49 protein-coding genes and 1 riboswitch (1 of these 50 running past the window's edge) are annotated in these 57,671 nt (G+C 63.1%); of the genes, 35 read left to right on the top strand and 14 right to left on the bottom strand.

What is annotated here, in order from left to right:
* Window positions 1–465 carry the 5' portion of an L-serine ammonia-lyase gene (locus JMV54_RS06170; protein WP_201518051.1) on the bottom strand. The gene continues 933 nt to the left of window position 1, outside the view, so 465 of the gene's 1,398 nt are visible here — the first part of the coding sequence; it begins with the start codon at window positions 463–465; its stop codon lies beyond the left edge, outside the window.
* Window positions 466–749: 284 nt separating this feature from the next.
* On the opposite strand from JMV54_RS06170, the gene rpmB reads away from it, so the two are divergent.
* Genes rpmB through rpsN form a run of 3 tightly spaced genes read left to right on the top strand, consistent with a single transcriptional unit; the run spans window position 750 to window position 1,465 of the window.
* Complete coding sequence (rpmB, locus tag JMV54_RS06165) at window positions 750–986, top strand: 50S ribosomal protein L28 (RefSeq protein WP_201518050.1); 237 nt, start codon at window positions 750–752, stop codon at window positions 984–986.
* The gene (gene rpmG / locus JMV54_RS06160; RefSeq protein WP_068483925.1) at window positions 986–1,156 is read left to right on the top strand and encodes a 50S ribosomal protein L33; all 171 of its coding nucleotides are present in this window, start codon (window positions 986–988) and stop codon (window positions 1,154–1,156) included. Before rpmB ends, rpmG begins: the two co-directional genes overlap by 1 nt.
* Window positions 1,157–1,159: 3 nt before the next feature.
* Window positions 1,160–1,465, top strand: a complete 306-nt coding sequence (gene rpsN / locus JMV54_RS06155) for a 30S ribosomal protein S14 (RefSeq protein ID WP_201518049.1) — start codon at window positions 1,160–1,162, stop codon at window positions 1,463–1,465.
* Between the two features lie 883 nt (window positions 1,466–2,348).
* Here the strand turns inward: rpsN and JMV54_RS06150 are convergent.
* Entirely contained in the window at window positions 2,349–2,642 is a 294-nt protein-coding gene (locus tag JMV54_RS06150; RefSeq protein WP_201518048.1) for an HU family DNA-binding protein, read from the bottom strand.
* 570 nt (window positions 2,643–3,212) lie between these two features.
* Between JMV54_RS06150 and JMV54_RS06145 the strand changes: the two genes are divergently transcribed.
* Window positions 3,213–5,318, top strand: coding sequence for a bifunctional copper resistance protein CopD/cytochrome c oxidase assembly protein (locus JMV54_RS06145; RefSeq protein WP_201518047.1), 2,106 nt, complete (start codon window positions 3,213–3,215; stop codon window positions 5,316–5,318).
* Complete coding sequence (locus JMV54_RS06140; protein WP_201518046.1) at window positions 5,315–6,655, top strand: ATP-dependent DNA helicase; 1,341 nt, start codon at window positions 5,315–5,317, stop codon at window positions 6,653–6,655. Before JMV54_RS06145 ends, JMV54_RS06140 begins: the two co-directional genes overlap by 4 nt.
* Window positions 6,656–7,029: 374 nt before the next feature.
* On the opposite strand, the gene JMV54_RS06135 is transcribed toward JMV54_RS06140, so the two are convergent.
* The gene (locus JMV54_RS06135; RefSeq protein ID WP_201518045.1) at window positions 7,030–7,395 is read right to left on the bottom strand and encodes a hypothetical protein; all 366 of its coding nucleotides are present in this window, start codon (window positions 7,393–7,395) and stop codon (window positions 7,030–7,032) included.
* A 38-nt stretch (window positions 7,396–7,433) separates the two neighbouring features.
* The gene (locus JMV54_RS06130; protein ID WP_201518044.1) at window positions 7,434–9,227 is read right to left on the bottom strand and encodes an alpha/beta-hydrolase family protein; all 1,794 of its coding nucleotides are present in this window, start codon (window positions 9,225–9,227) and stop codon (window positions 7,434–7,436) included.
* A 157-nt stretch (window positions 9,228–9,384) separates the two neighbouring features.
* On the opposite strand from JMV54_RS06130, the gene JMV54_RS06125 reads away from it, so the two are divergent.
* Window positions 9,385–9,930 (top strand): YceI family protein, encoded by a 546-nt coding sequence (locus tag JMV54_RS06125; RefSeq protein WP_201518043.1) that lies wholly within the window; start codon window positions 9,385–9,387, stop codon window positions 9,928–9,930.
* A gap of 94 nt (window positions 9,931–10,024) precedes the next feature.
* On the opposite strand, the gene JMV54_RS06120 is transcribed toward JMV54_RS06125, so the two are convergent.
* Complete coding sequence (locus JMV54_RS06120; RefSeq protein ID WP_201518042.1) at window positions 10,025–10,432, bottom strand: hypothetical protein; 408 nt, start codon at window positions 10,430–10,432, stop codon at window positions 10,025–10,027.
* A 222-nt stretch (window positions 10,433–10,654) separates the two neighbouring features.
* Here JMV54_RS06120 and JMV54_RS06115 point away from each other — a divergent pair, with 222 nt between their 5' ends.
* Together JMV54_RS06115 and JMV54_RS06110 are read left to right on the top strand one after the other, a co-directional pair.
* Window positions 10,655–12,952, top strand: a complete 2,298-nt coding sequence (locus JMV54_RS06115; protein ID WP_201518041.1) for a metallophosphoesterase — start codon at window positions 10,655–10,657, stop codon at window positions 12,950–12,952.
* Window positions 12,953–13,045: 93 nt separating this feature from the next.
* On the top strand, window positions 13,046–14,410 hold the full coding sequence (locus JMV54_RS06110; protein ID WP_201518040.1) for a serine hydrolase domain-containing protein: 1,365 nt from the start codon (window positions 13,046–13,048) through the stop codon (window positions 14,408–14,410).
* 16 nt (window positions 14,411–14,426) lie between these two features.
* Here the strand turns inward: JMV54_RS06110 and JMV54_RS06105 are convergent, their stop codons facing one another.
* Window positions 14,427–15,263 carry an exodeoxyribonuclease III gene (locus JMV54_RS06105; RefSeq protein WP_201518039.1) on the bottom strand — a complete coding sequence of 279 codons (837 nt, stop codon included), beginning with the start codon at window positions 15,261–15,263 and terminating at the stop codon, window positions 14,427–14,429.
* Window positions 15,264–15,315: 52 nt separating this feature from the next.
* Here JMV54_RS06105 and pyrE point away from each other — a divergent pair, with 52 nt between their 5' ends.
* Together pyrE and JMV54_RS06095 are read left to right on the top strand one after the other, a co-directional pair.
* On the top strand, window positions 15,316–15,873 hold the full coding sequence (gene pyrE, locus JMV54_RS06100; RefSeq protein ID WP_201518038.1) for an orotate phosphoribosyltransferase: 558 nt from the start codon (window positions 15,316–15,318) through the stop codon (window positions 15,871–15,873).
* Window positions 15,874–15,881: 8 nt separating this feature from the next.
* Entirely contained in the window at window positions 15,882–16,403 is a 522-nt protein-coding gene (locus JMV54_RS06095; protein WP_201518037.1) for a septum formation family protein, read from the top strand.
* On the opposite strand, the gene JMV54_RS06090 is transcribed toward JMV54_RS06095, so the two are convergent.
* Genes JMV54_RS06090 through JMV54_RS06080 form a run of 3 tightly spaced genes read right to left on the bottom strand, consistent with a single transcriptional unit; the run spans window position 16,404 to window position 18,871 of the window.
* The gene (locus JMV54_RS06090; protein ID WP_201518036.1) at window positions 16,404–17,048 is read right to left on the bottom strand and encodes a TrmH family RNA methyltransferase; all 645 of its coding nucleotides are present in this window, start codon (window positions 17,046–17,048) and stop codon (window positions 16,404–16,406) included. It abuts the gene before it with no gap.
* Window positions 17,049–17,057: 9 nt separating this feature from the next.
* A complete protein-coding gene (locus tag JMV54_RS06085) occupies window positions 17,058–18,065 on the bottom strand; it encodes an ABC transporter substrate-binding protein (protein WP_201518035.1) in 1,008 nt (335 codons plus the stop codon).
* Entirely contained in the window at window positions 18,062–18,871 is an 810-nt protein-coding gene (locus JMV54_RS06080) for an ABC transporter permease (RefSeq protein WP_230972719.1), read from the bottom strand. Before JMV54_RS06080 ends, JMV54_RS06085 begins: the two co-directional genes overlap by 4 nt.
* Before the next feature lie 102 nt (window positions 18,872–18,973).
* A riboswitch (FMN riboswitch) is annotated at window positions 18,974–19,101 on the bottom strand.
* A 432-nt stretch (window positions 19,102–19,533) separates the two neighbouring features.
* On the opposite strand from JMV54_RS06080, the gene JMV54_RS06075 reads away from it, so the two are divergent.
* From JMV54_RS06075 to JMV54_RS06020, 12 genes are all read left to right on the top strand, one after another.
* Window positions 19,534–20,202 carry a hypothetical protein gene (locus JMV54_RS06075; RefSeq protein ID WP_201518034.1) on the top strand — a complete coding sequence of 223 codons (669 nt, stop codon included), beginning with the start codon at window positions 19,534–19,536 and terminating at the stop codon, window positions 20,200–20,202.
* A 95-nt stretch (window positions 20,203–20,297) separates the two neighbouring features.
* Window positions 20,298–20,735: a DUF3151 domain-containing protein gene (locus JMV54_RS06070; RefSeq protein WP_201518033.1), complete on the top strand. Its 438-nt coding sequence runs from the start codon at window positions 20,298–20,300 to the stop codon at window positions 20,733–20,735.
* 81 nt (window positions 20,736–20,816) lie between these two features.
* A complete protein-coding gene (locus JMV54_RS06065; protein ID WP_201518032.1) occupies window positions 20,817–22,103 on the top strand; it encodes an adenylosuccinate synthase in 1,287 nt (428 codons plus the stop codon).
* A 465-nt stretch (window positions 22,104–22,568) separates the two neighbouring features.
* Complete coding sequence (locus JMV54_RS06060; protein ID WP_201518031.1) at window positions 22,569–23,189, top strand: GNAT family N-acetyltransferase; 621 nt, start codon at window positions 22,569–22,571, stop codon at window positions 23,187–23,189.
* A 4-nt stretch (window positions 23,190–23,193) separates the two neighbouring features.
* Window positions 23,194–23,898 (top strand): deoxyribose-phosphate aldolase, encoded by a 705-nt coding sequence (gene deoC, locus JMV54_RS06055; protein ID WP_201518030.1) that lies wholly within the window; start codon window positions 23,194–23,196, stop codon window positions 23,896–23,898.
* A 6-nt stretch (window positions 23,899–23,904) separates the two neighbouring features.
* Entirely contained in the window at window positions 23,905–24,228 is a 324-nt protein-coding gene (locus JMV54_RS06050) for a chorismate mutase (protein WP_201518029.1), read from the top strand.
* A 106-nt stretch (window positions 24,229–24,334) separates the two neighbouring features.
* Window positions 24,335–25,702: a D-arabinono-1,4-lactone oxidase gene (locus JMV54_RS06045; protein ID WP_201518028.1), complete on the top strand. Its 1,368-nt coding sequence runs from the start codon at window positions 24,335–24,337 to the stop codon at window positions 25,700–25,702.
* Between the two features lie 88 nt (window positions 25,703–25,790).
* A complete protein-coding gene (locus JMV54_RS06040; protein ID WP_201518027.1) occupies window positions 25,791–26,120 on the top strand; it encodes a hypothetical protein in 330 nt (109 codons plus the stop codon).
* A 2-nt stretch (window positions 26,121–26,122) separates the two neighbouring features.
* Window positions 26,123–27,796: an AAA family ATPase gene (locus JMV54_RS06035; RefSeq protein ID WP_201518026.1), complete on the top strand. Its 1,674-nt coding sequence runs from the start codon at window positions 26,123–26,125 to the stop codon at window positions 27,794–27,796.
* A 50-nt stretch (window positions 27,797–27,846) separates the two neighbouring features.
* On the top strand, window positions 27,847–28,311 hold the full coding sequence (locus tag JMV54_RS06030) for a hypothetical protein (protein ID WP_201518025.1): 465 nt from the start codon (window positions 27,847–27,849) through the stop codon (window positions 28,309–28,311).
* 102 nt (window positions 28,312–28,413) lie between these two features.
* Window positions 28,414–28,740 (top strand): hypothetical protein, encoded by a 327-nt coding sequence (locus JMV54_RS06025; protein ID WP_201518024.1) that lies wholly within the window; start codon window positions 28,414–28,416, stop codon window positions 28,738–28,740.
* Entirely contained in the window at window positions 28,737–30,629 is a 1,893-nt protein-coding gene (locus JMV54_RS06020; protein WP_201518023.1) for a hypothetical protein, read from the top strand. Before JMV54_RS06025 ends, JMV54_RS06020 begins: the two co-directional genes overlap by 4 nt.
* A 106-nt stretch (window positions 30,630–30,735) precedes the next feature.
* Here JMV54_RS06020 and JMV54_RS06015 read toward each other — a convergent pair whose 3' ends face one another.
* Window positions 30,736–31,269, bottom strand: coding sequence for a hypothetical protein (locus tag JMV54_RS06015; protein WP_201518022.1), 534 nt, complete (start codon window positions 31,267–31,269; stop codon window positions 30,736–30,738).
* Window positions 31,270–31,433: 164 nt separating this feature from the next.
* Here JMV54_RS06015 and JMV54_RS06010 point away from each other — a divergent pair, with 164 nt between their 5' ends.
* The 3 genes from JMV54_RS06010 to JMV54_RS06000 are packed head-to-tail and all read left to right on the top strand — an operon-like array spanning window position 31,434 to window position 35,426.
* Complete coding sequence (locus JMV54_RS06010) at window positions 31,434–32,786, top strand: EsaB/YukD family protein (RefSeq protein ID WP_201518021.1); 1,353 nt, start codon at window positions 31,434–31,436, stop codon at window positions 32,784–32,786.
* A gap of 19 nt (window positions 32,787–32,805) precedes the next feature.
* Entirely contained in the window at window positions 32,806–34,140 is a 1,335-nt protein-coding gene (gene eccB / locus JMV54_RS06005; RefSeq protein WP_201518020.1) for a type VII secretion protein EccB, read from the top strand.
* A 23-nt stretch (window positions 34,141–34,163) separates the two neighbouring features.
* Entirely contained in the window at window positions 34,164–35,426 is a 1,263-nt protein-coding gene (locus tag JMV54_RS06000) for a S8 family serine peptidase (RefSeq protein ID WP_201518019.1), read from the top strand.
* 9 nt (window positions 35,427–35,435) lie between these two features.
* Here the strand turns inward: JMV54_RS06000 and JMV54_RS05995 are convergent, their stop codons facing one another.
* The 4 genes from JMV54_RS05995 to JMV54_RS05980 are packed head-to-tail and all read right to left on the bottom strand — an operon-like array spanning window position 35,436 to window position 39,917.
* Window positions 35,436–36,704 carry an FHA domain-containing protein gene (locus JMV54_RS05995; RefSeq protein WP_201518018.1) on the bottom strand — a complete coding sequence of 423 codons (1,269 nt, stop codon included), beginning with the start codon at window positions 36,702–36,704 and terminating at the stop codon, window positions 35,436–35,438.
* A 12-nt stretch (window positions 36,705–36,716) separates the two neighbouring features.
* A complete protein-coding gene (locus JMV54_RS05990) occupies window positions 36,717–37,505 on the bottom strand; it encodes a hypothetical protein (protein WP_201518017.1) in 789 nt (262 codons plus the stop codon).
* 27 nt (window positions 37,506–37,532) lie between these two features.
* Window positions 37,533–39,122, bottom strand: coding sequence for a hypothetical protein (locus JMV54_RS05985; protein ID WP_201518016.1), 1,590 nt, complete (start codon window positions 39,120–39,122; stop codon window positions 37,533–37,535).
* 33 nt (window positions 39,123–39,155) lie between these two features.
* Complete coding sequence (locus JMV54_RS05980) at window positions 39,156–39,917, bottom strand: hypothetical protein (protein ID WP_201518015.1); 762 nt, start codon at window positions 39,915–39,917, stop codon at window positions 39,156–39,158.
* A gap of 403 nt (window positions 39,918–40,320) precedes the next feature.
* Between JMV54_RS05980 and JMV54_RS05975 the strand changes: the two genes are divergently transcribed.
* The 10 genes from JMV54_RS05975 (at window position 40,321) to JMV54_RS05930 (ending at window position 57,550) form a co-directional block, all read left to right on the top strand.
* Window positions 40,321–46,398, top strand: coding sequence for an Ig-like domain-containing protein (locus JMV54_RS05975; RefSeq protein ID WP_201518014.1), 6,078 nt, complete (start codon window positions 40,321–40,323; stop codon window positions 46,396–46,398).
* 61 nt (window positions 46,399–46,459) lie between these two features.
* Window positions 46,460–47,428: an AAA family ATPase gene (locus JMV54_RS05970; RefSeq protein WP_201518013.1), complete on the top strand. Its 969-nt coding sequence runs from the start codon at window positions 46,460–46,462 to the stop codon at window positions 47,426–47,428.
* On the top strand, window positions 47,425–48,693 hold the full coding sequence (locus tag JMV54_RS05965; protein ID WP_201518012.1) for a DUF58 domain-containing protein: 1,269 nt from the start codon (window positions 47,425–47,427) through the stop codon (window positions 48,691–48,693). The genes JMV54_RS05970 and JMV54_RS05965 overlap by 4 nt, the downstream gene beginning before the upstream one ends.
* Window positions 48,690–51,083, top strand: coding sequence for a transglutaminase-like domain-containing protein (locus JMV54_RS05960; RefSeq protein WP_201518011.1), 2,394 nt, complete (start codon window positions 48,690–48,692; stop codon window positions 51,081–51,083). Before JMV54_RS05965 ends, JMV54_RS05960 begins: the two co-directional genes overlap by 4 nt.
* Window positions 51,084–52,565 (top strand): serine/threonine-protein kinase, encoded by a 1,482-nt coding sequence (locus JMV54_RS05955; protein ID WP_201518010.1) that lies wholly within the window; start codon window positions 51,084–51,086, stop codon window positions 52,563–52,565. It abuts the gene before it with no gap.
* A gap of 194 nt (window positions 52,566–52,759) precedes the next feature.
* Window positions 52,760–53,263, top strand: a complete 504-nt coding sequence (locus tag JMV54_RS05950) for a hypothetical protein (protein ID WP_201518009.1) — start codon at window positions 52,760–52,762, stop codon at window positions 53,261–53,263.
* A gap of 44 nt (window positions 53,264–53,307) precedes the next feature.
* Window positions 53,308–55,047, top strand: coding sequence for a hypothetical protein (locus tag JMV54_RS05945; RefSeq protein WP_201518008.1), 1,740 nt, complete (start codon window positions 53,308–53,310; stop codon window positions 55,045–55,047).
* Entirely contained in the window at window positions 55,044–56,741 is a 1,698-nt protein-coding gene (locus tag JMV54_RS05940; RefSeq protein WP_201518007.1) for a S8 family peptidase, read from the top strand. Before JMV54_RS05945 ends, JMV54_RS05940 begins: the two co-directional genes overlap by 4 nt.
* 161 nt (window positions 56,742–56,902) lie before the next feature.
* Window positions 56,903–57,226 carry a WXG100 family type VII secretion target gene (locus tag JMV54_RS05935; RefSeq protein ID WP_201518006.1) on the top strand — a complete coding sequence of 108 codons (324 nt, stop codon included), beginning with the start codon at window positions 56,903–56,905 and terminating at the stop codon, window positions 57,224–57,226.
* Window positions 57,227–57,259: 33 nt separating this feature from the next.
* Window positions 57,260–57,550, top strand: a complete 291-nt coding sequence (locus JMV54_RS05930) for a WXG100 family type VII secretion target (RefSeq protein ID WP_201518005.1) — start codon at window positions 57,260–57,262, stop codon at window positions 57,548–57,550.
* Window positions 57,551–57,671: the final 121 nt, after the last annotated feature.

The following is a 57,671-nucleotide window of genomic DNA, read 5'->3' as shown; positions in this document are numbered from 1 at the left end:
ACCGCCGCCGATCGAGTACCAGGTCTGCGTGAGCAGTTCGGTGCCGTCGGCACCCACCGCAGCTAACCGCATCCCATTGGTGTGCCGGGGCAGGATGGTGAGCGGACGCAGCACAATATCGTCGACGCCAAGTTTGATGGGCACCGATATTTGCCCGAGCTGTTCGGCAACGCGCACGATGCCGGTGCTGTGCTGGCGCTCGCGAGCCGCATCAGCCTGGTCGGGGAGTGTTGCGGAGGGGTCGTATCCTTCCAGTCCCAGCAGCACCGCCTCGAGGGTGCCGTGACCCTTGCCCGTGGCTGCGAGCGAACCGAACAGGTCGATGCGGATTGTGGCGAGGCTGGCGAACCGGTCGTCGTTGACCAGGGTTTGCACAAATGCGCGCGCGGCCCGCATTGGGCCGACAGTGTGTGAGCTTGAAGGTCCCAGACCGATCTGAAACAGCTCAAAGCAGCTGATATTCACGGGCAAGATGCTAAACGGCGCGGTTGCCTGCTTGCTGGGCTATTGCTGGGGTTTGGATGCTCGCAGCGGATGCGTTGGCTTCCGGGCGCGGCTGCCGGTTTGGGGGGGCTTGTTTTGGGTCGGATTCGTCATTGTGTGGATGCGCGCGCTCGGGTATAGTTGTCAGCTGGCTCACTTGGGTTCCCCTCGGGTGAGACCGTGGCGAGTTGCCGACTGGCGGCGCTTGCTGCAGACAAGAGATCTTGGGCGACGCTTCCCGGCGTCGCGGTACTGAAGGAGAAACCATGGCAGCAGTGTGCATGGTGACGGGAACCACCCCCGGTTTCGGTCACAACGTATCCCACTCGCACCGTCGCACCAAGCGTCGGTTCGACCCGAATATCCAGAAGAAGACGTACTACGTGCCGTCGCTGAAGCGTAAGGTGACCCTCACGCTCTCGGCCCGTGGCATCAAGGTCATCGACGCCCGCGGCATCGACGCGGTGGTTGCCGACCTGATCAAGAAGGGTGTGAAGCTCTAATGGCGAAGAAGTCACAGGACGTCCGTCCCATCATCAAGCTCCGCTCGACCGCGGGTACCGGCTACACCTACGTCACGAAGAAGAACCGTCGGAACACCCCCGACCGCCTCGTGCTGAAGAAGTACGACCCGGTGATCCGCAAGCACGTTGAATTCCGCGAGGAGCGATAGATCATGGCGAAGAAGAGCAAGATTGCAAAGAACGAGCAGCGCAAAGAAATCGTTGCCCGCTACGCCGAGCGTCGCGCGCAGCTGAAGAAGCAGCTCATCGACCCGAACGGCACCGACGAGTCGCGCGAGGAGGCCCGCGTGGCACTGCAGAAGCTGCCCCGCGACGCTTCGCCGGTGCGCGTGCGCAGCCGCGACGCCATCGACGGTCGTCCCCGCGGTGTGCTCTCGGAGTACGGCATCTCGCGTGTCCGTTTCCGCGAGATGGCGCACCGTGGCGAGCTGCCCGGCATCCGCAAGTCGAGCTGGTAAGCACCGCTTTTTAACTCACGCACGAGCCGCATCCTTTTCTCTTGGGGATGCGGCTCGTCGCGTTTCCGCTGCGCCGCGCCGCGCCGCCCGCCCAGGTACACCGAAAACGCTCGGGTACACCGCTATAGCGGTGGCTTCCGGTGTTTGCGGTGTACGCGAGCGATGCGCGGGGTGCACGTCACGCCCCCGTGCTGTGCCGCCGCGCCCACCGGGCTGCGCCGGGCTTCGCCCGCCGTTTCTGCGGGATCTGTGTGTCTCCGCGTCAAGTGTGTGTGCTCTGCCACGTACAAATGACGCGAACCCACACAGACGGCGGAGAGAGTGGTCAGCTGACAGAGCAGTCAGAGCGGTGGGAGTGGCGAGACTTGTGAGTGGCGATGCTGCTGGTGTGCGGCATCGCGCTGTGCTCACTGCCGCGCCACGCTGCGCGCCGCCGCGCTGCGCCGCCGCGTCGCGTCCCGCCCGCGTCTGCGCACCCGTGGTGCGCCGTGAAAGCCACCGAAAACGCTGGGGTACACCGCTATAGCGGTGGCTTCCGGTGTTTGCGGTGTACGCGAGCGGTGCGCTGATGAGTACCCCGATTGCGGTGGCCGCTGCGCCGCCGCGCCCACTTCGCCTGTCGTTTCTGCTGGATTTGTGTGTCTCCGCGTCAAGTGTGTGTGTTCTGCCACATACAAATGACGCGAACCCGCACAAATGAGGGAGGGCGTGGCGCCGTGATAGCGGGGAGGGCGTGGCGCCGTGATAGCGGGGAGAGTGGTAAGAGCGGCGTGAGCGCACCGCAGCGGCGGCGGATCGCGCACTCGAAGCTCAAGCGCACGCGCGCCCGGAAAACGGCGAAGGCCGCCCCAAACGGAGCGGCCCACGCGGTTAGCAGTAAAAACTACTTCACAGCGTTCTTGAGCTTCGAACCAGCCGAGATCTTGACGCCCTTCGAAGCGGGGATCTGGATCTCTTCCTTGGTGCGCGGGTTGCGGCCCACGCGAGCGGCACGCTGGGTCTGCTCAACCGAAAGCCAGCCGGGGATGGTGACCTTGGTGCCCTCAGCAGCGTGCTTGGCGAACTGCTGGAAAAGCGCGTCGAGCACACCGTTCACGGTGGCCTGGCTCTGGCCGGTCTCAGCGGCGATCGCTGCGACGAGGTCGGTCTTGTTAACGGTTGGCTTCTTCTCTGCCATGGGGTCCTCCTGGGAATTCTGCGTCCACGGATGCGGTCGCAATCCGGGTTAGGTTAGGTCGTGCCCGGCACTTCATCTGTGCAGCGCAACGTCGCCAAACTAGCACCGTTCAGGTGAGTTGCCTGTGTTTTAGCGGGTTTTGGATGAATTTCGTCACGATTTTCGGCAATCTCCCGGGTAAATCGCCCGAAAACCGTCGAAATCGGCCATAAATAGCGGCACTTCCGGCATCGAAATCGGGTGCCGGGGATGCGTGGGTCGTTTTGTTGGTGAGGGGGGCGGTTGCGAATGTGAACGGGCTGGTGCGAGGGATGCGTGGGTGGTTTTGTTGCTGAGGGGGGCGGTTGCGAATGTGAATGGGCGTGTGTCAGGGATGCGCGGCCAACCTGTCGATTATCGGCCGCTTCGCATGTGATCGGCCTGGCGTCAGGGAGGCGGTTGACGACGCGCGGTGCGCCGGCGGCTGCGCATGTGAATGGCCCAGCGCCAAGGATGCGCGCCAACCTCTCGATGAGCGCATGTGGACGGTCGCCTGCCGGGAATGCGCGGGGCGACTAGGCTGGTAGCACCATGTCAGTAGCGGATGAGCGCCTGGGGCGCACGCGCGTTCAGCGCAAAGGATCGGGCCTCGATGAGGCGACGCTGAATCGCGTCAGCCAGGCAGGGTGGTCGCCGCTCACCCGGGATCTCATCGTATGGGGCCCGGCGGCGCTGGTCGCGGTGGCTGCTTTTGCCACCGTCATCGGTCTGCTCATCGGCGGCGCCGCAGACCCGCTTCAGGTGGGCGATCCGGGCCCGGTGGTTCGCTGGGGCCTGCCGTTTGCGCGGCTGCTTTATAACCTCACCGCTTCGCTCACCATCGGCGGTTTGGTGGTGGCGATGTACTGTGCCAGCCGATCCGAACCCGAGCATGAGCGGGCGATGCAGCTCGCACAGGGCGGTGCGGCCGGCTGGACACTCGCGACGATGTTTGCGGCGGTGATGTCATACCTGTCGATTTCGGGGGTTCCGTTCTCGACTTCGGCCGACTTCGGCGCCGGCCTGTGGTATTTCATGCGCGGGCTTGAAGCGGGCCAGCAGTGGCTGCTCAACACCATCATGGTGCTGATTTTGAGCATCGCGGTGTTCGCCACCCGCAGCCGCTGGGGCACCTGCCTGAGCACGCTCTACGCGCTGCTGTGCTTGTGGCCGCTGGCCGCCCAGGGCCACGCTGCCGGCGCCTCGAATCACATCACCGCGGTGGGCGGCATCACGCTGCACTACACCGGTGCGGCCGTGTGGCTGGGCGGGCTTGTGGCGGTCGGTGTCGTGGCGGCACTCGCGCCCGCGCCGCGTCGCCTGCCGCTGCTCGAACGCTATTCATCGCTGGCCCTGGTGGCGTTTATTGTGACCGCCACAAGCGGTGTGGTCGCCACGTTCATTAACGTCGGTGATCTTTCGCGCCTGTTCACCACCGGATACGGCACGCTCATTTTGATCAAGACCGCGCTGCTGGTCATCCTGGGGATTTTTGGTGCCGCTCAGCGGCGGCGATTCATTGACCGGATGCGCGCGAATCTTGCCGAGGGCAACACCAGCAGGCGCCCGCTCGCCTGGCTGATCGCGGCCGAGATGCTCGTGATGGGTGCGGTGGCCGGTGTGGCCGCGGCACTGGGACGCACCGCATCCCCGCAGCCGCAGCTGACCGCTGACCAGCTGGATGCGCCCACACCCGCTCAGCTGCTCAGCGGCGACCGGATGCCGCCAGAGTTTGAGTTTTCGAAGCTGTTCACCGTGTGGAATCTCGAGCCGGTGTGGACCACGCTCGTGGTGATGGGGCTCATCTACTATGTGCTGGGCGTTCGCCGGTTGCGCAAGCGCGGCGATGATTGGCCGCTGTGGCGCACGGTTTCAGTGTTTATTGGCGGTCTCATCCTGCTTTATAACGTGAACGGTGCGCTGTTTGTTTACGGCCGCTTCCAGTTTTCGTTCCACATGACCGAGCACATGATCCTGTCGATGATCATCCCGATCTTCCTCGTGCTTGGCGCCCCGATGACGCTGCTGCTGCGCGCGGTAAAGCCGCGTTCGGATGGTTCGATGGGGATGCGCGAGTGGATGCTGCTGCTCGTGCACTCGAAATACGCGGCCTTTTTTTCGCATCCGATTGTGGCGGGCGTGAACTTCGCGGTGGCGCTGCTCACTTTTTACTACACGCCGCTTTTTCGCTGGGCGGTCACCGACCACGTCGGCCACATGTGGATGGTCGCGCACTTCCTCATCGTCGGTTACCTGTTTGTGGAGTCGCTCATTGGTGATGACCCGAGCCGCACCCGCGCTCCGCACGCGATGCGGTTGATTTCGCTGGTGCTCGTGATGACCTTCCACGCGTTCTTTGGTCTTGCCGTGATGGTCGACACGAACCTGCTGGTTGCCGACTGGTTTGGTGTGACCGGCCGCACCTGGGGCCCGGCGACGGCGCTTGAGGATCAGCAGATCGGTGGCGCTATCGCCTGGGGTCTTGGTGAGTTCCCGACGGTGATGCTTGCGGTGCTCGTTGGGGTGCAGTGGGCGCGTATCGACACCAAGCGGGCCCGCACCTACGACCGTCGTGCCGCGCGCGATGAGGATGCCGAGCTGGCTGCCTATAACGCCCAGTTGCAGGCGCTTGCCGACCGTGAGGCACAGTCGGAATGACGGTTCAGCTCACCCCTGAACAGCAGGGCGTGTTCGACGCGATTGAGAACACCACCGAGCATCTGTTTGTGACTGGCCGGGCCGGCACGGGTAAGTCGACGCTGCTCAATCATCTTTCGTGGCACACGCAGAAGCAGCTGGTTATTTGTGCGCCCACCGGGGTTGCGGCGTTGAATGTTGGTGGGCAGACGATCCACTCGCTGTTTAAGTTGCCGATCGGGGTGATCGGTAATCAGCCGATTGAGCAGCCGCGCGAGGTGCGCAAGCTGCTGCAAAAAATTGACACGCTCGTGATCGATGAGATTTCGATGGTGTCTGCCGACCTGCTGGATGCAATCGACCGGTCGCTGCGGCAGGCTCGTCAGCGTCGCGCCGAGCCTTTCGGCGGGGTGCAGGTGGTGATGTTCGGTGATCCGTTCCAGCTGGCACCGGTGCCGCCGTCGGATCCGCAGGAGCGCGCCTGGGTTGAAAAAAACTATCGTTCGATGTGGTTTTTTGATGCGCATGTGTGGCGGGAAGCCGAGATGCGCATCCACACCCTGCGAGAAATTCACCGGCAGCATGACGAGGAGTTTCGTCAGCTGCTGACGGCGGTGCGGTATGCGCGGGTGACGGCGCCGATGGCGCAGCGGCTCAACGAGGTGGGTGCGAGGCAGGCTCCGCAGGATGGCATCATCACGCTTGCCTCGCGTAATGCGACGGTGAGCCGTATTAATGCGCGTGAGTTGGCGCGGCTGCCAGGCCAGTCGATGACCGCCGAGGCCGAGATTGTGGGTGAGTTCACCGGGCGCGCGTTTCCTGCCGATGAGCGGCTTGAAATCAAGGAGGGCGCGCAGGTGATGTTTTTGCGCAACGATCCGGATCAGCGCTGGGTGAATGGTTCGGTGGGCACGGTTTCGCGTATTAAGCGCACCGTTTATGTTGAGGTTGACGGTGAGGAGCACGAGGTCGAGCCGATTGTGTGGGAGAAGCTGAAGTACAGCTACGATCCGGGCACGAATGAGCTGTCACGGGATGTGATTGGCGAGTTTCACCAGTTCCCGCTGCGGTTGGCGTGGGCGGTGACGATTCACAAGTCGCAGGGGAAGACCTATGACCGGGCTGTGGTTGATTTGGGTGCCCGCGCGTTTTCGCCGGGGCAAACCTATGTGGCGCTTTCTCGCATCCGATCGCTTGACGGGCTATATCTGACGCGCCCGCTGCAGCCGAACGATATTTTTGCGGATGAAAATGTGCTGCGGTTTATGCACGAGGTGGCCGAGGCACAGCGTGCGGCTGCCGCGAACGAGCTGCTGCTGGCGAACCCGGACGGCACACCCGGGATCAAGCGCGACTAAGCGCCGTTCACCGCTGAGCGAAAGTGGTTCGGCGATTGGAATGGGTGCGTTGTTTTCTACTTGGTAGATTGCGGCTGATATCTCAGGGTCAGTTCCAAACTTCTCCCTAAATCGTTGCGAGAATCCTTCGGATGTATCTCCATGGTTGATAAAGAACTCTCCAACGATGTCTGAGTTCTCGTATCGGTACCCCACGAGTGTTAAGTTGGTGTTCGTGAGTTGAGGTGTGATTGCGCGAAGTTGCTGTGGTGATACATGCTTATCAAATTCCAGATAGTGCAATGTTGCACCGGTATATGTGGATGGGGTAGGTCCGGTTGAGACGATCGGGCCCGTGATGAGTACCCCGGCGGCTAGAGGCGGGTGGGGTTGCGCTAATTGCCGTCATGGTGGGCGTGATTCGTGGTTTCGTTTGTATTCAGTGCAAGAAAGAAGAAGGACAGCACGCCAAGTGCCATCGGAAGGATCTGGAAAGTTAGGTTGAAGTCGCTGAGTCGCTCGTTCAATAGAATCGTGTCACCATTTGGTGTGATTTGAAAATATTTACAGTTGGCGCCGAGTGGAAATAATGAAAGCTCGCTTTTGATGTCTAGGTTTTCGTGGATGCCTTCGGGTGCATAATTTGGACATCTGTGTATCTCGATTCCTATCGAATTAATCAAGTACAAAGCAAGGCTGATTGCGCCGAGTATCGCAGCGGTGAGCATTACCGCTAGTCGTATTCTCTTTTTGTGTTGCATATGAAAATCTCCTACATCACTGTAGTCAGTGCGGCGTACTAGTGGGGTTTGATGAACGGCCGGATGGCGCGTTCGAGCTGTGCGACGGGTGCATCCACGCCGAGCACCTGCGACCAGGCCGTGACATATTCTTCAAAATAGCGATGGGCGTGCCCGCCGGGGGTGGCGAGCGAAAGCGGCATATCGGCCGAGATCTGCCAGAACGACACCCACGGCCACCAGCGCATCCGGTCGGTGACGTCGTGCCCGCGCGGTTCTTCAAACCACACCGGCTGTTTCCAAATGAGCGAGGGATGCCACCACACCACCGGGTCGCTCGGATGCTGCAAAAAAATGGTTCGGCTCTCGCCCCACGGTGCATAGGGTTCACCGGATGCGTTATGCGTCACGTCACCGGGGCGGTTCGAAAACCGGATGAGGGCACCGTTGCCGATATCGGGCCGGATATAGGGCGAGCCCGGGTTGCGTGCCTCGGTGAGCTCCTGCCAGATGGGGGAGAACTGGGGAGTTCCCGCCCACACTGCGCCGGTGAGTGAGTTGACCATATCGGTGGCGTTTTCGAACGTTGAGAGGCCGCCGAACGCGCCGAGTGATTCGCCCGACATATAGAGTTTCGGCCGGCGTTCGGGTGGCAGCGTGTCGAGGTGGGCGCGCACTTCGCGATAGAGCGATTGTGCGGTCAGCTGCGGTGAGCGCCGGTCGGCGATCAGCGCCAGGGCACTCGTGAGCACCGTGTACTGCATCGAAACCATCGCGCAATTGCCGCGAGTGAGATATTCGATTGCCGCCATCGACCAGTCGTTGAGCCAGCCGGTTCCGGTGCCGACAAAAATCACCAGATGGTCGCGTTCAAATCCGCCGGCCCGGTCGAGTTCTTTTACGGCACGCTTGGCGGCCGCGGGGATGCTCAGGCGGGCTGCGAGACCGATGTAGGCGCGCACTGGTTCCATCGCCGGCTCGCTCCAGAACGCTGCAATATCGGCGCGGCGAGGGCCGTCGGAGGCGATTGCGCGGCCGTGCCGCCCCAGCCCGCCGTAGCTTTCGAGGGATGCGCGCGATCCGGAACGTTCGGGTTCGGTGGGGGGTGTTCGTCCGGGCAGCGGGAGGAGGTTTTTTAGTTCGGCGGCTGCCTGCACGCGGCTGAACACCTGCGAGCGGATCAGGTAGCGGCTGATGCCATAGACGAGTGTCGACACCACGAGAAAGCCCGATAGCGGTGCCGCCAGTGCTGGTGCGATGCGGCGAATGAGGTTGTGTGCGCGTGCCGATGACACCTGCATGAAGCGCACGAAACCGACCGTCAATGCGGTGTTGGTGGTGCCGATCACGAAGCCGGCGATCTGTTCGAGGTTGCTCTGTGGTTTTTGTTGCACGAGCCGCGCAATTTCGCGCTGTCGTTCGCTGGCGTTCACCAGTGCCACGCCGGTGCCAGCGGCGAGGGCCGAGAGCATGGCGGTTTGGGTGATGCGTTCGGCGGTGGCGCTTCGCAGGCTGGGGGTGCTGTGGCGGTTGCGGCGCAGGGCGTTGCGCACTGCTCGGGCACCCGAGCCGATGGCGTAGCCGTACATTTGTGAAAGGCTGACGCTGCCGGCCGTGGTCCACCAGCGTCGCGGCAGGAAGCTCGGGCCGAGCGCGATCCACGAAGCAATTTGACCGCCAACGAGGCCCCACCAATTGGGGAGCAGGGGTGATAAGCGGCGGGCGAGGTGGCGAACTTGGGGTTCGCTGGTGGCTGTTACAGGTTTTGATTGCGTCGGAGCGGTGGTCTTGTGCAGCCGTTTTTTGGTGCGGTGTGACTCGCGGCGGCGGTTGCGGCGCGCGAATCGAAACATGCGCTCCATTATTCACGAGCCGGGCGAACGGTGACGAGACCTTTTACGTAACTTGCGGCAACGCATCCTGAATTACCCCTTGCCGAATTACCCCTTGCGCAATCTCATGCATACGAATAGGTTGTAGGTACAAGCAAATTTCGCACTGGAGCAACGCATGACCGCATTTGAAGGCCTCACCGCAGGTACGTACACCATCGACCCGACCCACACCGAGATCAGCTTCTCGGTGCGCCACCTCGCCATCTCGAAGGTGCGCGGCCACTTCCAAACTTTCGCCGGCACCGTCGAAATCGCCGAGCAGATCGAAGACAGCACCGCATCCGCAACGATCGATGTCGCCTCAATCAACACCAATCAGGCACAGCGTGACGAGCACCTGCGCACCAGCGACTTTTTTAACGTTGAAGAGTTTCCTGAGATGACCTTCAAATCGACGGGCGTGGCCGTTGACGGCGGCGACCTCACCATCAACGGTGACCTCACCCTGCGCGGTGTCACCAAGCCGGTAACCCTCGAGGCCGAGTTCGGCGGTGCCACCGTCGACGGCTACGGCAACACCAAGGTGGGCTTTGAGGCCACCACCAAAATCAACCGCCAAGACTTCGGCGTGACCTGGAATGCCGCCACCGAGGCCGGCGGGCTGACCCTCGGTGATGTGATCACCATCACCATCGACGCACAGCTCGCGAAAAACAACTAACGAGACGTGGATGAGGCGGGCAGTCGGCAAATCTCGGCGGCCTGCCTTTTGCTATCGAAGGCAGTCGGTACATCCCGACCGCACGGGCGAGCCGCTAGAGCGCCAGGTAATAAACCACCGCCAGGATGACCGGCAGCACGATGCCGACGGTGGCGATGGTGATGCGGGCGCGACGGGGAATCCGCGGCCGGGTGGCCAAAATGATCACCACGGCCGCCAACACCGGGGTAACAATCACGATCAGTGTCGACGTCAGCGACATGGTGCGCTCATTGCACTCGGCCTCGGTGGCGCATCCGGCATTGAGCGACATGATGCCCGCATACATGGCAAAGGTGCAGACAAAGCCCGATATTGCCGCAAAAATTGAGCGCACCACGATGGGATCAAACTCGGGCAGCCCCGAAATGCGGTGCGCTGCGCGGTCGTGAGCGAGTGCGGATGCGTCGTCGGGCACGACGAAATCATCCGGCAGCGGAGTGAGATCGTCATCATCGGTCATGGCCTTAACCATACGACCGATCTGCGGCCGGCAGGCACTAACCGAGCTGCTAAGTGTCGGCCCGGTAAGCGCCGGGTGACCGAAGCGCTAATGCTCGGCGAAAACTCGCGTTCCCCGGCCAGTTGGGCCAATACAGCTGCCTAGTCTGGCTGCGATTGTGTCGTTCGGCGGCACAACTTCGACCACAACACAGCCTGGCCACAACACAGTGAGGAGCGCTCCGTGCCACGTTTTCCCCAAGTCACTCAGCGAACGACAACGTTGATCGCCGCCACCTGCATGGCATTTGGCGTCACCGTAGCCACGCCAGCCTTCGCCGCCGATGAGCGCAGCTCGTTCGATTCACCCGCGCTGGCATCGGTGAATGAGCTACCCAACGTGGTTGACAAGAAGACCGTCCCGGTCGACCCGCGTCCCGGCTTCCGTGTGCTTCCCTATCTGCAGAAGCCAGCCGCTGACCAGATGACCATTAACTGGTTCAGCGAACAGGGCAATGACGCGACCCTCATCGTCACCGGCCCCGGACTCCCCGAGGGCGGTAAGAGCTTCACCGTCAGCGGTAAGCACAACCCGGTCACCCAGTACCAGGACTATGAGCTGAACCAGGGCGACTACACCCACAAGGGCGGCGATGGCAGCATCGTGCGTTCGGCGTCGAAGGGCAGCTGGATTCGTGCCAACGGTTCGTTCAAGTACAGCCAAACGATCACCGAGCTGCAGCCGAACGCCAACTACAGCTACTCGGTGATCCTCGACGGCTACCGCCACGACGCCACCTTCTCAACCGCGCCAGTAACCGGAAGTGAATTGGATGAGCGGTTCTACGTCGTCGCCATGAGCGACTCGGAGACCGAGCCCCGCGGTCGCGTGCGATACCGAGAGTGGGAGCAGACCCGCGAGCTGGGTGCCGAATCGGAGGCGCGACCCGGCCAGGGCTCAGCCTATGACACCCGCTTCGGTGGCGGCGAGCGCAACGGTCAGTATGCCGTGAACTATATGCTCACCGAAGACGACGGTCAGTACTACAACAACCAGATCATTGCCGAACGTCAGCCTGATCTGCTGCTCATGCCCGGTGATCTCGTTGAGCAGGGGTCGAGCCAAACCCACTGGGATGACTATTTCCGTAATTTTGCTGGCGATCGCGGTCACCTGCTCGACAGCATCCCCGTATTTACCTCGCTCGGAAACCACGAAGTGTACGGCTACGGAAAGCCCGAAGACCGCAGCTCGATCGTGCGCTCGCGGATGTATTACAACCACTACTTCGACACCTTCGGTTCCGATAACCCGAGCGCGATGGACGCCTACCACCGCATCGACCAGGGCAAGGTAACCTTCATCTCGCTTGACGTCACCAACGGTCAGCCCGACTCGACCAAAGACCAGGCACAGGAAGACCCCCAGCAGCGCTCGGCCCGCACCGACGAAAACCTCACCCCCGAGCAGTACGGCACCGACACGCAGGGGGTGTTCACGCTCGAGGAATACCAGCGTGACTTCCACGTGGCCCAGGACAACGACTGGATCGATGAGCCTGTTGAAAACCAGCAGCCCGACCAGCCGAGCTTCATGCCTGGTTCTGAGCAGTACAAGTGGTTCGAAGCTCAGCTACAGGATGCGCGCGAAAAGGGCCAGATCATTGTCGTGCAGTGGCACCACGTTGCCTACTCGAACGGTGTGCACGGCACCCCGATGGGCAATGAGTTCCCGGATGACCAGCCGGGTGTTCCCACCCGTCACCTCCAGCCGCTCATCGAGAGATACGGCGTGGCCGCGGTAATTTCGGGCCACGACGAGATGTTCCAGGCCAGCTACGTCGATGAAAACAACGACGGTATCGGCGTCTACCACTGGGATGTGGGGGTCGCCTCAGACGGCCTGCGTGCTGACAAAAAAATCCAACTTGAAGACGGCAGCTACGAGCCGCAGAATTTCAACACGCACGAGGTGTGGTCGGCTCAGCGAGACGAACCCGAGGTGTGGCAGACCAACGAAAATGGTGTGCAGCACCTGGTTTCGGGTGGTAAGCACTACGGGCACCTTGACATGGTGTTCGACAAGTACACCGGCAGCTGCACTGACATCGAATCGCAGCTGACCATGACCCCGGTCGCCTCGTTCCCCATCCTCGATGACGACTACAACGTGGTTCGCACTGAACGTCGCGAACTGACCGGCGGTGTGCAGCACGTCTACTTCAATGCGGCCGGTCAGCCGGTGAGCGAGAACGATTGCGACACGACGACTCCTGAGCCGACCGACGAACCGACCGCCGACCCGACCGACGAACCGACGGCTGAACCCACCGCCGACCCGACCGCTGAGCCCACGGCTGATCCGACGGCCGAGCCCACCAACGAGCCGACGACCAAGCCGACGGCCAGTGAGGCTCCCACGCAGGATGCCGATAGCCTCGCCACCACCGGTAGCGAGGGCGCACTTGGCTTGCTAACGCTCGCCGCCGCCACACTCGCCGGTGGCCTGCTGCTGCGCGGCCGGCGCCGCCGGGCCGAATAACGCCCGAACCCAACGAGGGGGTTACCGAGTGCGTGTTCGCTATTCGGTAACCCCCTCGCACAATCACACCCGAACCTGGCACCATTGGCACACGTGAGTAGCCCACGCATCCATCCGCACCGCATCCAGCCCAACCGCCGTTCGCGACTGGCCCTGATGGGGTTCACCCTGATGCTCATCGCGGCCCTGCTGGTCGGTTGCGTTGGCGGCAGCCAGCCGGGCCCCACCGCGCTGCCGCTGCGTCCCACCGCGACGGCCGATTTCAGCACCGATGAGCTGCAGCAGGGCCTCGACGACATCGTCGCCGCTGGTGTGTCCGGCGCCGTGATTGAAGTGCGCGTGGGCGACCGGGTGTGGAGCTCGGGCGCGGGCGTGGCATCACTGCGATCAGAACTCCCCGCGCGCCCGGAACAAACCTTCCGCGTGGCCAGCCTCACCAAGCCGATGCTCGCCGCAATGGTGCTGCAGCTGGTCGACGAGGGCAAAGTCGCACTCGACGACCCGTTCAACGACTACTTCCCGCAGCTGTTCACAGATGCCCCCGAACCGGTGACCATTCGACATCTGCTGCAGCACACCTCCGGGCTCGACGACTACATCGCGCAGCTCGGGCTAGAAAACCCCGAGCGCATCCCCGAAATTCTTGCCACGCCACACAAACCCGAAGACCTACTCAAACTCGCCACCAAGCAGGGCTGGCGGTCAACCCCCGGAACCGAGTACTTCTACTCGAACGCCAACTACATTGCCCTGTCGATGCTGGTCGAAAAACTCGACGACCAACCGCTCGCCGAATCGCTGCGCACCCGCATCACCGAGCCGCTGGGGCTGAACTCCACGCGCATCCCCGAAGGCACCGAGCTGAGTGACGATCACCTGAACGGCTATTTCACCGAGCAGGGCTTCAGCATTGAGGTGACCAGACAGGATGCGTCACTGTGGTCGGGTGCCGGCGGCGTCGAATCAAACGTCAGCGATATCAACACCTTCATGCGCGCGCTCATGAGCGGCGCGGTGGTCCCGCCCCAGCTGCTCGCCGAAATGACCGAGCTCAGCGGCGACGGCTACGGGCTGGGGCTGCAGGGCCGCGCCGACAGCTGCCCCGATCGAGCTCCCGTCTACCTGCCGCTGGAGATTTCGGATGCCGACGGTGAACAATCGCCGCAACCGACCTCAATGCCGCAGGGTGAATCGACACCCACGGCCGCCGCCGCTCAACTCGGCAGCGCCAACACTCCGGCAGCCACCGAAGGCGAAGAAGTGCAGATCGGCGAGGCCGGTGTGGTGTACGGACACCTGGGTTCCGGGCTCGGATATCGAGCACTGACCCTCACGAGCCCCGACGGCGCCCGCCAGGTCACGATCGCCTGGAACGGTTCGCCCGTAAACTACGGGGATGATCCGCGGGTCGACCTCGTCTACGAGCTCGCCGATAAGGCGCTCTCGGTCGACTGCTAGCGGGGATGCATCCCGGCTAAAAAATCATCGGCCGGTCATCATCCAGCTCGGTTTCAACATCGAGCTCAACCACCACCGGAACGTGATCGCTCGGGCCATCACCCTTGCGCTCATCCCGCACAATTTCACCGGCGGTGACCAGCTCGTCAAACTCGGGTGTTCCGAGAATGAAATCGATGCGCATCCCCTCGTTTTTTGGGAAGCGCAGCTGCTGGTAGTCCCAGTAGGTGTAGCCCTCAACGCCTCGCGAGCGCAGCGCATCCACGAACCCGTCCTCGAGGAAGGCGTTGAATGCGGCGCGCTCGGCTGCCGAAACATGCGTGCGCCCCTCGAACGCCGCCATATCCCACACATCGATATCGAGCGGGGCGATATTGAAATCGCCCATGAGTGCCAGCGGGGCTCCCGGATGCGCGGCTCGCCACTGCTGAATATGCTCGCGCAGCGCCGCCAGCCACTCGAGTTTGTACTCGTAGTGCGGGTCGGTGAGTTCGCGACCGTTGGGAACATACAGCGACCAGATGGTCACGCCCTCGATCTGGGCGGCCAGTGCGCGTCCCTCGCGCGGCAACTCACCATCGGCGCCCGGCTTACCCCAGCCGGGCATGCCCCCAAATCCCTCGGTGATTTCGTCGATCGGCAGCCGCGAAGCAATCGCCACGCCGTTCCATTGGTTCAAACCCCGAGAAATGACCTCGTAACCGGCTCGCTCAAACGGTTCATAGGGGAACTGTTCGGGTTTGCATTTGGTCTCTTGTATCGCGAGCACATCAATATCGGCTCGCGTGATGAAGTCGACAACCCGGTCGACACGGGTGCGGATGGAGTTCACGTTCCAGGTGGCGATGCGCATTGCTCCACCGTACCTGTCACACGGTGCCGAAGTTCCGACATACACTGGCGAGGTGACTGACGCGCGTGCATCCCTCATCGAACTCATCAAATCGGAGGCCGTTTTCCACGGTGATTTTGTGCTCACCAGCGGCAAACGAGCCCCCTACTACATCGACCTGCGCAAGCTTTCGCTCGACCACCGCGCCGCGCCGCTGATCGGTGATGTGCTGCTCGAGCTGATGGCCGAGTTCGGTGAAATTGCCGCTGCCGGTGGCCTCACCATGGGTGCCGACCCGCTCGCGAACGCGGTGCTGCACCGCTCGGTTGCCGCGGGCAAACCCATCGACGCGTTCGTCGTGCGTAAAGAACCAAAAGACCACGGCCGCGGCCGCCAGATTGAGGGCGCCGAGGTTGCGGGTAAGCGCGTTATCGTGCTCGAAGACACCTCCACCACGGGCGGCTCGCCACTGAAGGCTGCCGAAGCGCTCGAGCGGGCCGGTGCTGAAGTGGTTGCGGTGTGCACTATCGTCGACCGCGCCACCGGTGCGGCTGAGCGCATCGAAGCCGCCGGCTACCCCTACCGCGCTGCCATCACGCTCGACGACCTCGGCCTGCCGCCGATCGAATAGCACCCGCGATGCCCACAGCATCGATCGAACGCAGCCGACCGCAGCGAGTGCGCTGGCTGCTCATCGGTGTCATTATTTTTGTGCTCGCGGTGGTGGCCGGGCGCTTATTGGCGACCCGGTTCATCCCGGTAGCCGAACCGCCAACCCCAACACCCACGCCCACCGCAACCACGCTCGCGGATCTGACCGCACCCACCTGCCTGGATGCACCGCTGACCGAGCTGCCGGATGAATTTGCGCCGGTCGACTGCGCCGGTCCGCATCGCACCGAACTGGTGGCGCAGGTATCGATTGCCGAAGCACTCGAACTTGAAGACAAATACGAGCGGCCGCGCGAAGAGCCGCTCTCAGCCCACGCCATGCTCGCCTGTCAGCAGGCGGATGCGTTCGCCGAAGTGAGCGACGAGCGGCTCGCACAGGTGGAAATTGTTGCCGTGTGGCCCACCAAAAAACAATGGCAAAAAGGGATGCGTGACTACGCCTGCTTTGTCACCGCGGATACGCCGTGGCAGGGTGCGTTCAACGAATAGCTACTGCTGTGGCAGGCGCCAGCCGTGCACATGCTGCAGCACCCAGGCGTACATGGTCGCGGATGCGGCAGCGCCCACATTGATCGAGCGGGTCGAGCCGTACTGCGTGATGGCAACGCACAGATCGGCGGCCGCCAGCACCTCGGGCGAAACACCCGGCCCCTCCTGCCCGAACACCAGCACACAGTCGCGCGGCAGCGGCGTCGTCTCAAGCGGCACCGAACCGGGCACATTGTCAACCGCCACGATCGCGAGACCGCGCTCACGCATCCGGGCCACAAAACCATCAACCTCGGGATGGTGATGCACGTGCTGGTAGCGGTCGGTCACCATCGCACCGCGCCGATTCCAGCGCTTATTGCCAACGATGTGCACCGCCGCAGCCCCGTAGGCATTGGCCGAACGAACAATTGAACCGATATTGAAATCGTGCTGCCAGTTCTCCACCGCAATTTCAAACGGGTGGCGCTCGCGGTCGAGCTGTTCGACAATCGCTGCCATCGTCCAGTAACGGAAACGATCGACAACATTTCGGCGATCACCCTCGGCCAGCAGCTGCCGGTCGTAACGCGGATCGTCGGGCCAGGCAGCTTCACCGCCCGGCCACGGGCCAACACCAACCTCGGGTTCGGTCGAGTCGTTCATAGCTGCAGACTACGGCAGGAGCTCGTTGGTGTAGGCGGCGGCACAGTCAACCTCACCCGAAATCAGCTGCGCGGCGGGCATGAACTCGCACATCCGCTCCCAGGTTTCAGCATCATTGTGCAGCAGCGGCTGCCCGGCCACCGGCTGCATGAGCTCGTTCGTTGCCAGCAGCGTCGCCAGCGCATCCTCGCGCGCCTGCTCGGTCGACAGCGTCGGGATGTATTTGGCGGCAATTTTGACGGTCTCGTCGGGGTGCTCGAGGGTGTATTCCACGCCGCGCTGAATGGCCGCGAGGGCAGCGGTCACGTCATCGTCGCGCGACTCGATCACGCTGTGCGAGGCGCCAATGGCGGGGCCAACCAGCTGCGGGGCATCCGCGTCAACCGCGGCGATGGTGCGCACCTTGAAGCCGGCTGCTTCGAACTGCACGGCATCGTTGTTTCGGAAGCCCATGACCGCATCCACCTTGCCCGAGGTGAGTGCCGCCTGCTGCGTGTAACCGATGTGCTCAATTTGCACCTGGTCGCTATCAAGGCCGGCATCAGCCAGCAGCGCCTGCAGTGCGAACCAGGTTTCACCATAGGGGCCCGGCACACCAACAGAGTGGCCGGCAAGATCGGTGGCCGATTCAATCGGTGAGTCGGCCGGCACAATCAACACCGCCGGATATTCGGTGTAGAGGGTGCCAATTGCGGTTACCGGCACACCGCCTGCCGCGCCCTGCAAAATTTCATCCCCGGCGGCATACACGAGATGCTCACTGCCGCCCTCGAGGGCACCAAAAAGCGCCTCACTCTCGCCGTGGTGACGCAGCTTCACATTCACGCCGGCCTCATCAAAATAGCCGAGCTCTTCGGCCACATAGATCGGCGCGAACTGAATATTGGGCGTGTAGGTGAGCCCAATAGTGAGCTGATCGCCGGATGCGGTCGGTGCGCAGGCCGAAAGCGCCAGTGCGGCGGATGCGGTCGCAACAGCGGCCAAAAACTTACGGATGCGACGGTGAAGGCGGGTCATGCGGGTTTCCTTTTGATGCGGGTGCGAGAAAGCGATTCGAGAATGCGAAGCACAATAAACAGCCCAACGGCCAGCACCACGAGCATGATGAGGGCGCAGAACAGGCCCTCGGTGTCATTGGCGTCGCGGTAGAGGGTCAGCAGCAGCCCGAGCCCGTGGCCGCCCATGGTGAACTCGCCCACCACGGCGCCCGTGACCGAGAGCGCAGCCCCGGCGCGCACGCCGGCGAGCACACTCGGCAAGGCCAGCGGAGCCTCAACCCAGCGCAGCGACTGCCAGCGACTGGCACCGTCGAGGCGGGCGGCTTCGAGCACCTCGGTCGGCAGCGCGCGCACCCCGAGCACCGTGGTGATGAGCATCGGGAAAAACGCCACGATCGCGCAAAGAATGGCGATGGGCGCGAGCCCGTAGCCGATCCACAGTGCCAGTAGCGGCGCGATCGCCACAGCCGGAATTGCCTGCGAGGCGGTGATGTACGGGGTGAGGGCAAGGTCGGCCCAGCGCACGCGAGCAACCAAATAGCCGAGCGGAACCGCCACGAGCACGGCGATGACACTGCCAACGAGCGCCTCAACGAGCGTGACCCCGGTATGCTGCAGCAGCGGGCCACCGGCGAGTTCCTGCGTGAAGCGGCCAAAAAGCGTTGACGGGGCGGGCAAAAACACCTCGGCGACCACGCCGGCGCGCACCACAAGCTCCCATGCTGTGACCAGCACGAGCGCAAAAACAATCGGCGCCAGCCAGTGCATCCGGCCAGCCCTGCGGCCGCGGATGCGTGCGGCGCCGACTGTGGTTGGGGCGGTCATGATTCTCCTCGGTTAGTCCGGGGAGAGTGGCAGCATTGCCAGCAACCGCCGCACCGCAGGTAGCGGTGAGGCTATAGCTCAAATCGCAATGCCGAAACATTGCGCGTGCGCCTCTCATCCGGACTTTCACCGTCGGTGCTGGAATTTCACCAGCTCAACCGCTACCTGGTTGGCAGCGGGTCGCGGACTTTCACCGCCGGTTCGGAATTACACCGACCCCGGAGCACGTTTGTTGCATCCACCATACGCTGATCGGCAGGTCGTTGTCAGATCGCGATGCGCCCGATCGCGTACCAATGTCATTCCCGTGGCCGATGAGCCTGCTGTTAGGCTCGGCAAAAGACACCTTCACGGTGCCAGGGCAGGGTGGCTCGACGGCTGAGGCCCACGGTCGCTCGATACCTGTGGGTCAGCCCGCTGTAAATGGAGCGAATATGAATCAGCCACCGCAAACTCCGCCGAACTGGAACTCGCAGCCCCCGCATCCCGGGCCCGGCTCGCATTCGGGTGACCCAGGTCCGCATTCGGGGCCTGGTCCGCAGTACCCAAACCCGCACGGGGGCGCGAACCAGCCGCGCCGGGCCCAGCATCCCGGGCCATCGGCACCGAACCGTATGCCGAACCAGCAATACCAACCGGGTTTCAATCATCCGCCGCAAGCAATGCATCCCGGCCCCGGCGCACCCCCTCCCTGGCCGGGAAACCAAACGCCGCCGCAAAAACCGCGACGTACGGGGCTCATCATCGGGCTCACAAGCGTCGGCGTGGTCGTTGTTGCCGGCGCGATTATCGGTTCAATGCTGCTATTCGGTGGGCAGGATGCGCGCCCCAGCAAAGATGCCGAAGCGGCACCGGCCACGAGCGAGGAAGCGGCTCCCGAAACCACCGACACTTTTGAGCCGAACGACCCACCGTCGAACTTTGATGGCGATGTGTTCGCCGAACGCGACGCCTTTTTCGCCGAACAACAGCTGCCCCTCGACGGCACCCCGCTCAAGGCAGTCACGCCCGAACAGCACGCCTTCATTGACGAGATGAAAAGTCGGGGTGGGCAGTGGAGCGATGAACTGGAGTGGACCGCGCTGGCGCTGGCAATGGACGCCTGTGAAACCTCAATTTTGAACTCGCACAACGTCGACGCAGACACCGTGCGCATGCACGCGGCCACATCACCCCTCGTCGCCGATATGGCCAGCGGCGCAACCGAAACTGAACGCATCCGAATAACTGACGGTGCAATGAACATCGCCGCCACGGGTGTCAGCTATATCTGCTCGGCCGATCACCGAGACTGGTCGAACGCGCTCGCAGAAATTAACGGCGACTGGTAGCGAGCTTTTTGTTCGTGCCGTTCGCACCGTTTGTACCGATCGCACCTGGCATCCGAAGCATCCCTTTCAAATAACGACGACCTACCATCAGAAACATGCACCCACAAAACCTGCTCAGCATCCCCCCGACGCTATTAGAAGCCGAACCCGAGGTGCTCGACGACCTCTCGCACCTGCCGGCAACGCTGCCGGCGCTCGAGGCCATTGTCGCCAAACACCCCGCATCCTCACTCGCCTGGGCCGAACTCGCCCAGCAGGCCCGCCGCGAAAAACAGACCATCCAGGCCTACGCCTACGCGCGCGTCGGCTACCACCGCGGCCTCGACGCGCTGCGCAAAGCCGGCTGGCGCGGGCAGGGGCCGGTGCCGTGGTCGCACGAACCCAACCGCGGCGTGCTCAAATCATTCTGGCTGCTGCAGCAGGCCGCCGCCGCCATTGGTGAAACCGATGAGGTGGACCGCCTCGGAGCGCTGCTGCGCGACGCTGACCCAAACGCCGGCGCAGCCATCGCTAGCGAGCTCGGCGGCGACTAGAATAGGAAGTTGGTCCGTGCCCCGAGCACGTGACCTCGCGCACACATCGAAATCTCGCGCACAAACGAATTGAGGATGGCCATGGCCGGCGTAGCAATCATCGGAAGCCAGTGGGGCGATGAAGGTAAGGGCAAAGCCACCGACCTTCTCGGCAGCCGCATCGACTATGTGGTGAAGTTCAACGGCGGTAACAACGCCGGTCACACCGTGGTTATCGGCGACGAAAAATATGCCCTCCACCTGCTGCCCTCCGGCATCCTCTCGCCCGGCGTAACCCCGGTGATCGGCAACGGTGTCGTGGTCGATCTCGGTGTGCTGTTTGAAGAACTCAACCACCTGATCGAGCGCGGCATCGACGTGTCGAAGCTGCAGGTGTCGGGCAACGCCCACGTCATCCCCGAATACAACCGGGCACTCGACCAGGTAACCGAACGCTTCCTCGGTAAGCGCCGCATCGGCACCACCGGCCGCGGGATCGGCCCCACCTACGCCGACAAAATCAACCGTGTCGGAATCCGCATCCAAGACATCTTCGACGAGCGCATCCTGCGCCAAAAAATCGAAGGCGCGCTGGTGCAAAAAAACGAACTGCTGGTGAAAACCTACAACCGTCGCGCCTTCAGCGTCGACGAGATCGCCGACAACCTGCTCTCGTACGCCGAGCGCCTGCGGCCGATGGTGGGCGACACCTCGCTCGAGGTGCACCGCGCTCTCGAAGCGGGCAAGACCGTAGTTTTTGAAGCCGGGCAGGCGACGATGCTCGACATTGACCACGGCACCTACCCGTACGTCACATCATCTTCAGCAACTGCCGGCGGGGTGGCGACCGGTGCCGGGATCTCGCCGCGGCAGATTGACCGCATTGTGGGCATCCAGAAGGCCTACATCACGCGGGTTGGTTCGGGGCCGTTCCCAACCGAGCTGCATGACGCCGATGGCGACCGGCTGCGTGAGGCCGGCGGTGAGTTCGGTGTCACCACCGGGCGCCCACGCCGCACGGGCTGGTTCGACTCGGTGATTGCGCGCTACTCGTCGCGGATCAACGGCTTTACCGACATTGTGATGACCAAGCTCGATGTGCTCTCAGAGTTTGAGCGCATCCCGGTGTGTGTCGCCTACGACGTGGATGGCCAGCGCTTTGATGAGATGCCGCTTTCGCAGAGCGACTTCCACCACGCGAAGCCGATCTACGAATACTTCCCGGGTTGGCAGGAAGATATTTCGGGGATGCAGCACTTCGACCAGCTGCCCGCTAACGCGCGCGCCTATGTTGAGGCCATCGAAGAGCTCTCGGGTGCCCGCATCTCGGCTGTTGGCACCGGCCCGGCGCGCGACCACATCATCGAGCGCCACAACCTCCTCGGCTAGCAGCTGCCTGATCTGGTCTGCCCGGCTGGGCCTGCCTGGCCCGGCCCGGCCACGTCTGCCTGCCTGGCTGTTGCAGATTTTTGTTTCCTGGCATCAGATTTTTGTTTCCTGGCATCAGATTTTTGTTTCCTGAACTCAGAAATTTGGCTGCAAAACCGGCCTATTTGGCCTGAAACAGCCTGAAACAGCCGGTTTTGCAGCCAGGAAACAAAAATCTGCAGAGAACTGCATCCAGGAAACAAAGTTCAGCAGGCGGGATGCAGCCAGGAAACAAATCTCCTCAGCAGGGATGCAGTCAGGAAACAAAAATCTGCAGGGGCAGGGCTCGGCAGGTGCCGGCGAGACAGGGGCAGGGCTCGGCAGGTGACGGCGAGACAGGGCAGGCAGAACAGGCCAGGCAGGCAGAAGCGGCGGGACAGGCAAGCGCGGATGCGGTTCTCAGGGCGGATGCGGTTGGATACCCCCATGAGTGCAGTGCAGCTTCCCAGCCCCGCAGCATCCTTGACGGGCCACCACGTGCGGCTGGAACCGATGTCGATCGCCGGGCTGCGCGAAGTGGCACCGCTGCTGCGCGCACCCGAGGTGTTCGCGGGCGGCCACGGCGGCGGACCCGCAGCGATGCCCGCATCCGATGAGGGATACGTCGAGTTCTTTTCGACCTATTGCCCGTGGTTGCGCGGCGGCCGCAGCTATCTGGTGCGCTACGGCGATCGGCTCGTGGGCACCACCTCACTGTATGAGTTCAATCCGAACACGTGTTCAATCGCGATCGGATACACCGCCTATGCCCCCGAAATGTGGGGCACGGTCGTGAATCCGGATGCAAAACTCACGCTACTGCGGTGGGCGTTCGACAGCGGCTTCGAGCGCGTGGTTTTTCATGTGGCGGCGGGTAATGAGCGCTCGCGCGCCGCGGTCACCAAGCTCGGCGCGCAACTGGATGGCGTGCTGCGCCACGACCGGAAATTGGCTGATGGCAGCTGGGATGGCACCGCGGTGTTTAGCATTCTGGCTGCGGAATGGCCGCAGATTCGTGACGAACTCGAGCGGCGAATCGCCGCGGCGACCCCGAAGGTGCGAGGATAGAACCATGACGAAACTCACTCGTGACGAGCTTGCCAAATACATCGACCACACCCTGTTGAGCACCGATGCCACCAACGAAGACGTCGCCGCGCTCTACGCCGAAGCGGCCGAGCTCGGCACCTACGCGATCTGCGTTTCGCCGAATATGCTTCCCGTTGGCGCAGCCTGGGGCGACACCGAGGCCACCGCCACCGAAATCGCCGCGAACGGCCCGCAGGTCGCGACCGTCATTGGCTTCCCCTCGGGTAAACACCACTCGAGCATCAAAGCGGCCGAGGCAGTTCGTGCCGTCAGCGATGGCGCCACCGAGCTCGACATGGTGATCGATATTGCCATGCTCAAGGCGGGTCGTGACGACCTGGTTGAGGCCGACATCGCTACGGTGCGTCGCGCGGCGCCCGCCCCGGTGGTGCTGAAGGTAATTATTGAATCGGCCGCGCTCACCGATGATGAGATCGTCCGCGCCTGCCAGGCCTCAGAGCGTGCCGGCGCCGACATGGTGAAAACCTCCACCGGCTTCCACAAGGCTGGCGGCGCGAGTATCGAGGCCGTGAAGCTGATGCGCGAAACCGTGGGCGATCGCCTGGGCGTGAAAGCTTCCGGCGGCGTGCGCACCTACGAGGATGCGGTGGCGATGATCGAGGCCGGTGCCAGCCGCCTCGGGATGTCGTCGGGCAAGGCAGTTCTGGCCGAAGCGCCGACGGAGTAGCCGTTCATGACCGAAACTCCCGAATCAGCACCGTCGCAGGCTGCCGCGCTCGAGCAGCTGCGTCAGCTGCGCTGTTCGATCGACAATTTTGATGCGGCACTCGTGCACATCCTCGCTGAACGGTTTCGCTGCACGCAGCGTGTCGGTCAGCTAAAGGCCGAGCACGGGCTGCCCGCATCCGATCCCGACCGTGAGCAGCGACAGGTTGCGCGGCTGCGTGAGCTCGCAAAAGAGTCGGATCTCGATCCGGAGTTTGCCGAGAAGTTTTTGGCGTTTATCGTTGCTGAGGTGATTCAGCACCACCTGCGGATCGCGGGTGAGGAGGGCTAAGCACGCGCGCATCCCCAATAGTCGCTGTCTCCCGGCGGTTGGCTGATTTCAGCTGAGCCAACCGAGGTGAGCAATAACCGCACTGAGTAAAGGACCTGCAATCGTAATGACCGAGCAGTCACGCCGAACCGGCAAGTCGACTCGCACTGCACCCAAGCGCTGGTCGAGTAATTGGCGTAACTGGTCGGGCGAGGTGAGTGAACGCTCACAGATGGCAGCTGGCCCAACGAGCGAAACGGCAGTCAAGGCGCTGGTCATCGGGGCCGGTGGTTCGCAGCTGCCGGTGAAGGTGGTTGGTGCGGGCCACTCGTTTAATGACATTGCCGCCACCGAGGGGCTGCGGATGCACCTTGACGACTATCGCGGCCTGGTTTCGGTGAACGAACAGAGCCGCGTGGCTACGTTCCGTGGCGGCACACGATTGTCCGAGATCCCCGGCTTGCTGGCGCCCCACGGTTTGGCGCTCGCGAACCAGGGCGATTCGGATGCACAAACTATTGCGGGCGCAATTTCAACCGGCACGCACGGCAGCGGTCTGGCGTTTACGGGCCTTTCGGCGATGGTGAAGTCGCTGCGGATCGTGCTGGCTGACGGTTCGATTATTTATTGCGATGAGCGGATGCATCCAGAAATTTTCGAGTTCGCGCGGCTCGGTCTCGGGGCCCTTGGCGTGATCGTTGAGGTGGGGATGCAGTGCGTCCCGGCTTTTCGGGTTGAGGCGACCGAGGGAGCGGAGCCGCTCGATGAGGTGCTGGAGAGCTTCCAGCAGCGCTCGCGTGAAAACGATCATGTGACGTTTATTTGGTATCCGCCGGCGCAGCGTGCCTATGTGAAAACCTTCCGTCGATTGGCGGAGGGTGAGGAGCCCGAGGGTGTGCCGCCGCTTTCAAGGGCATCGCGGTTTATGGACGGCGAAATTGTGCAGAACTGGGGTCAGGGCCTGCTTTCGTCGGTGGGCGCGGTGGCACCGGGAATTGTGCCGCGCGTGAACCAGGTGTCGAGCAACCTGATGTGGGAACGGCAGTACGTTGCTGATTCGCATGAGGTGTTTGTTTCGGCTCGGCGGGTGCGGTTTAACGAGGTGGAATATGCGGTGCCGTTCGAGGCCGGAGTTGAGGCGGTGCGTGCAATCCAGCGCCTGATTACCGACAATGACTGGCGCATTTCGTTCCCCCTCGAGGTGCGCACTGCGGCGGCCGATGATGTGCCGCTGTCGATGGCCTATCAGCGCGATTCGATGTATATCGCGGTGCACCGCTACCGCCGCGAATCGCATCTTGAATATTTCGGTGCGGTTGAAGAGGTGCTGCGCGACTTCGACGGCCGGCCGCACTGGGGCAAGCTGCATTCGCTGCGGGCGCCGCAGTTTGCTGAGCTGTATCCGCGTTTTAACGAGTTTGTGGCGCTGCGTGATCGGCTCGATCCCGACCGGGTGTTTGACAACCACTATCTTGAGCGGGTGCTCGGCAGCTAGCTCGACCAGCGGTTTTTCGGAATTTACGTTCGCGGTCGATTTTTCTGTTACCCTCGCGGCCACTTGCGGCACGTGAGAGGAGAGCGAAGTGGCGCTCGAAGTGGTCAGTGGAGACTTTCAGCGACTCGCCGATGCATTGGCAGAGGTTGCCGGGGTGATCTCGGGTTCGGTGCACGTCAATAGTCTTCCGGGGGAGGTGTCGTCGGGGATGCCATCGAGCGGCTCGGCGGGGGCGGCCGGTTCGGCGGCGGCCAAGATTAAGAGCGCTGCGAGCGCCCTGGCGTCGGCGATCGACTCGGATGCTACGGCGGCTTCGCTCGTTGATACGACGATGCAGCAGACTGATGCGGGCAATGAGGCTTCGCTGAAAATCGAACACCAAATGAGGGACTACACCTATCCGGGAGGCGGGCAGTAGCCATGATGAACTGGAGCGAACTGCGCAGCTGGAAATCTGGCCCGATCTTCGCCGCCTACGACGAGGTTTCGCGCTGCGAACAGATTTTGAGCGATGCCAGTGAGGGGCTTTCGGATGCAGGAACGGCGCTGCAATCGGAGGGCGAGTCAGCATCGGCCGCGCGCGAGCAGGTGCAAAACCTGCGCCGTCAGGCGGATCAGCTCGAGGCACTGCTGACCGATCTGATGCAGGGATGCTTGGGTGCGGCCGGCAAGGTGGCGCGTATTGAAGCTTCGGTGCCGGATGTTGATTCGTTTGCGAGCGCCAACGAGTTGGAGATTCACGATCCGGGAACGGTTGTGGTGAGTGCCGCTCGCGAGGCGCAACTGCAAGCGATATTGAGCGTAGGGGACGCGGCTGCGGTGCAACTCTATAATTTGGAGCGCCAGAAGACAGACAGCGCCAAAATGCGGTGTCAGGGACTGGTTGACGAGGTGCGGAACCGGGCAAATGATGCCGATCGTCGATTCCAAAGCGTATTGACGAGCGTGGCTGCGGGCGAGGTTTCGGATGTGGCATCGCTGCTTTCACAGCTCAACGGTGAGGGCACCGGCGGGGTCTTTGACGGCAAGACCCCCGGTGAAGTGCAGGCGCTGTGGCAGTCAATGTCATGGGAAGAGCAGCGTGCCATGATGGCGATGGATCCTCATGGCCTCCTCAATAGGGAGGGATTGCCGCCAGAGATTCTTGAAGAAGCCTCGCGCATCAAGATGGGTGAAGAAATCGACGGGATGCTGGCGCGTCGCAATGAGATCGATGAGCGGCTGAAAGAACTGGAGGGGAGCCTTCAGGCGCGCTATTTCCCAATTGAATCTGGTGCGAGCAGTGAAATACGGTCGCTTGAAGAAGAAAGAAAGCGGATCAACGAGCAGATCAACCTGCGGCAGCGCGCGATCGACAAGGGCGGATTTGTGATCTACGACCCTGAAAACGGCAATATCGTCGAGCGGGTGCACACCGGCGGCCCGGGGCCCGCTGAGCACGTCGTTACCTACCAGCACGGTACGGGTGGCAACTACGACGGTGTTTTCGACGGCTCGTCAGGCGCCGTCGCGCGGGATGCTGTCAAGCACGCCGACGCTCAAGGCGCCACTGATCTTTATATCCACCACCAGGGCGATGCGATTGGCTGGTTCGGCGACGACGCCAACTCGAACGAAGCATTCCTCGATAACAAAGGTGCCCAGCTCGCCGACTTCCAAGAGTCACTTTATGTGCAGGAAAACAACCGCGACGCCAAGTACCACGGAATTGGTCACTCAGCCGGAAATAGTGTTGTCACCGGATCTGAAATGCACGGGGCGCGCTACGACAGTGTCACCTCGCTATCGGGATCCTTCATGCCGGAGGGTTGGCAGGCCGACCCGAACACCGAGTACCGGCACTATCACTACGAGGGTGAACCAATCAATGCGGTGGGCATCATGAAAGACAGCCCGAGCGAAGACCCCGCTTTTGAGACAAAACAGTTTGATTCCGGTAGGGATCTCGGATGGCATTGGTACAAGCCGCTATCGGTGCCCGGCTGGGTGGATGCGGGCGTGGACGCCTATAACAGCCACACCACATCCAGCAAGGGCTCCGACCAGAATGGGCCCATCGTCGACCAGGTAGTGAAGGACATCTACGGTGACTAATATCCAGCCGGCAAGCATCCCGGTGCGGCGATAACAAAAAGGAGCCAAAAATGAGCGACCCGATCGACGAGACAGTTCCGGCACTCAATGTGACCGGCGCAAAAGCACGGTCGCTCGCCCTCATCCAGCAGCTGCTTGACCGCATCCCCGTAACCGAACTGGCACCACCCGAAGCGCAACCGGCCGCCGTGGGCGCGGTGCCGCGCACCCTGCATCCGGGGCGAGGGCCGGGAACAAAACGCTATCCCGGCACCGCCGCGAAGAGTCTGCGCGATGTGCCCTCGGCCCATCGATGCGCGGCCGAGCTCGTGAACTGGCTCGACGAACAGCCCGACTGGACCGCCCTCGACCGCTACCTCGACGAAGACTTCCCACGTTTCCACAGCCCCGACGGCTACGAGGTGAGTGTGAGCGTGCTGCGTCCCGCCGAAGGATTTCCGATGGTGTGCGTCAATGTGGTGAGCCCCGATTTTGTGCCACCGCGTTCGCATCACCAGGCCATTGACCGCTACTAGCCACCCGCAACCGCCCAACGACAGCGACGTAGTGCGCAGATCATCTCCAACCGTTACACTCCGCCCAACTAACCCGTTTCGAGCTGCCAAGGAGCGAGCCAAATGCTGGAATCACGTGCCGGTGATCTGAGCCGTCTCGCCTCGAATCTCGACGCTGCGGCTGCCGAGCTCGGTGCCGCCATCAAACTGGATGCATCGGCACCGCTGGTCGAGCAAGCAATGCCGGGTGCCCGGTCAATATCGGCGGCGCTCGCGGCCGCCCGCGCCGTGGATGCAAAAGCCCGGGGGATCGTGCAGCAGCTGGGTGAATCGGCTACCGCCGCTGTCGAAACCGAACGCCAATTTAATCAGACCGACAGCCGGCAGGCGCAGGGAATGTCGAGCGTGTGGCTGCCCTCCGGCAACTATGGCTACGGAGCCGGCTCATGACCGGGTGGGCGCAGCTGCGGTTGTGGCAGGCAGAGCCGCTCGATGAGCTGCTCGCCGAAATCGACCACGACGAGCGGGTGGCGCAGGAGCAGAGCGAAGCGCTCGACGATAGCGTTGCCGCGATTGACTCATCGGGGCTCGCGGCCGATGCGGCACGCGCGAAGGTCACCGCACTGCGTGACAAAACCGACCACCTCGAAGCGCTCCTCACCGACTTCCAAACCGCCACGCAGACGGCGGCTGCAGGAGTTCGCGCCATCGTCGAGCGGGTGAAAGCCTGCTATGACTACGCGCAAACGCACGATCTGGTGCTCACCGATGATGGAACCGTGCTGCTCGGGCAAGAAATATTCGTGCGCGCCCAATTCGAACTCGAGATCGCGCGCAAGCTGAATCCTGCGGCAACGCTCGAACAGCAGGCGTCGTATGTGGCTGGCAAGAGCGCGCAAGCAGAACTCGAACGCACGATTGCGGAAGTCATCAACACCGCCGAATCGGTTGATCGGGCCTTCGCCAGCGCGCTTGAACGCATCAATGACGACAATGTGAGCGATGCGGCGCAGCTGATGGCGAGCGCGAACGGTGAGGCAATCGATCTGAAGGCGCTGTGGGGCGACGACACCCCGGCTGCTGAGGTTCGCGCCCAGTGGGAGACGCTGAGCCCGGCCGAACAGACCGCGCTCATTCAGCAGCATCCCGAGTTCATCGGTCAGCTCAATGGCATTCCGTTCGACCGTCGGGTGGAGGCCAACGACATCAATATTGCGCACACGCGCGAGCTGACCGCATCCGAACTCAATAAGCTGCGCGAAGAACTCGCTGACACGAAGTTTTGGCAGTTCGGCAAGCGCAAAGAACTCGGCGAACAGATTGCCGGGCTCGAACGTGAAATTGCCTACTATGACGCGCTCATCGACGGGCCCGGCGCGGTGCTGTTCGACCGGGCGAATGACCGCATCATTGAGGTGGTTGGTGATCTCAACGACCCGAACCTCAAAGATGTGCTCACCTATGTGGCACCCACCGGTGGCCAGTGGAGCAACTTCGTTGATGGCGAAATCCAGCTCGTCACCCGCGATCAGGTAGAGCGCGGTGCCCAGCTCAACAACCCAACCGCCGGGTTCGTCTACAAGGACGGGCCATGGGTGGAATGGTTGTTTAGCGAACGCGGCAACGCCAACAATGAGTTTCTCAGCAAGACTGGTTCCGATCTCGCTGACTTTCAGGCGGCGATGGCGCTTGAAGACTTTGCGCAGCGTGCCGATATCAATATCGCCGGCCACAGCGCCGGACACTCGGTGGTTGCCGCATCCGAAACCCACGGTGCGCAGTACGACCAGGTGTTTTCGCTCGCGGGCTCGTATATACCCGCCGGTTGGGAACCGAATATCGGTACGCAATACGACCATATGACCTACGGCTATGACGCGATCCACACGCTCGATAGCTATCGCGATTTCGCCCGCGACCATGACGGCCTGCTCAACGATCTCGGTTCGGCAAGCTCCACTGCCGGTAGCGGGTTATCGACGGCGGGTGGCTGGCTGGCAGACCGCGGTAAGAGCTTCGACGCCTGGTTTATTGACGATGCGATGCGCTCGGCCGGCGACTGGCTGCATGGCAAGGGTACGTATCTCGAAAACATGGGTAGGGGCCTCGACGCTGGCGCCGATCTGATGGCCGACACCCCGAATCAGAGCATGTCGTACGAGAAGCACTCGTTTGAAGCGCAGTACCGCAGTGATGACGACTACCGTTTCCGGCCTTTTGGGCAGTACGGCTGGAGCACCGAGATCGGCCCGATCGATAGCCACTGGCGGGTATCGCAGGGCGCTGAACGAAACGGACCGGTGCTCGAGGCGATGTTCGCCGAGCTGATCGCCAAATAGTTGCCGCCCAGTGAACACCCGCGCTGTACCGGCCGCGGAGCGGGGCCGTTCAATCGTTGCGTGGTGAGGATAGCCCTCGGGCGAGCGGCTGAGATCTTGAGAGACCCTAGATCTTAAAAGTAGACGGATCGGCGCCCTCGGGGAGTGCCACGCCACAGGGACTGTCCACTCTGATCATCACCTTTGGTGCGTCAACATCAATCGATTTGATGGACACGACGTAACCAGCGTTGTTTTCGAAGATGAAGCTGTTGGGTTGTGGACCGGCGGGTGTGTCGAGCTCTTCCCATCCGTCGTCGCGGAGACGTTTTTCGAGGAGCTGGACCGTAGCCGTAGCGTCTGTTCCTTCGACTAAGAAGATGGCTGCAAGATCGAAGTAGCCATATTCGTCTTGTCCGCAGGCTGTCGGAGCCCTTTTCTCTTCGCTCGGGCCGAGCAGTCCGTCTTCGGCCCATTTGTCTTTGGGAATCTCCGCCGCGAGCATTTCGATAATGCGAGTTGATTCACGTTTGGCCTCTTCAATGGTTAGCGGCACCGGGGATCCATCTCTGGAATCGGTTCCTTCTTCTGATGATGCTGCGCAAGCGGTCAGTACTAACGAGAGCACGCTCACGATGGCGAAGACGAATGATCGTTGCATATCCACTCCGTAAGGGGCCTGGCGACACTGGTAGGCATCGTTCAGCATGCTACTTGCCGTGCGGCTGTGTTTTTGGTTGAAGGCCGCGCGCCACCGCGGCAACAGGTTGGCTACCGAGTTGCGATAGGGTGCATCTGTTTCGCACAAGAGTGGAGACGGAGAAAATGTCGTCAACGAGTTCGGCGCGCGCGGCCACCACGGTTCCACTGACGTTCGCCCACGAAGAGACGACGTTCGACCTTGCCGTTCCGCTACACCTACCGCTGGCCGAAGTGGTGCCCGTGGTCATCGACGAAATGGGTTTGCTCACCCCGCAGGCCGCCTCCTCCGGGTTTCGTCTGCGTAACGACCACGGCAGCGATATCCCGCTCGACCAGACCCCGATGGATGCGGGACTGGTAGCCGGTGACGTTGTGACCGTCGAGCCGATTGGCTCGGGTGAACTCGACCAGCGCTATGACGACCTCGTTGAGGCGCTCGCGTCGGTCGTCGAATCTGACAGCACCGCCTGGACCCCGCAGCACTCGCTACACACCTCGGTTGCCGCCGCGGTGGCGCTGTGGTCGGTGCTGGCTGCGGTGCTGTGGTCAACAGCCGGGCTGCTCGCGCTCACGGCCGGCCTCGGCTCGGCGGTGCTCGCGATCGCCGCATCGGTGGTGCTCACCCGCATGCAGCAACACGTCAGCGCCGTGGTCGTGTATTGCATCGGCACACTCATGGCTGCCGTCGGTGTGGCCGGACAGTTCACCGAAATGGGGATGCGGCTGGTCGCTGGCGGCGGCACCGGAATTGTGCTCGGGATGCTTGGCCTCGCCCTGCTGCGACCGTTCGCCGGGCGCGGCAAACAGTTCCCCGAACTCGCCGCTATGGCCGGGCCGATCTATGCCGGCATGATGGCGCTGTGGAGCGGCAGCGCACTCGCATTTTTGGATCAGACGCCCATGTTTGCGGCGCTCACCACGATTGCCGTCACGGGGCTGACGGTGCTGATGGCGCCGTGGATCGCACTGGCACAGACGCCCATCCGCAGCTACATCCCGCGCACCGACGAGGAGCGTGCCGCCGACACCCAGGTGCACTTTGAATCGGTGGTGCGCAAACACGAGGCATTCGGGCGCGTGCTCGCGATCACGCTGCGTATTTCGGGCGGGTTGGTGCTGCTGGCCGCCACGCCGTTTGTGATTGACGGTTCCATCCCAGCGCTGGTGGTGGTGGGCGCTGTCGGTGTTGCGCTGCTGTTGAGCACCCGACAGCAATATGACCGCAACGAAGTGCTGATTGGCATTATTTCGGGTTCGCTGGTGCTGGTTGAAGCGACCCTGCTGCTGGCGCGCGCCTTCCCGCATCTGGCCGAATGGGTGGTGTGGTTCATCATCGCGGTGGCCGCGCTCGTGCTGGCACTCGGTGCACTACGACGCCTGGCGCCGCCGCTGGTGGCGCGCTGGTCAGACAGCCTTTCGGTGATCGCGCTGCTGGTGATCGTGCCGGCAACCGCAATTCAGCTCGGGTTTGTGTAGGGCGCGCGGGTAGGAACACGTGGCAAGCAGCAAAGATATTCTCGACGCCCAGCGGTTCAACAAGCGTCGGCTCGTCTCGGCATTCACATCGGGCACCCCCGGCGGGCGCGAAATCGAACTGAAATCTCCCATCGGCCCGCTCATCGTCGGCGTCATCCTCACCATCATCATCCTGGTGGCCGCATGGATTTGGGGACGGTTCGCACCCGCGCTGCCAAACGACTGGCAAAACGGGATGCTCGTCACCGAAAAAGATACGGGCGCGCGCTACTACTCGATCGACGGCAAACTGCATCCGATTCGCAACACCACGAGCGCCCGGCTGTTGTCACAGTCGGGAGATCTGTCGCGCACCTCAGTTGAGGCGAGCGCACTGGCCGGAATTCCTCGGGGTCCTGAAGTGGGCATCACGGGCGCGCCCGACACCGTGCCAACAACAGCCCAATTGCAAAATGACGGCTGGCTGGCCTGCCCGGTTGCAGACGGAGCCGAGGTGCAGATTGGTGGCGACCCGCAGTATTCCACCAGTGCCACCGGCGCGCTCGTGCAGCACGGCGAAGACATTTATCTGCTGGCTGAGGGCCGGCGCTATCTCATCGATCCCGAAGAGGTCACCGCGGTTCGGCTGGCGTTCGGTTGGGAGGGCGTGGAACCGGTCGAGGTGGGTTCGGCGTGGCTCGACCTGTTCGACGAGGGCACCGTGCTGCGGCCGTGGCAGTTCGACAATGCCGGTGCTAGCGCCGGAAACCTGCGCGGCCCACTCGCCGATGCCAAACTCGGCACCGTGGTGGAAGTGCCCGACGGTCAGGGAATTCGCCAATATTTGATCACCGGCGACCGTGAACTGGTGCCGCTGACGCCGGTGGAATACCGCCTGTATCTTGTGGGCGGCGGCGCCCAGTATGGCAACCCGATTCGCGCTTCGCTCGCGGATATTGCCGATCTGACGAGCCATGAGCGTCGCCTCGGCCCCGGCGATTGGCCGGTGGCCGTGCCCGAGATGCCGGTGGCGGGGGCGGCTCCGTGTGCGCTCCTCACCTCGCGCGGCGGCAAAGTGTTCACCACTGTGGTGCAGGCTGCGCCTCCCGAGGCGGCAGGGGTGGAGGTCGAGGGCGGCACCGGTGCGCTCGTGCGCATCACCTCGGGCGGTACGCTCGGTGCCGTGTACCTCGTGGGCGACAGCGGCAAGGCATACGGTATTGAGGGCCCGGCCGATGAGGTGGTCACCTGGTTTGGCTACCAGCCCGGCGATATCACCAATATTCCGGCGGCCTGGCTGCAACTGCTGCCCGCGGGCCCGGTGCTCTCAGCCGAGGCCGCTTGGGCGACGGTGCCGCAGGACGGGGCAGAGTAGTGCTGCGGCGACGCGCTTTATCGGTGGCCGCAGCGCTGCTGATCACCTCGCTCAGTGCCGGTGCATCGCTGCCGGCCCCCGTGCATCCGCTGCCGGATGATGCGCTCGCGAACGTCACCGCTGACGCCAACGGTGGTGAGCTCGCACCCGACACCTGTGAGCGTGGCAACCCGCAGTACCTGCCCGACACCCCGCAGGCGTATGAGCTGCTCGGGCTCGACCGGGCCAAAGAACTCGCCACCGGCAAGGGCGTACTGGTCGCCGTTGTCGATTCGGGTGTGGATGCACGCAATGCGCACCTCGGCTCGGTGGTGCGGGCCGGCCATGATTTTGCGGCGTCGGGGGATGGGCGTACCGATATTGAGGGGCACGGCACCGCGGTTGCCGGCATCATTGCCGCGCAGCCCGTGGAGGGATCCGGGCTGATCGGTGTGGCTCACGACGCCGAGATTTTGCCGGTGCGCGTGTACGAGGCCAGCGAAAAGCAACAATCGGGGCAGGAGCCGGTGCCCCCAAACCTGCCGATGACCAGTAGCGGCATTCGCTGGGCCGCCGATAACGGCGCCAAAATCATTGCCGTGGCGCTTTCATCCGCAAGTGATGACCCGGAGCTTGCCGCCGCAGTGCAATATGCAACCGACCGCGGGGCACTCGTGGTTGCCAGCGCCGGCAACCGTCAGACCGCGGCCGAAAACGAACGCGGCGATAGCATCCGCTACCCGGCCGGATACGACCAGGTGCTTTCGGTGACCTCGATTAGCGACCAGGGCGAACCCACGGATGCCGCGATTCACGGGGTGCACGTGGGAGTTGCGGCTCCCGGACAGAATGTGCCGGTGAGCTGGTTCAACGATGGCGACTGTCGAGTTTCACCCGACTATCCATCCACGAGTTTCGCAACCGGTTATGCGGCCGGTGTTGCCGCACTGGTGGCGTCGGCGCATCCCGATGAGGGACCGGCGATGTGGAAGTGGCGGCTCGAGTCGACGGCCCTGCGTGCCAGCCCGAGCGATCGTGAAGATCTGCTCGGTTGGGGAGTGTTGGCCCCTTACGACGCGCTCACCGTCACCCCGGATGCGCAGCGTCCGGGACCGCTGCTTCCGGGTGGGCAGCGCACTGCTCCGCCGGCGCAGGCTGGGCAGCTGCCGCCCCGCCCCGAAGACGACCCGGTGGCGGTGCGGGCTGCTGTCGGCACTGTGGTCACCGGTGCCGGTGCGCTCGGTGGTGCGCTGCTGTGGCTGCGTGCCCGGCGGCAGCAGGCGGCGCCAAAGACGGTTCGGCGCTAGCGGATGCGGCTAGTCGATCCAGAAGGTGGCGCCGTCACCAAGGTCGATAATGTCGCCGTGCGCGATAGGCACCGTCACCATTGGGCTGAGCTGCTCTGGGATGCTGCCGCCGCGCAGCACCCGGGTGCCGTTGGCCGAGCCGAGATCCCACACCAGCACGCTGCCGTGTTCGTAGGTGACCACACAGTGCGAGCGTGAGATTTCGTCGTTGGGTGAGGGCACCACGATCAGTCGCGCATTTTGCGGTTCGGGTGCGCGGTCGACGCTCGGTTTGCGGCCGATGACCTGCGGGTATTCAAGCGGCACGGTGTGGCCGTGGTTTGAGATGAGGCGCGGGATGAACGAGGGTTCGTCAGCCGCTTCGGACGCGGGAGGTTGCGGGGCTGCGTGCCGCGGTGGATTCGAGCTCTGCTCGGGCGCTGGCGATGCGGCCGCCTGCGCTGCCGCGATTTGTGCGGCTGCCGAACCTGGCACATAGCGTGCATCGGGTTCTGGTGCCGCGGCCGGAGCGGGAGGGTGCGGCTCCTCGGGTGCGGCTGGCGGCGCAAAATCCCGGGATGCATCCGGTTCGGGATGCGCGGGCAGCGGCGGGAGTGGTGGCAGCTCGGGCAGCTCGGCCGGGACCTCGGGAGCTTCTGATGCGAGCGAGGATGCTTCGGGTTCCGGCTGCGCGGCCGGCTGCGGCGCTGGCTGCGGCGCTGGTTGTGGGTCTGGTTGCAGGGTTGGTTGGGGATCAAGGATGGTGTCGTCGTCGACCTCGGAGAGTGATTCATCTGGCAGTGATTCATCTGGCCGTGATTCAAAGGTGGCGACCTCGCCAAACCAGGCTTCACTGCAGGGGGAGGTGCCGCCCGCGCTCACGAATTCGTCGCTGATCTCATCGGCTGCGTCCTGCGCCTCGAGTGCGATGCGCCAGCCGTGAATTGCCAACAATTTGCCACCTGACCAGCCACTGAGCTGGTCGGGGTTGGTGGGCAGCTCGGGCAGCTCGCTGAGCGATCCCCGCCCGGTGGCGACCACCACGCGCGCCTTGCCGCGCAGCATAAAGCTGGTGTCTTCGGGGGTTACCAGCACCGCGGCTGCCGAAGCGTCGGGATCGGTGGCGCAAATTTCATCCAGTAGCTGCCGGGCCGATTGGCCCGAGAGCAATCCGCGCAGCAGCTGCTGGCCCGAGTCGGCAAGACTCGGGCTCAGCAGTATCTGCGCCCCCGCAGCAACGATCAGTGTGCCCGGTCCGGGACGGTACGAAATGCCGAGGGGTGGATGTTGTGCGCTCACAGTTTCTGGATGCTATCCCACCTGGGCGAGCGGCAGCCAAGACCCGGATGGGAAGTACTGCTGTGCGCTCAACATGGCGTCCTTGATCTGCTGTGTTTCGGCCTTCATGGTGTTTGAAAGATCCATGAGGTTTTGAATAACACCCATCACTTCGGTGATGAGGCCCGGAATCGCCACCGCCGCCTCGACGACAGCGGCCGGAATACCGACGATGGTGCCGGTAGCCGTCGCCACCGCCACGATGGTCGTGATGATGGTTGCGATCAGCCCGCCGATGCTGATGTAGAGCGCCTGACCTTTTTGTGACAGATCATTGAGTCGGTCGCCGTGGCTGCTGGCCGTTTCGCTGGCGAAGCTGGCGGCCTGCGAATAGGTGGCGGAGACTTTTTGATATTGGGTTGCTGCCTGCCCGGTCCAGTCGCCATTGCCCGGCGCGCGCAGCCCCTGCGGGCCGACACCAGCCGAGATCTCCCGGTAGTTGTCGGAGATGCTGTACCAGCGGTCGGCGTAGCTCGGCAGAATCCATGGCATAAAGATGCCGCGCATGATTTCAACCAGCTTGCTCACCAGCTCCTGGAGCTTGTTCACCAGATCGACGAACTTTTGGATCGCATCCATGATCTTCTGCAGCATGCCGCCGATGGGGGTTGAGCCGAAGATCGAGTTGATGAGCTGGAATCCCTTTGACATCCAACTCTTCACTGTGCTGAGGACACCGTTGAGGCGGCCCAGTACGTCGTTGGCGTTCGGCATGATGTCGTCGCGCCGCTTAATAAGCAGGCTTGGAGTTTGCATATTCATAGCTATGAGACCTCTTTGTTTGGGTGCCTACTTGGTCCGTGTAGCGGTGCCGCCGGGGTACGCGTAGTTGGGGTCGGGGTCGACGCCGCCGAAGCCCTGAGCGCCGGCCTCGTCGGTTGATTCGAGGTTGTCGACGAACTCTTCGATTGCATCGATGACGTTCTGGAACTCGTTGCGGCCGGTGTTTGAAACATTTTCAAAAAGTTCCGCGAGCTCGTTGTTGATGTCGCGGATGGGGGTAAAGATGCCGGCTTCGGCGCCGTTCAGGACGCACTGGGCGGCGAGCTCTGCCGAGTTTGAAAGCAGCTCGAGCAGCGGTTCCCAAGCGGCGGTTTCACCGCTGACCTGTTCAGGACGAGCCTGGGTCTTGGGTTCGCCGGGGGTGCCAGGGCCGTTCGGGCAGCCTGGGGTGCCGGGTTCGTTGTTCGGAGCGCCGGTCGGGCCACCGGTGGGACCGCCCGTCGGGCCGCCGGTAGGGCCGCCGGTAGGGCCACCTGTTGGGCCGCCACTGGGTCCGCCGGTGGGTGCGCCAGTCGGGCCACCGGTGGGTGCTGTCGGTGCGCCGGTGGGTGCGGGTGCGCTGGGCCCGCCGGGCATACCGGGAGCGCTCGGCATCCCGGGCATCTCGGGGCCACCAGGCGCGGCCGAGTCGCAGTCAGCGCCATCCGGCATGGGGGTCGCGGCGGGCGCTCCAGCAGGGTTGGCCGAGATGGTTTTGTCTTTGACGCTGTCGAGGTAGGCCTGCAGCTCGGGCGGGACGGTGTCATTGGGGTCGATCGAGATGATGGTGTTGCCGTTGTCGTCAACGAACACCTGCGGTTCGGTTGCGCCCGCCGGCTGTGCGGTGGGCAACGAAGAGCCGCTCGGCATGGCACCGTAACCGGGCATCCCGCCAGGCATGGCCCCGTAGCCGGGCATGCCGGCGGGCATCGCACCGTAACCGGGCATTGCGCCGTAGCCCGGCATGCCGCCCATGCCGGGGAACGCTCCCGAACCGAATCCGTAGCCGGGCATCATCGGGAAGGCGCCAAAATCACCGGGCATACCGCCGGCCGGAGGCATCGGGTAGTCGCTCAGTGAAAAATCGATATCCGAGCGGTCCATGCCGCCGTCCGTATCGGTGCCGGCGTCTTTGTCGTCTGGCTCGGCGCTGATGGTCTTGTCTTTGACGCTGTCGAGGTAGGCCTGTAGCTCGGGTGGGACGGTGTCGTCGGGGTCGATCGAGATGATGGTGTTGCCGTTGTCGTCAACGAACACCTGCGGTTCGGTGTCGGCATCGACCTCATCCTGCTTGGGCTCACCACCGACCACGGTCTTGTTGGCGATTCCTTCGGTTGTTCCGGCAGCTGGGGCGGCCCCACCGGCTCCAGCGCCACCGCCGCCACCGGCGGCTCCGGCTCCGGCGCCATCACCGGCTCCTGGCACTTTGCCGTCGACGCTCATCGTGGCGCCCGAGTTCACATCGTGCGACTCGGCCGGAACGCCGGTGGTTGGCGGCAGACCGATCTCGGCATCAACTGACTGGTTTTGTTCTGATGCGGTACCACCCGGAGCCACAGCTCCGGGTGCCCCGGCAGCGGGTGCTGCTGCGGCGCGGCGGTTTTGCTCTTGCGACATGTCGTTAGGCTCCTTACAACCTGACTGCTGGGGCTACTTGTTCGGGTTTTGCACCGACGAGAGCAGCAGCTGTGCTGCTGCCAGCGACCGTGCCGAAAACGCGTCGAGTTTGGCCTTCGTGGTCTGCTCGCCGGTTGGTTCGTCTTCGCTGGGGTTGTTGTGGTCGTACACGGCCTGTGCAAGCGCCGCATTCAGTTGCACGTTGGTAGCACGTTCGATGAACGCTGGGGAAACTTGAATCGTGCCGAGCATTCCCGAGACGGCAATGATCTGCACCGGATTTTCGAGATCTGGTTCGGCGAATGCCTGCGAATCGATCTCGGCGAATGCCTCATCGGTGACGTCGGGCAGGCGCTCGAGCATGTTGATGATGGTTTCGGCCGGGTCGTTGATTTCACCGGGAGCCGCCGCCGGGCCGCTGTCGAGGGCGGCCTGCACATCCGCGTCGGTGATCTCATCGAGCGCTTCGGGGTGCTCCTCGAGATAGTCGCGGGCCTGCAGCTGACGCGCCTCATCGGTGGCCTGCGCGCAGCCGGCGATTACCTGGGCGAGCTCTTCGGCGCTGTAGTAGTCGCGCCACGCGCCGTCGATCTGCACGCGCTCCGGGGCCCCCGCAGCATCCACCGACACAACAACGACCTGTTCCGGGTCGATCACCTCGGCACTACCGCCAAAGCGCTGTACGGCGATGATCTGCCGGATCGACTCTTGCGCCGCACGGGCCGACTCGTCGAACTCGCGCTGCAATTGCGCCATTTCCGACATCATCTTTTCGAAATCAATGTTGTCGTTCATGCTGTTCCTGTCTCTCCGCTTCTTTCGAGGCGAGCACGATGTATTGAGGGCGAAACCGTTCGAAAGCTGTGCTCTCGCAATGCTTCGACGCGATACCGCTGTGAATCGCCAGACAGGGTAAAACATTGAATACCGAGGAGAGTTTCCCTAGATGATTCCGGCTGTTAACTTTTGGCCGCCGCGGCGCATGACCGCACAAAGAGCGGCATCATCAAAACGGTTGTCGAACGGAGCTCACGCCACCGAAGCGCACTGAATAGCAACTGTTCGTTCATCTCGGGCGTCACCTATGACTGCTAATTTGAGCGCTTGTGCGCGCAACGCACAAAGTTTGTCGGCCGTCACCTGGGGAGTTTTGACAGTGGTTGCTCAATCGTTCACGCGACTGCGCAACTTCATCGCTATGGCAACACAGCCACTCACCCGACGGTTTCGCGCGACGGCTGCGCAACAACGCAATCGTTGGCAAAAGCGCGCTCCGATCGCGGCAGGATTGGTCGGCGCACTCACGATCGGTGGTTTCGCATTCGCCAACCCCGGCATCCCCGAAGCCCGCGTTGACCTCAACGAGGGCGGCGTGTGGGTAACCAACGGCGATGCCGGGCTAATCGGACACCTCAACTATCCCGCTCGCACACTGGAATCGTGGCTGCAGGTCGAGGCGAGTGACTTCAACATCACGCAGGCCGAGCGGGATGTGCTGCTCGACGACCAAACATCGAACTCGGTTGCGGCAATTGACATTGCCAATACCGCCTTGGGCACCGCGAACACACCAGACTTTGAATTTCGCACCGCGCAGGGCACCAACGAGTCGGTGCTGCTCAACGTTGAAACCGGCCAATTGTGGGCGGCACCAGTGGCAGAACTCGGATCGACACAGCTGAACTCACAGACCGCTCTGCCTGCCACCTCGAGCGGCGGTGTTGTTGCCGGTGGTGTTGATGGCACCCTCTACGCAGCCTCCGCTCAAGACCAGACCATTGTGCGAATCGCCCGCGAGGGCATCGGATATGTTGTCGAAACTGAACGCGTCGAGGCACTGACACCCGGCCACGACATCCAGCTCACCGTGGTCGGTGACAAACCGGTGGTGTTCGACACGACCGCCGGCACGGTCATCCTGCCGAACGGTCGCACCGCCGAATTGCCGAGTGCACAAGTCGAAGTGCAACTGCCCGGCCCCGAACACGATGAAGTAGTGGTCGCCGATGCCACATCGCTCTACCGCATCAATCTCAACAATGGCGATACTGCATCCATGGTGCCGAGCGAGCAACAAACCGGCACCGCCGCGCGCCCCGCAGTGGTCGGCGGCTGCGCCTACGGAGCCTGGTCGAGCAGCGGCAATTTTTTGCGCTGGTGCGATGACGAAAGCCGCACCAAAAACCAGCGCGTCGAAACTCTCGCCGCAGCGGAACAGCCCGAGTTTCGAGTCAACCGCAATGTGATCGTGCTGAACGACATCGGCAAGGGATCGGTGTGGCTGCCCGACGACAACATGGTGCTCATCGACAACTGGGACGAGATCGAAAATGAACTCAACCAGCAGGAGGAGCAGGAAGACTCGCCACAGCTCAACGATGAGGTGGCCGAACCCGACCGCAAAGCAGAAAATAAACCGCCGATCGCGCAGGATGACGAGTTTGGTGTGCGTCCCGGATCGAGCGCACAGCTGCCGGTGCTGATGAACGACTCTGACCCCGATGGCGACCTGCTCACCGCATCCGTCACCGAACAACCCGCTGCGGTGCGGGTGCAGCAATCGCGCGGTGGTGCAGCGCTACAGGTGTCGGTGCCGGCGGATGCATCGGGCGAGCACACCTTCACCTATCAGGCTGCGGATGGTCGCGGTGGTACGGCAGCGGCAAAAGTAAAACTGACCGTGAGGCCATTCAACGAAAATGCCGCCCCCGAACAGCGGCGGGTGCCAAACGTGGTGGTCGCAGCCGGTGCCACGGTTGAATACAACGTGACTCCCGACTGGGTAGATCCCGACGGTGACATGTTTTATCTCGAGGCGGTCAAAGCACCCGAGCAGCTGCAGGTGCAGTTCCGCGAGGACGGCAACCTCTCAATTACCGAGCTGAGCGGCAAACCGGGCACCCACGAGGTGACCGTGGTCATGTCAGACGGGCAGGCAACCCGTGAGGGGCGTGTCAACGTTGAGGTGCGGCCAGCGCAGAACGTGCCACCGGTCGCCCACGGCGACTTCGTGGTGGTACGCGAACACGCCACCACCACCGTTGCGCCGCTCGACAACGATGTTGACCCCAACGGCGACCGGCTTTCGCTCGTGTCAATCTCAGCCGCGCCACCCGGAACCTCGGTGCAGCCGTCGCTCGAGACCGGCACCTTTGATTTTTCAGCCTCGGCGAAGGGAAGCTACTACCTGAGCTATGTCGTCACCGACGGGCCCTCATCCACCACCGGTGTGATTCGTATCGATGTGGTGTCGGCAGACAGCGACGCACCTCCGGTGGCACAGGATGATCTGGCGCTGTTGCCGGCCGGTGGCTCGACGCTCGTGGCCCCGCTCAATAATGACTTTGATCCGGGCGGTGGTGTGCTCGTCGTGCAATCGGTATCGGTGCCCGACGGCAGCCCCGTGGTGGTGTCGCTCGTTGATCACCATCTGCTGCGCGTGAAATCGAGCGCAACCCTCACCGGCCCCGTTTCGGTGCGCTACACGGTGTCGAACGGGCAAGACACGGCCACCGCTGAAGTGCATGTGGTGCCGACGAGCGACCGCGACATTAGCGTGCCACCCGAACCCGAGAACGATCGCCTGCGGGTGCGCGTTGGTGATGTGGGAGCGGTGGATGTGCTGAGCAATGACCGCTCTGTGAACGGGCTGCGGCTTCGAGTTGATCCGGAGCTGATACACGATATTCCCGAAACCGCTGGGCAGGCTTTTGTCACCGGCAGTGAGGTGCGATTTCATGCCGGGATGGAAGCCGGTAGCTATCGGCTGACATATAACGCGGTGGATGAGGTCGGGAACTTTGCTTCGGCATCGGTGCTGATCGAGGTGGTCGCCGATGACCTGGCCGCGAACTCGGCCCCGCAACCACGCGATCTAACCGCCTGGTCGGTTGCCGGCGGCGCCACGCGCATCCCGGTGCCGCTGACGGGTATTGACCCCGATGGCGATTCGGTATCACTGGTCGGGGTGCAGCAGGTGCCGTCGATGGGCACTGTCACCGTGGGAGCAGGCTGGTTCAACTACACGCCCAATGAGGGGGCTGCCGGCACCGATAGTTTCACCTACATCGTCGAAGACCGCTTCGGTAAGCAGGCCATCGCGCGAGTGCGGGTGGGGGTGGCGCCGCCAACCACGGTGAATCAGCCCCCGGTGGCGGTGGAAGACAGCGTGCGGGTGCGTCCTTCGCGGTCGATCAGTGTGGATGTGCTGGCCAACGACAGCGATCCTGACGGTGACTCGATCGCAATCCTTCCCGAGCAGCTGGATGTGGTTGGGGTTGACCCCGAACATGTGACGGCGACCGAGCGATTCATTCGCCTCGAAACCCCGCCTGAGGAGGCCACGATCACGGTCGGCTACCGGGTCACTGATGGCCGCGGCGGCGAAAGCTATGCGCGCCTCACCGTGCATGTCACACCGGATGCGCCACTGCGCGCGCCGGAGCCACGGGACGATGTTGTCACGCAAAAAGAAGTGGATGCGGCCGAGCGCGGGGTCGTGCGGGTTTCGGTGCTCGATAACGACATCGACCCCGATGGTGACCGGAACGAACTCGAGCTGTTCACCACGGCTGAAGACGTAGAGGTACAGGGAGACCGGCTTATCATCCCGGTGGCCGAGCAGCGTCGTCTCGTCGTGTATGGCGTGCGGGATGCTGACGGGCTTGAGGGGTACGCCGTGGTGACCGTTCCCGGTACCGGGGTGGAACGCCCTCGCATCAACGAGGCCCTGGTGCCCATGACCATGCGCGCCGGCGAGACCCTCGAAATTGATCTCAAGCGCGTGGTTACGGTTCGTCCGGGGCGTGAAGCCTCGATTCCCGACCCCACAACCGTGCGCGCCGGGCGCGGTTTGACGGTCGCTGAGGTAGCCACCGGTGCCGACAAACTGCGGGTGACCGCCGCTACCGACTTCAACGGCAATTCGGTGGTGTCGTTTGAGGTTGCTGACGGCAATCTTGACTCTGACCGGGGCGCGCGAACTGCAACGCTGAGCGTGCCGATCGTGGTCACCGCCGAGCAGAACAAACCACCCGAGATGCGGCCATCCCCAATTTCTGTGGCGGCCGCCGAGGGCCCAACCGTGGCGAATGTGTGTCAGATGACCACCGACCCGGACGGCACCCCGAGCGAAGACCTCGAGTACCGATTGGGCACCTACCCCAAGACCCTGCGGGTGGGGCTTGACGGCTGCAAACTTTCGGTAGAGCTTGCCGGCCCGCAGCCAGCCGGACCGCTCGGCGCGATCGAGATCAAGGTGGATGACGGACACGGCGCTGTATCGGCCTCGATCCCGGTGACCGCCATCGCCTCGAACCGCCCGGTCATCCAGGTGTCTGATGTGGTGATCAATACGGGCCAGCCCGGCAAGACCGAAACTATTGACCTCAATCGGTACCTGATTAACCCGTTCCCCGATAAGCCGATTACCGTGATCGGCTCGCCAACGATCACGCGCGGTCAGGGCACGGTGGATGTGCAGGGAACAACCATGAGCGTGACGCCGAGTAAAGACATGCTCGGTACCTTCACGATTCGCTACACCGTGGGGGATGCCACCGGCGATCCCTCGCGGCAGGTCACCGGCGTGGTGCGGGTGACGGTACGGGATAAACCACAACCGCCGAAGAACATCAGTGCCGAAGTGGTGGGCCCCGGAAGTGCGCTCGTAAAGTTCACCGCTGGCGATAGCAACGGCGCACCAATTACCGAGTTTCGAGTCACCTCACGATCGGGGGTGAGTGCCTCGTGCGCCGCCAGTGAGTGCCTCGTTACCGGGCTGCAAAATGGCAGCACGCACGAGTTCAAGGTCACCGCCGTCAACGAGGTAGGTGAATCCGAGGCTTCGGGATGGTCGGCTCCGGTGCTCGTGGATGTGCAGCCGGGGCGTCCGGCACCTCCGCAATTGAAGCCGCGCGACGGTGCTATTGATGTGCGGGTGTTGCCGACCGAGTCGCTCGGATCGCCGGTGAAAGAGTATGTCGTTACCCTGCATCCGGGTGAACAAAAGCTGCGCATCCCGGCAAACGGAACGCTCGAAGGAACGTTCCGCAACCTCAATAATGGTGTCGCGTATCAGGCCTCGGTGCAGGCCTTCAATTCGTCGGATAAGCCCTCGGAGTCGTCCGATCTGAGCGCTCAGGCAATTCCATTCGGCAAACCCGGTCGCGTCAGCAACCTGAGCACGACTGTCGTGGAAACCGGCTCGCACCGCGCGAAAATCAAGGTCGCTTGGAATTACGGCGACGGTAATGGCCGCGATGTGACCGGCGCGCATCTGGTGTTTGGTAACGGGCAGTCGTTTGATGTGCGAGCACCAAAAAGTGAGGCCACTATTGAAGCGCCGCTCGGGGTGCCGTTCTGGGTCGAGGTGCAGCAGGTGACCGAGTATGGCGGCTCGGATCCGCTGCGCTCGAAAGAAATCACGCCCTATGCCAAGCCGCCGAAACCGAACGCGCCGCAGGTTGAGACGAGTGGTCCACAGAAGGTCGTGGTTACCGGAGGTTCGGCAAACCCTGGCGGCGGGTTTGACGGTGCCCGGCTCAAATTGCAGCTCTTCGACCCGGCTCGCCAGCAGTGGGTTGAATATAACGGCCACCGTCACGAACTCAGCGGCTTTGAAATTGGTCGTCCCGCCGAGGTGCAGATGCGGTCATATGCCAGAGAGGGCGCTGAGATCTACGAGTCTCAGACCGTCACCGCAACTTCGTCAACGAATGTGTATGGTAAGCCGAACCCGCCGACGGTTGAGGTGTCGGTCACCGCTACCAGCGTTGACTTTACCGTCGATCTGCAATCGGGTGCCAACGGGATGCCGGTGACGGTCTCTTACCGAAGCCTAGGCAGGGGTAAAACCAAGACAGATTTGAATAGCAGCACACTGACCGAGCCGGCCAAGCCAGGGGAGACTGTAGAAATGCAATTCCGCTCCTGTGACGACCAAAACAATTGCTCCGAATGGCAGACCTACTCGGGAACGGTGCCGCCAAAATACGAGTTTGAGCTCGCCCCGTGCCCGGATGGCGCCGACTCCACCCAGCCCACCGAAACCGCTGCCGCGCCCGAACCGTGTAGCGAAATCAAGGTCAGCTACGCCGATGTCACCGCCAAGCCTCTCCGGGTGAGTTGCACGTTCACCGACCCCGTTTACGGGCGGCAGGAGGCGAACAAACTGCGGCGGGATCACCTCAACGAAAAGACCGGCCTCAAGACCTCGTACACCAGTGTGGAGCAACTGCACTCGGCGGTGAGCCGGGGCGACTTTAGCTGTTCATAAACGCGGCGCCCGCCCACACGGCACCGCATAATTTGACTGAGTAGACAGGAAACACCGAAACATGGCACTGAGCGAACAACGCGCACGCGAGTTTGCAACGCTATTTGCCGCGCTGGTCGACAACGTCGGCACCGCGCTGCTGGGGAAATCGCACGTCATCCGGTTGGCGCTGACCAGCCTGTTTGCCGAGGGACACCTGCTGCTCGAGGATGCGCCAGGCACCGGCAAGACCGCACTCGCGCGCGCCATTGCCGCCTCGGTATCGGCGCCGCACAACCGCATCCAATTCACCCCCGACATGCTGCCGAGCGATATCACCGGTGTCACCATCTTCGACCAGTCAAAAAACGAGTGGGAATTTCACCACGGCCCGATTTTTGCGTCGATTGTGCTGGCTGACGAAATCAACCGAGCATCCCCCAAAACCCAGTCGGCGCTGCTCGAAGTGATGGAAGAAGCCCAGGTAACCGTCGACGGGCGCACCTACCTGACACCGCGACCGTTCATGGTGGTCGCCACCCAAAACCCCGTCGAACAGGCTGGCACTTACCGGCTACCCGAAGCCCAGCTCGACCGATTTCTCATGAAAACCACCGTGGGATACCCGCCACACGACCAGTTCGTGGAGGTGCTCGAAGGCGCCGCTGCGCCCGACCGATCCCGAATGCTGCAGCCGGTCATCGACGCCAGCTCGGTGATGATGTGGGCCCGCGAAGTTGCCGATGTGCACACCGACCGCGCCGTCACCGACTACATCGCCAACCTCGCCGAAGCAACCCGCGATAGCGAACACACCCGCCTCGGAATCTCCATCCGCGGCGCAATCGGGATGGTGCGCTCGGCGCGAGTGTGGGCCGCAGCCCAGGGCCGCGCCTATGTGCTTCCCGACGATGTAAAAGCCCTGGTCGAACCCGTTTGGGCGCACCGACTCGTGCTCGACCCCGACGCACAATTCGCCGGGGTCACGGCCGCCAAGGTGCTCTCGGATGCGGTCAACCGCGTTACGCCACCCTCGCAGGGAGCGGCGTGACCGACACGCGGATGCGACCACGACAGCAGGGCGTTGGCGGTCGCATCTCGGCAACCACGCGCACCGTGCGGGCGACCACACAGCTGGTGCGATCGGGGCTATCAACCACCACCCGCACCACGCGGCTCGTTGTGCACCGAGCCGGCTGGTCTGCGCTCGTGCTGCTGGCCGGGATGCTCTTGCTCGCGCTCGCCTGGGGCTGGGTGGAGGCCGCCGCAATCACCTGTTTTGTGGCGGTCGCAGCACTCATCGCGCTCGCGGTGGTATTCGTGCCGGTGACCTTCCGCGTGCGGGTCGACTTTGAACAGTCGCGCGTGGTGGTGGGAAGGGTCAGCGTCGCCTATCTCACCGTGACCGCTAGCCGCCGCGGCAGCCGCGCCACCGTGGTCAATGTGCCAGTGGGCGAACTGACCGCATCCTTTCTTGTACCTCCGCTGGGGCCGCGCGAAACCTGGCGCGAACCGTTCATCATCCCCACCGAGCGCCGGCAGGTGCTCACCCTCGGCCCGGCCGCTGCAACCCGAGTCGATCCGCTGGGGCTGCTGAGCCGCGACACCATCCTGTCGAATAAAACCGAGCTGTACGTGCATCCCCGCACCCTCGCACCCGACTATTCGGCAATCGGTTTGCTCCGCGACCTCGAGGGCGAAATTTCGCCAACTATTTCACCGTCGGATATCGCCTTTCACTCGCTGCGCGACTACGCCCCCGGCGACGACCGCCGCCACGTGCACTGGCCCACCTCAGCCCGACTCGGCCGCCTGGTGGTGCGCGAATTTGAACAAACCCGGCGCAGCGAGCATCTCGTAGTGCTCGACCTGCGACGAGACTCATACGACGGCGAAGAAGCCGCCGAACTGGCGCTTAGTGCAGCCTGCTCATACGGCGTAGAGGCTATTTCACTCGGCCGCTCGGCATCGGTGCGTTTTGGCGAAACCGAGATGCCACTCACCACGGCGATGCGGCTGCTCGATGCGGCCAGCGACACCAAGTTCGTCGCCGAAGGGCTGGCGCTGGATGAGCTCGTCCACGCGGGATTGCGCGAACGCCCGCAGGCATCAGCCGTCACGATCATCACCGGCGAACGCATCGACAGCGAAGAAATTGCGCGCGCCGTACGCACCGTTCCGCTCTCCGCACGCCCGCTGGTGTTGCGCACCGCAGCCGGCGGTCGGGTGGTGCGCGGTCGAATTGCCGACGCACCGGCCTTCACCTTTGCCCAGCTGAGCGATCTGCGGCGCATTAGCGGGGTGATGGTGCTGTGAACCAGCAGACCCAGCAACGACCACTCACCCTGTCGCGGCTGGCGGTCATCGTGACCGCGCTCATCCTGCTGCACCTACCGGGCGTGTTTGCACACGAACCGGTGTTTGCGCAGGGGGCCGGGATGCGGGCTGCCGCAATCGGTGCCGGGCTCGGTATTGTGCTGGCGGTGGTGGCCGGCCATTGGCGCTGGCACTGGGCAACCACCGCCGGTGTTGCCGTGCTCAGCTACTTTGCCTTCGGCGCGGTGGCGGCACTGCCACAAACCTCGCCCGACGGCATCCTGCCAACAATTGACACGCTCACGGCACTTGTGGTGCAGCCCGCGAACGCGTGGAAAGACCTGCTCACACTGGTGCCGCCGGCATACCCCTTCATTGGCCCGGCCGTGCTGCCCTATTTCACCGGGCTTGTTTCGGCGCTGACCGCCGGTTTTGCCGCGATGCGCCGCCGGGCCGTATTCACCACGGTGCCGCCAGTTATCTGGTACGTGATCGGTGCCGCCTGGTCGGTGCCCTACGCCCCGAACGCGCTGTGGCTCGGAATCGGGCTGGTGGCAGCGGTGAGCGGCTGGCTCGCGGTTGTTGCCAGCTGGGAACGCACCGACCTCGGCACCGACGTCGCAGTGGGTGAAGCCGCCCGCGCGGCAGCTCGCAACGAGGGCGAGAGCATCGACAGTTCCGCACCCGGGATGCAAACCACCGTGCATGCCGGGATGCAGCGGCGTCGGGTGGTGGCCAGCCCGCTGCGTCGTGCCGCCGCCGCGCTCGGCACCATCGCAGTGGCCGGGCTGGTCGCCGCGCTGTTCGCTCAGGCCTGGCTTGGGAACGCACCCCGCACCGTGCTGCGACACTATGTGGCGCCGCCGCTTGTGGTGCAAGATCTTGCGACACCGCTCGAACGCTTCCGTCACCTGAGCGCCGATCTCGTAGATGAACCCATCATGACCGTGTCGGGGCTCCCGAAAGACGGGCGCATCCGGTTCGCCGCAATGGACCACTACGACGGCGTGCGCTGGGGCATTTCCGAACCTGATTCGGGACGCGGCTTCCGGCAGGTGGGCGAGGTTGTCTCAATGTCGGATGCAGAAACAAAAATTCCCGCCGCCCGCGACTACGCCATAACGCTCGATCTGCAGCGCCCGGTTTCGCGCTGGGTGCCGAGCCTGGGGCATGTCGAACAGGTGTATCTCTCAGACAGCGCGGTGGCGGCCTCACTGTTTTATGACGTCGATCTGCAATCGGCGGTGGCAGCCGAAGCACCCACCGAAAATATGCGCATTGAGCAGCGCGGCTGGGTAGAACCCGGCTGGTCGGAAGCGCAGCTGAGCGGACTGGAGTTCGGGAACTCACCGATTCGAGCGCCCGAACAGCTGCCCGAAAACCTTTCGAGCCTTGCCACCTCGGTGACCGCAACCGCATCCTCACCAATCGACCGGGTGCGTTCACTCGAACGCCACTTCCGCGACACCGGCTACTACGCGAACGGTCTCGAATACCCCTCGGCGCCGGGACACAACAAAAACCGCATCTCGCATCTCATCGATGACGAACAAATGATCGGTGACGACGAACAATACGCCACCGCCATGGCGCTCGCGGCGCAGAGCCTCGGCATCCCCGCGCGAGTGGTGGTCGGTGCCTACCCAGACGGCTATAGCGATACCCAAATGGTGCTGCGCGGCAGCGATGTGCACGTTTGGGTTGAGGTCGAGTTCGAAAATGTCGGCTGGGTACCGTTCGACCCCACCCCACCAAAAGACCACACGCCGCAGACCGAACTTCCCGAACCAAAATCCGTGCCTCGGCCGCAGGTATTGCAGCCGCCGGAGCCACCAAAAGAACCGCCCCAGCTGCCAGCCGAGTTTGAAGATCGCGATATCGAAGACCCGGTGCAATCGGGGGCACCTTTCCCGTGGTTTACCGTCGGCGGCGGCTCACTGCTGCTATTGCTGCTACTGGCACCGGTGCTCGGTGTGCCGCTGTATAAGGTGTGGCGCCGGCAGCGCCGACGTCGTTATCGCGGCCGGGATGGTGTGCGCGCGGCCTGGTATGAGGCCGAAGACTATGCGATTGACGCGGGCTTTGTGCCGAACAAAACAAGCACCGTGCTCGAGCACGCGCAGCTGCTTGAAACGCAGCGCCAACTCGACGGGGCCGCGCTGGCCCTTGCTAGTGAAGTGGGGGCCGCCGAATTCTCGGGCCAACCGGTGACCGACACCGAAAAACAGCGAGCCTGGGAAGCCGAGCGCCGCTTGCGCCGCGCGCTCACCCCCGAGGGGCTGTGGCAGCGGTACCGCGTACGCATATCGTGGCGTACGCTCAGAACACGACACCGTCGCAACCGTGCCGACAAACCGCGTCGCCACCCCCGGGACAGTAAGGAGCGCTAGGTGGGTACCGCCAATCCTGAGGGTCCCGAGATCGCCGGATACACGTGGCGAGAATTTCTCGGCCGTGGCGGCAGCGCCGACGTGCACCTGTATCGCCAGCACGTACCCAAACGAGATGTTGCCATCAAGGTGCTGCGCCAGCAGGAAGGCCCCCGGGCAGCTGCCGCAATCCGCCGCGAAGCGAATGTGCTGGCACAGGTGTCATCGCATCCCGGCATCGTTTCGCTCTACGCCACCGGCCGCACCGACTCGGGCGCGCCGTGGATGGCGCTTGAGGCCTGCCGCCCGCCGATCTGGGAGCGTGGCGGTACCGCGCTGAGCCTGGTAGATGCGCTGCGCTACGGCGTCATCATGGCGGGCGCGCTGGCGACGCTGCACTCGGTGGGAATCGTGCATCGCGATGTGAAGCCGGCCAATATCCTGGTCACCGAGTTCGGAGCACCCGTGCTCACCGACTTCGGTATCTCGGGGGCGACCGGATTGCCGATGCGCCCCGGCGAGGGCGGACTGTCGGTGCCCTGGGCCGCGCCCGAGGTGCACTACGAACACATCACGGTATCGCCAGCGCAGGATGTGTACTCGCTCGCGGCGACAATTTGGACCTGGCTGGCGGGGAACTCACCGTTTGAAATTCCCGGCGGCGACAACTCCCGCAGCGCGCTGGTGGCGCGCGTACTCTCGGCGCCGGTCAGCAGCATCGGACGGCGCGATGTTCCCGAATCAGTGGCGCAATTGCTGCTGCGGGCGATGTCGAGGGATGCGGCAAGCCGGCCGTCAGCAGCTGATTTTGGTCGACTGCTGCAGCAGCAACAGCGCGAGCTCGGTATTCCCGAAACCGAACTCGAAATCCGCTCGTTCGGCACGGTGCGGCAGGGGCGCGCCGCAGTCGAGCTGGCAGACGACCCGGACGCCACCCGCATCCGGCCAGTTTCGGTCATCAGCGCGGCGACAACCAGGCAACAGTCTTTCGATTTTTCCGATCCGCCGATGGTGCGCCACCTGTCGGAATCAATTCACCGAAGTGCCGACACCGACACCGCATCTCGGGAGGTCAAGCCGCGGCGCGCATCCGTGGTGGGGAACGCCATCGCAATTGCTGCCGGAGTGCTCATCGCCGGGGTGCTCATGTTCGCGCTATTGCGGGGCGGCGGCTGGACCGTGGCTCCGGCAGCGGACGATCGTAACCCGGCCGCCGCTGAGGATGTGGCCCCCACCACAGTGCCCCGGGTGTCGGGGCTCAAACTCACCGTGAATGGTGGGGATGCGGTGGCCACCTGGCAGGCACCCGATCAGGTCGCCAATATGAGCGGCAAGCCGTTCGGTTATCGCGTCGAACGAGCGGGGCACGACACCATCATCGAGCTGACGGCGCACAATTCGGTGAAGTTTCCGATCGTGAGCGGTTCAAACTGCATCGAGGTGTGGGTGCGCGGCGCCGACGGACAGGTCTCGGCGAGCCAGCGGGCCTGCCTTACGCACTAGTTGGCGGGCAGGTTACAAAAAAGTTTCACCCGGTGAAAGTCACTCAGGGTACACTGCCCCCGTCAGTGACGGTATCGGCAATTGCGGGGGAGCGCACAGTGTCAGAAAACGTTGACGTAGCGCCGGATTCAGTTTCGGCCGCAAAAAATCTCATGACCTCAAGTGGTGATATCACCACTGAAACTGCGTCGAAGATGACAGAGGTTTCGAATCGCCAGACCGCATCCAAGTGGACCGACCTTTCAGAAACCGGCATGGCACTCACCCGCAGCCAGCAATTTGCGGATGCGCTCGCCGCCCGGATGCGTGAGGCGGCTCATGCGGCCGAGCTGTACACCCAAATGCTCATGCAAACCCACGACGAGTTCCAAACGCTCGATGAGGCTGGTCAGCAGCAGATGACGAACCAGTTCACGCAGCTCGAAGAGCGTAGCGGACTGGGGGAATATGCGCGTTCGGTTGACCCGTATTTGCAGCGTGAGCAGGTTATTGCCCAGCTCGAGATGCTGCCAGAGTTCTTGCGCAATGTCTTTTTGGGTAGCGACGACTTTCTCACCCAGCTCATGCCCGACTGCTCCACAGCTGAGCGTGACGAGGTGCGTGGCTGGTTCCAAAACAGCGCTAAGAAGTACTTCGCCATCGACGAGTACATCTCCCAACGGATGACCGCCGACACTAACGAGCTGCCAGCTCACTAACCATTTGTGCGTGACATTTGCGAAAGAACACTAAGGACTGACTCGTGGGCTACTACGTTGACCGACTCAGCAAGGTAATGCAGGCAAACCTCGGAGACTTCACCTCCGACTCGAGCGAACTCACCGCCGCCGCTTCAGAACTTGATTCGAGTGCGCAAAAGCTTCGCCAGATTATGAAGCTCGACACCATGTTTGGCGGCACCACCGACGTTGCCATCCGTTCGAGCCTCGACAAGCTCAGTAACTACATCGACCTGTTGCAGGCCACTGCGCTCAAGGGCAGCACACTCACCGACGAGATGCAGGGGCACATGCAGACCGCGCAGCACGACTACCAAAACCTCCCCAGCGGCGGAGTGAATTTTTTTGAGTTTGTCTACGGCATGCTGCCGCTGGTGTGGACCCCGAGCACCGGCTTGACCAGCGGTGCCAGCTTCCTTGAGGGCCTGCGCGCACGTCGCGAACAGGAGCGTGAGCGCATTGCTCGCGAAGCGCTGCGGAGGCTGCACTCGAACATGGATGGCAGCTCGAACCAGATGAATGCGAAAGCCATTCGTGAACTGCTGCTCGACGGTTCGGGCGACAACTCATCGTCACCGCACTTCACCGACTACAGCGGCGTGCCCAGCGGCGAGCCCGAGCTCTATACGCCCTCGACGAATGTGCCGCCCGTATCCGAATGGCCCATCAAGGTGTACCGTCCCGGTGAAATGAGCCAGGACGGCCCGCTCGATAGCGGCTATGCGCTGACCCTTGACCCGCGTAACGGTGTCGCCCCTCGTGACCCGGTCATCCGTGATCTCGCCGAACAAGAAATGCGGCGGCAGCTGGCCGGCGGCGCGATGCTCGGCGGCGCCGGTATCGGAGCGCTCGGTCTCGGGGCTGCGGCGCTCGGTGGTCGTGGGGCTGCGGCGCTCGTACCCAATGCCGCACTGCCGGCTATGCCGGGTGCCGGTGCGCCGGGCGGTGCCCGTGGTATGGGCATGATGCCGATGGCAGGCGGTGCGGCCGGCAGTGCTGCCGCGGGTACCGCTGGCCGCGGCGGTGCTGCGGGCGGTCGTGGAGCCGGATTTGTGGGAGGTTTCGGCGCTGGTGCCGGTGCTGGTGCTGGTTCAGGTGCCGGACGCGGTGTGAATGCTCCCGGTGTTCGAGGCGCAGGAGTCGCTGCGGTGCCGGCCGGTCGCGGTGTTGGAGCCGCGGGTGTCACGGGTGTTGCTGGCGCCCCGGGTGCCACCGGTGCGGCCGGTGCCGCAGGTGCCCGTGGTGGTGCCGGCGCCGGTATGGGGCGCGGGCCCGGTATGATGCCGATGGTTGGCGGTGGTGCGACTGGTAATGGTGCCGGTGCATCCGGTCAGCGCAATAGCGGCGGACGCGGTGCCGGTGCTCGCGGTGGTGCTGCGATGGTGAAGGGCGGTGCCGCAGGCGCTGCTGGCTCGGGCGGTGCACGCGGTCTCGGTGCCGGTGGTGGTGCCGGTGCTGCCGGTGCCGCTGCTGGTGCGAGTGCGGGCGCCGGTCGAGGAGCCGGGGCTGTCGGCGCCGCAGGTGCCGGCCGTGCTGGAATGGGTATGGTTCCGTTTGCCGGTGCTGGTGCCGGAGCGGGAGCCGCTGGCCGCGCCAAAGGCGGCCGCGACGAGCGCAATAACCGCCGCGGCAACAACTTTGGTGCCTCCGGTATCGAGTTTTACGAGGCACCGGAACAGGTCGAGGTCGGCGCTGCCGGCGAGGCCGGCTCGGCGACCGACCGCGTCATCGAGGTCGCGGCTCCGGAAGGTGACCGCTGGTGACCCCAATTGCTCGAGTAGGTATTTGGCGACGCTCGCAGATGGCTGCGGGCGTCGCCCTCGTTGCACTAGCCGGCAGCCTATTTGCCCCGGTAGCGCAATCGGCAGCGGCGGCAGAGACCGCCAGCTGGTTCAATAGCGAACTCGGCTACAACCAGCTTCTCGAACAGGGACATGACGGTTCAGGCGTCACAATCGCGATCGCCGAAACCGGTGTTGACCTCAATTCACCCGACCTGCAGGGCGCCGATATTGAGGTCGTGCCAATGCCGGACGAATGCGCACCGCTGCGCGACCTCGCCGAACAGGGCACAGTCGTCGACCTTGACGGCGGCAACTATCAAGACTCGATCAATCACGGCACCAATGTCGCGGCCATGATCGTGGGGCAGGGTGGCCCGGAACGCATCCAGGGCGTCGCGCCCGGCGCGAAACTGCTGGTAATGGAGGTTCCGTTCGCGGTCACGCCAGGCTCGTCACAGTGGCCCGAAGCCTGCGACCCGATGGCGGTTCTCGGCGGCGGCCGGATGGCAGACGCCGAAGAGCGCGGAGCCGACATCCTGTCAATCTCGATGCTCGGCCCCATCCAACCCACCAGCTACCAGAGCGCCTACTGGCAGATGCAGGGCAAAGCACTGGTGACCGGTGCCGGTAATGACGGCAACGTCACTGCCGAATCAGCCGGCCTACCGGGCGTGGTGACCGTCACCGCAACCAAACCGGGCAATACGGCCACCGACTGGGCTGCGTCAGGCACCGGGCTCACCGTGGCAGCACCCGGCGAGGGCCTCATGCTGCGTGAGGTTGACGGCAGCCTCACCACCGGCGGTGCGGGCACAAGTTTTTCAGCACCAATCGTTGCCGGCACACTCGCACTGGGACGCCAACAGTGGCCGGATGCAACGTACAACCAGCTCATCCAATCACTCACGGCAACAGCGACGGGCGGCGGTGCCGTTTCAGACAAGCTCGGTTACGGTGCCATCGATCCGGTGAAATTCATCCAGAACGACCCTTCGCAGTACCCCGATGAGCCGCTCACCTACCCAGATTCGGTCAATGCCGACCCCGGCTGGGATGTGATCCGAGAGATCTGTGACGGCTTTCCGCTCGATGAAACGATGGGATACGTCAGCAATTACCGAGCGGATGCGGGTATTAACCCCGAAGTCGTCAAATGGCTGCCACAGGTGGCAAAAGACGAGGGCTGGCTCGGAATGGCGCCAGATGCCGGCTCGTGGGGCGCAGCCCCGCCGAGCGAGGCGGATGGGCCGGATGCTTCGGATGCATCCAGTGCGGCCCCGGCAGAGCGGGGAGGTATCGATCTTCCCATCCTCATTGTGCTCGGCGTAATCGCTGCGGTGGTGGTCATCGCGGTGGTAGTGATTGCGGTGGTCGTTACGAGCCGCAAAAAAGACCGGCCCAGACAGGCGATGTCAGCGCACGAGCTGCATGCATCCGGTGGATATCACCGCGGTCACCCCGATGGTTATTCGGCACCCGCGGGCCAGCCGAACGGTTACCCGGGCCAGCCGAACGGTTACCCGGGCCAGCCGAACGGTTACCCGGGCCAGCAGCAGGTGCATCCGGGTGCCAGAAATCACGCATCCGGGATGCAAGTACCCCCGCAGGCACCGAATTGGCAGCATCCGAATCACCGCCCAGGTGAACAATCGGGTGAACAGCACCGTCGGTAGAGGGCGGAATCGGCCACTACCTTTGAGAAAAAGCCCTGGTCAGTGCCGATTCTCAAAAGTAACGGAAAAGCAAATTGTCAAATTACCCGAAATCCGTATACTGCACACGCAATCCGCACGAAGCAGGCACACGTCTGCGAACCAATACCCAGAGGTGAATCATGACTGTAAACGCAGAAGCTGGTGCCATTGATCGTGGTGCCCAGATCGTCAACACGTCGCGCAGCGAGCTGACCCAGACCATTTCGACCCTCCGCGGCCAGATCGAGGCAATCTCGGTGGGTGCTTTCGACGGTCGTACCGCCACCCAGTTCCGTCAGCTCATGACGCGCTGGGACGAAGACGCCAACCGTCTCGTTTCGGCTCTCGACAACTTCGAGTCGGATCTCCGCGGCACCCAGGCAGACTTCGACACCACCGATGAGGAGCGCGCAGCTTCGCTCAACATCGAAACCTCGAACATCAACTTCACCTACGGCGCCTAGTCGGCGGCAACGAATCGAAAACGGAGAAAAATCATGACTGACATTCGTGTTGACTACGGCGTAGTTGCCAGCGCACAGAACGACATCGACACCGGTTCGCGCAACATCTCGAACCAGCTCGACGACATGGAGAACCAGCTCAAGCCGCTCGTTGAGCAGTGGACTGGTGAAGCCGCTAACTCGTACCAGGTTGCCAAGGCTAACTGGAACTCGGCCCTCACCGACATGAGCCAGGTTCTGCAGCAGATCAAGGCCCTGCTCGGCGAATCGGCCTCAAACTTCAACCAGACCGACCGCAGCGGTGCGGCTCGTTTCGGTGGCTAATCACTAGTTGACGCCGTTCAAACTAGCGACAAGACCCTGGCTTTCGGGCCGGGGTCTTGTTGTGTCTGCGGTGCTCGCCCGGCTCCCGGCTTCCGGCTCCAGCCCCCCCCCAGCCCCCCAG

This window comes from Gulosibacter hominis (genome assembly GCF_904842695.1).
GTDB lineage: Bacteria > Actinomycetota > Actinomycetes > Actinomycetales > Microbacteriaceae > Gulosibacter > Gulosibacter hominis.
This window is presented reverse-complemented; position numbering and strand designations above follow the sequence as displayed.

What these genes read in the sequence shown, in the direction of transcription:
- rpmB (WP_201518050.1), top strand. Translation starts at nt 750, where the DNA reads ATGGCAGCAGTGTGCATGGTGACGGGAACCACCCCCGGTTTCGGTCAC.
- rpmG (WP_068483925.1), top strand. Translation starts at nt 986, where the DNA reads ATGGCGAAGAAGTCACAGGACGTCCGTCCCATCATCAAGCTCCGCTCG.
- rpsN (WP_201518049.1), top strand. Translation starts at nt 1,160, where the DNA reads ATGGCGAAGAAGAGCAAGATTGCAAAGAACGAGCAGCGCAAAGAAATC.
- JMV54_RS06150 (WP_201518048.1), bottom strand. Translation starts at nt 2,642, where the DNA reads ATGGCAGAGAAGAAGCCAACCGTTAACAAGACCGACCTCGTCGCAGCG.
- JMV54_RS06145 (WP_201518047.1), top strand. Translation starts at nt 3,213, where the DNA reads ATGTCAGTAGCGGATGAGCGCCTGGGGCGCACGCGCGTTCAGCGCAAA.
- JMV54_RS06140 (WP_201518046.1), top strand. Translation starts at nt 5,315, where the DNA reads ATGACGGTTCAGCTCACCCCTGAACAGCAGGGCGTGTTCGACGCGATT.
- JMV54_RS06135 (WP_201518045.1), bottom strand. Translation starts at nt 7,395, where the DNA reads ATGCAACACAAAAAGAGAATACGACTAGCGGTAATGCTCACCGCTGCG.
- JMV54_RS06130 (WP_201518044.1), bottom strand. Translation starts at nt 9,227, where the DNA reads ATGTTTCGATTCGCGCGCCGCAACCGCCGCCGCGAGTCACACCGCACC.
- JMV54_RS06125 (WP_201518043.1), top strand. Translation starts at nt 9,385, where the DNA reads ATGACCGCATTTGAAGGCCTCACCGCAGGTACGTACACCATCGACCCG.
- JMV54_RS06120 (WP_201518042.1), bottom strand. Translation starts at nt 10,432, where the DNA reads ATGACCGATGATGACGATCTCACTCCGCTGCCGGATGATTTCGTCGTG.
- JMV54_RS06105 (WP_201518039.1), bottom strand. Translation starts at nt 15,263, where the DNA reads ATGCGCATCGCCACCTGGAACGTGAACTCCATCCGCACCCGTGTCGAC.
- JMV54_RS06095 (WP_201518037.1), top strand. Translation starts at nt 15,882, where the DNA reads ATGCCCACAGCATCGATCGAACGCAGCCGACCGCAGCGAGTGCGCTGG.
- JMV54_RS06090 (WP_201518036.1), bottom strand. Translation starts at nt 17,048, where the DNA reads ATGAACGACTCGACCGAACCCGAGGTTGGTGTTGGCCCGTGGCCGGGC.
- JMV54_RS06085 (WP_201518035.1), bottom strand. Translation starts at nt 18,065, where the DNA reads ATGACCCGCCTTCACCGTCGCATCCGTAAGTTTTTGGCCGCTGTTGCG.
- JMV54_RS06080 (WP_230972719.1), bottom strand. Translation starts at nt 18,871, where the DNA reads ATGACCGCCCCAACCACAGTCGGCGCCGCACGCATCCGCGGCCGCAGG.
- JMV54_RS06075 (WP_201518034.1), top strand. Translation starts at nt 19,534, where the DNA reads ATGCATCCCGGCCCCGGCGCACCCCCTCCCTGGCCGGGAAACCAAACG.
- JMV54_RS06070 (WP_201518033.1), top strand. Translation starts at nt 20,298, where the DNA reads ATGCACCCACAAAACCTGCTCAGCATCCCCCCGACGCTATTAGAAGCC.
- JMV54_RS06065 (WP_201518032.1), top strand. Translation starts at nt 20,817, where the DNA reads ATGGCCGGCGTAGCAATCATCGGAAGCCAGTGGGGCGATGAAGGTAAG.
- JMV54_RS06060 (WP_201518031.1), top strand. Translation starts at nt 22,569, where the DNA reads ATGAGTGCAGTGCAGCTTCCCAGCCCCGCAGCATCCTTGACGGGCCAC.
- deoC (WP_201518030.1), top strand. Translation starts at nt 23,194, where the DNA reads ATGACGAAACTCACTCGTGACGAGCTTGCCAAATACATCGACCACACC.
- JMV54_RS06050 (WP_201518029.1), top strand. Translation starts at nt 23,905, where the DNA reads ATGACCGAAACTCCCGAATCAGCACCGTCGCAGGCTGCCGCGCTCGAG.
- JMV54_RS06045 (WP_201518028.1), top strand. Translation starts at nt 24,335, where the DNA reads ATGACCGAGCAGTCACGCCGAACCGGCAAGTCGACTCGCACTGCACCC.
- JMV54_RS06035 (WP_201518026.1), top strand. Translation starts at nt 26,123, where the DNA reads ATGATGAACTGGAGCGAACTGCGCAGCTGGAAATCTGGCCCGATCTTC.
- JMV54_RS06030 (WP_201518025.1), top strand. Translation starts at nt 27,847, where the DNA reads ATGAGCGACCCGATCGACGAGACAGTTCCGGCACTCAATGTGACCGGC.
- JMV54_RS06025 (WP_201518024.1), top strand. Translation starts at nt 28,414, where the DNA reads ATGCTGGAATCACGTGCCGGTGATCTGAGCCGTCTCGCCTCGAATCTC.
- JMV54_RS06020 (WP_201518023.1), top strand. Translation starts at nt 28,737, where the DNA reads ATGACCGGGTGGGCGCAGCTGCGGTTGTGGCAGGCAGAGCCGCTCGAT.
- JMV54_RS06015 (WP_201518022.1), bottom strand. Translation starts at nt 31,269, where the DNA reads ATGCAACGATCATTCGTCTTCGCCATCGTGAGCGTGCTCTCGTTAGTA.
- JMV54_RS06010 (WP_201518021.1), top strand. Translation starts at nt 31,434, where the DNA reads ATGTCGTCAACGAGTTCGGCGCGCGCGGCCACCACGGTTCCACTGACG.
- JMV54_RS05990 (WP_201518017.1), bottom strand. Translation starts at nt 37,505, where the DNA reads ATGAATATGCAAACTCCAAGCCTGCTTATTAAGCGGCGCGACGACATC.
- JMV54_RS05985 (WP_201518016.1), bottom strand. Translation starts at nt 39,122, where the DNA reads ATGTCGCAAGAGCAAAACCGCCGCGCCGCAGCAGCACCCGCTGCCGGG.
- JMV54_RS05980 (WP_201518015.1), bottom strand. Translation starts at nt 39,917, where the DNA reads ATGAACGACAACATTGATTTCGAAAAGATGATGTCGGAAATGGCGCAA.
- JMV54_RS05975 (WP_201518014.1), top strand. Translation starts at nt 40,321, where the DNA reads ATGGCAACACAGCCACTCACCCGACGGTTTCGCGCGACGGCTGCGCAA.
- JMV54_RS05970 (WP_201518013.1), top strand. Translation starts at nt 46,460, where the DNA reads ATGGCACTGAGCGAACAACGCGCACGCGAGTTTGCAACGCTATTTGCC.
- JMV54_RS05950 (WP_201518009.1), top strand. Translation starts at nt 52,760, where the DNA reads ATGACAGAGGTTTCGAATCGCCAGACCGCATCCAAGTGGACCGACCTT.
- JMV54_RS05935 (WP_201518006.1), top strand. Translation starts at nt 56,903, where the DNA reads ATGACTGTAAACGCAGAAGCTGGTGCCATTGATCGTGGTGCCCAGATC.
- JMV54_RS05930 (WP_201518005.1), top strand. Translation starts at nt 57,260, where the DNA reads ATGACTGACATTCGTGTTGACTACGGCGTAGTTGCCAGCGCACAGAAC.